A 55650-nucleotide genomic window follows, 5' to 3' on the forward strand; every position below is an offset into this window, starting at 1 on the left:
CGAGCGAGCCGAGCTCGAGTTGGTGCTCGCGCGCTGCCTGGTCCTAGATGGCGAGGTTGCTGCCGGGCTGGCGGTGGCAATGCGCGTACTGGTCGAACTGCCGGACCAGTGGCACACCCACTACTTGTACGAGGCCGCCGGGCGCGTGCTCTCCGCAGTACAAGGCAAGGACCTTGGTCGTGCTGCGGTGCGGGACTATCGCGAGCTACTGGTGCGCAGGCCGTACCACGACCGGAGTGTGGGCAGCGGGTCGAGCTCTGGCTGGCCGCAGGGGTAGCGTGCCGAGAGTGACAGTCGAAAATCGGGCAGCGACGGTGTCAGGCGCGTGGGACTTCGAGGTCGAGTTGCGGAGCGACCCGGCGACGACGGAGGCGCGTACCGCGGTACTGGACAAGCCGGGCTTCGGCCAGGCCTTCACCGACCACATGGTGCTCGCGTCGTGGACCAGCGACCTCGGCTGGCATGACCAGAAGGTGACCGCCTACGCGCCGCTGCGAGTCAGCCCGGCCGCCGCGGTGCTGCACTACGCGCAGGAGATCTTCGAGGGTCTGAAGGTGTTCCGGCACGAGGACGGCTCGGTCTGGGCGTTCCGACCCGAGGTGAACGCCGCACGGTTCAGCAGGAGCGCCCAGCGACTCGCTCTGCCCGAGGTGCCGCAGGAGGACTTCGTTGCGGCACTGCGTGCGCTGGTGACCGTCGACGAGGTCTGGGTGCCGCCGGCGGGCAGTGGCGAGACCAGCCTCTACCTCCGGCCCTACATGATCGCCACCGAGGCCGCACTGAGCGTTCGACCGGCCCGTGAGGTGCTGTTCGGCGTCATCGCGTCACCTGCCGGCCCGTACTTCAACACGGGACCGAAGCCGGTCTCCATCTGGCTGTCGACCACCTCGATCCGGGCGACGCCGGGTGGCACGGGCGCGGCCAAGTGCGGCGGCAACTACGCCGCGAGCCTCGCCGCGCTGGCCGAGGCGGTCGCCAACGGCTGCGACCAGGTCGTCTACCTCGACGCGGTCGAGCGCCGCTGGATCGAGGAGAGCGGCAGCATGAACGTCTTCTTCGTGTACTCCGACGGCCGGATCGTCACGCCCGAGCTGTCCGGCTCGATCCTGGAGGGCGTCACCCGCGCCTCCGTGCTCGAACTGGCGGAGGACCTCGGCCACAAGGTCGAGGAGCGCCGCATCTCCGCGGACGAGTGGCGCGACGGGGTGCGCAGCGGCGACATCACCGAGGCGTTCGCCTCCGGCACGGCCGCGGTGATCACCCCGATCGGCCGGCTCGCCTGGGCCGAGGGCGACCTGACCATCGGCGACCATTCCGTCGACCACGGCGTCGGCCCGGTCACCGCCTCGCTCCGCGCCTCCCTCCTCGACCTCCAGTACGGCCGCGTCCCCGACCCCCGAGGCTGGCTCACCCGCCTCGCCTGAAGCTTGACGCCTAGGGCCATGTCGCCTCGGTTGCTGCCGGATGTCGGCCGGGGCGGTTAGGTTGGCGGCATGGCAGAGTCCAAGGCGGCCAAGAAGAAGACGCCGGCGATCGAGATCCAGGTCGGGGAACGCACGGTCCGGATCTCCAATCCCGACCGGGTCTACTTCCCTGCTCGCGGCGAGACGAAGCTCGATCTCGTCAACTACTACCTGTCCGTCGGCGACGGGATCGTGCGTGCGCTGCGCGAGCGCCCGTGCATGATGCACCGGTTCCCCGAGGGTCTCGCCGGGGAGAAGGTGCACCAGAAACGTCTGCCGCACGGCGCCCCGCCGTGGATGGAGACGGTGCGCGTGCACTTCCCGCGGTACAACCGGACCGCCGACGAGTTGTGCGTCACCGAACTCGCCCATGTCGCCTGGGCCGTGCAGATGTCCACGGTCGAGTTCCACCCCTGGAACTCCCGCCGCGCCGACACCGAGAAGCCCGACGAGTGGCGGATCGACCTCGACCCGATGCCCGACTGCCCCTTCGACCGGGTCCGCCGGGTCGCCCACGTGGCCCGGGAGGTCCTCGACGACCTAGGCGCCATCGGGTACCCGAAGACCTCGGGTGGTTCCGGCATCCACATCTACGTGCGGATCAAGCCCGAGCACGGCTTCTCCGACGTACGCCGGGCGGCGCTGGCCTTCGCGCGCGAGGTGGAGCGCCGCGCGCCGGAGGACGTCACCACGACCTGGTGGCGCAAGGACCGCGACCCGAAGAAGTTGTTCGTGGACTACAACCAGAACGCGCGGGACCACACGATCGCCAGCGCGTACTCGGTCCGCGGCAACCCCGAGGGGACGGTGTCGACGCCGATCCACTGGGACGAGATCGACGACGTCGACCCGAAGGCGTTCACCATCGCCACGGTCCCGGCCCGGTTCGCCGAGCTGGGCGACCTGCACTCCACCATCGACGACACCGCCTACTCTCTCGACACCCTGCTCGAGTGGGCCGCCCGCGACGAACGCGAAGGCGCCGAAGAACCCCCACCCCCGGACGAGTGACCCGCCTGTCCGTTTGAACTCCTGCAGTCATCCACGGAGCTCGGTTTTCGCCAAGCCGGGTGGCCGTTTGTTCTAGCGGCCGGTGAAGCCGTGGTGAAGGAGGTTGGTGAGCAGGCTGATGGCTTCGTCGTCGGGGATGGTCTGGCCGGCGGCGGGGTTGACCACCAGCCAGGTGTAGGCGAAGCCCTCCATCAAGGAGTTCATGGCCGAGATCTGGAGCAGAGGATCTGGCTGCGGGCCAGGCAGCTGGGAGAGGTGCTCGACCATGTGGGCATCGTCGTCGGCCATGATCTGCTGGAGCCGGCGGCCGAGCTCGGGATTGACCATCGCCGCCTGCTTCAGCGCGACCATCTCCGGGATGTGCGCCTGGTAGAACCGCCAGAACGCGGCGACGTGCCAGCGGATCGACTCGATCTTGCTGAAGTCCGCGTCATGCGTGGCATCGACGTGGACGGCCTCGTCCGCCTCGGCGAGCATGTCCTTCAGCAGCGCTTCGAGGATCTCCTCCTTGCCGGCGAAGTGGTTGTAGAACGACCCCGTCGCCCGGCCCGCCGCCGCGGTGATGTCGGTGATCTTGGTGTTCACGTAGCCGCGCTCGGCGAACACCTCCCGGGCGGCCTGCTTCAGCGCCGCCTCGGTCCCGGCCGCCTGCTCCCTGCGAGTGGTCGTCACAACACCTCCTCCTTGACAGAGCACCCTAGCGAGGTTCATTCTGAATTCACATTCAGTGAATCATGATTCAGTCAAGAGGAGAACCAGATGAACGTGCTGATCGCGGGAGCCGGACCGACCGGCCTGACGCTCGCCATCGACCTGGCGCGACGCGGCGTCGGAGTACGGCTGATCGAGAAGGCAGCCGACTACTTCAACGGCTCACGGGGTGACGGGCTCCAGCCGCGCACGCTGGAGGTGTTCGACGACCTCGGCGTGATCGACCAGGTCCTCGAGCAGGGCATGCCGATGCCGGTGATGCGGATCTCGATCGGCGGGAGGTTCGTCGGCGAGCGCCGGATGAGCGAGCCCGCCGACCCCACGCCGGACGTGCCGTACCCGAACGCCTGGATGCTCGGCCAGTCGCACACCGAGGCGATCCTCCGTGCCCGGCTCGAGGAGTTCGGCGTCAAGGTCGAGCTCAACACCGAACTGACCAGCTTCACCCAGACCGACGACGGGTTGACCGCCGGACTGTCCACCGGGGAGACGGTCGAGGTCGACTACCTCATAGGCGCGGACGGCGGCCGCAGCTTTGTCCGCAAGACCCTCGGCATCGCCTTCGAGGGCACCACCGACGAGTCGATCCGGATGTTGCTGGGCGACGTCTCCGCCGACGGGCTCGACCACGATTACGGCCACTGGTTCGCCGGCCCGGACAACCCGATGGCCGGGATCGCGATGACTCCGCTGTCCGGCGGCGACCAGTTCCAGTTCGGTACGCCGCTCGACAACGACGAGGTGGATCCTTCGCTGGCAACGCTGCAGGAACTCGTCGACCGGTTCGCCGGCAAGGGAGTCGCCAAGCTGCGCAACCTCACCTGGTGCACGATCTGGCGACCCAACGTCCGCCTGGCCGAGCGGTTCCGGGTCGGGCGTGTCTTCATCGCGGGTGACGCCGCGCACGTCCATCCGCCGACGGGTGGCCAAGGCCTCAACACGGGAGTCCAGGACGCCTACAACCTCGGCTGGAAACTCGAGGACGGACGCGAGGAGATTCTGGAGACCTATGAGAGCGAGCGCCGCGCCAACGCGGCCAGAGTCCTCGGTATCAGCGAAGACCTGATGCAGAAGCACCGCGACGGTGACGAGCGAGCCATGGAACGCGGCGAACAAACCCGCCAGCTCGACGTCAGCTACCGCGCGGCCGGCGACACCGCCCCGCTTGCCTCCGGCGACCGGGCTCCGGACTCCCCGCTGATCGATGCCCAGGGCAATCACCTGCGCCTCTTCGACCTGTTCCGCGGCCCGTCGGAAACCCTGCTGCGGTTCTCCCCCAGTACCCCGACGACCCACCCGCACGCGGTGGCCGTAGTACGCAGTACTCAGCCGGACTCCTACACGTCGCCTGACGCGTTCAAGTTCTACTACGCGTCAGACGGCGACGAGATCCTGATCCGCCCGGACGGCTATCTCGCCTGATCAAGGCCGACCTTGCGCAGGCCTGACAAAATCTCCGGGGTGCAGCTGAATCGAGAGACCGCCCTGACTCGCGCCGTGGCGCTGGCCACCAGTGGCCACCGCGCGATCCTCGGTATCACCGGCGCCCCCGCGGCCGGCAAGTCGACGTACGCCGAACAGCTCACGGCCGACCTGGTTGCCTGGGGCCACCAGGTCGCGCTGGTTCCGATGGATGGGTACCACCTGGCGCAGGCGGCGCTGGAATCACTCGGGCTCGCCGCGGTCAAAGGCGCGCCACAGACCTTCGACGTGTACGGGTTCGTCGCCCTGCTCAAGCGGCTGAAGGAGGCTGCCGACGAGACGATCTGGGCGCCACGGTTCGATCGCGAGCTCGAGGATTCCATTGCCGCCGGCATCGCCATCCTGCCGGAGGTATCACTGGTGGTTACCGAAGGCAACTACCTGCTGTTCGACGAGGCGCCCTGGGCAACAGGTCGGGCGCTGCTCGATGAGTGTTGGTATATCGATCTCGACGCGGACGTCAGGCACGAACGCCTGCAGGCCCGGCACATGCGGTACGGCCGATCCGCCGAGGAGGCCCGGGCGAGAACCTACGGAAGCGATGAGGCGAACGCGTTGCTGATCGCGGCGTCGGCCTCCGCCGCGGACGCGATCCTGAAACTCTCCTAGCCGGTCATCCGCGCGATGAAGCCGGCCACCCCGTCCAGATAGAGCTGCAGCCCGAAGTCGAAGTCCGCGTCGGAGTCATCCGTGAACGACGATGCCGAATCGTCGAACACCCCGGCCGCGAGCGCCGCGGCAAGGGCCGGCAGCTGGCGCGGATCGACCACCCGCGCCAGCGTCGCGCCGTACCGGCTGAAGGCGTCGGGGTTGTCGGCGTACCCGGCGGCAAGGTCCGAGCTGAGGCGCATCTCACCCTGCACGTACGTCATCAGGCCCATCACCACGCCGACCTTGCCCTCCTCGGTCAGCCCGGTGTCCTTCAGCGCACCGAGTGCCGAGTCGAGCCAGGCGAGGTTGTTCGGCCCGGCCGGCGGTCCGGAGATCGGGAGTTGCGCGTACCAGCGGTGAGCCCGCACCGCAGTCATCACCCCGTGCGACCAGAAGACCAGCCCGGTCCGCCAGTCGATCCCGTCCGGCAGCGGCTGGGGACGCTCGAGCGCGGCATCGGACATCAGCACCAGCAGCTCGTCCTTGCTCTTCACGTGCCGGTAGAGCGCCATCGTCGAGTTGCCGAGCCGCTCCGCCACCCGCGCCATCGAGACCGCACTCAGACCCTCGGCGTCGGCGATCCCGATCGCGGCCCTGGTGATGTCCTCGACCGACAGCGACGGCTTGGGGCCGCGCCTGGTGACGGCCTGCAGCCCCCACATCAGGGCGACATCGGCCGGCAGGTCGGGCTGCTCCTTCATCTCCACCGCCTCAGTCTAGAAACCTGTACTGCGTACCTGTTACGCTAATTAGCGTACCTAATACGCAATGCGGAGGGACCATGATCGTCGAAGCAGTGGGGCTGCGGAAATCGTTCGGGCCGACCTCGGTCCTGGAGGGCGTCGACCTCGCCGTACCCGAGGGGTCGGTGCTCGCCCTGCTCGGGCCGAACGGCGCGGGCAAGACCACGATCGTCCGCATCCTGACGACGCTCGCCAGACCGGACGAAGGGCACGCGACGATCGCCGGGTACGACGTGGTCCGCGAGCCGGCCAAGGTCCGCGGGGTGATCAGCCTGACGGGTCAGCACGCGGCGGTCGACGACAACCAGACCGGCCTTGAGAACCTCGTCATGGTCGGCCGGCTGATGCACCTCAAACGCGGCAGGGCCCGGCAGCGCGCGCAGCAACTGCTCGAGCAGTTCGATCTCACGGGCGCGATGAACCGGCGCGCCAAGACCTATTCGGGCGGGATGGGCCGGCGCCTCGACCTGGCGATGAGCCTGGTCGCGCGACCGCGGGTGATCTTCCTCGACGAGCCGACCACCGGCCTCGATCCGGCCAGCCGGCTGACCATGTGGCACGCGATCGGCGACCTCGTGCGTGACGGCACCACGATCCTGCTCACCACCCAGTACCTCGAGGAGGCCGACCGCCTGGCCGACCGGATCGTCCTGCTCGACAAGGGCCGGATCACCGCGTCCGGAACAGCCGACGCGCTGAAGACCCAGATCGGCGGCGAACGGATCGAGTTGTACCTCGCCGACGAGGTGGCGGCCCGCAAGGCGGCCGGGCTCCTCGGTGGTCTGGCGGACGGGCCACTGCTCAACCTGCCGTCCGACGGGACCGCCGCGCATCTCCACCACGTGCTCGATCAACTTCGCGACGAGGGGCTGCTCCCGAGCCGCGTCTCGTCACACCGCCCGACACTCGACGACGTGTTCCTCACCCTCACCGCCCAGGAGTTGCGATGACCCACGACGGATTCGGTGCCGCGGTGAGCGACACGGCGACCATGATCGACCGCAGCATCCGGCTGACCCGGCGCAACGTCGACACCTTGTTCGTGTCGATCCTGCTGCCGCTGCTGATGATGGCGTTGTTCGTCTACGTCTTCGGCGGCGCGATCAGCACCGGGACGGAGTACATCAATTATGTTGTCCCCGGCATCTTGTTGCTGACCACCGGGTACGGCGCCTCGAACACCGCGATGGCGGTCGCCGACGACATGACGACCGGGATGATCGACCGGTTGCGGTCGCTGCCGATCCGCAGTTTCGCCGTCCTCACCGGACACGTGACGGCGAGCGTCGCGCGCAACGCGATCTCCACCGCGATCGTCCTGCTCGCGTCGCTGGCGATGGGCTTCCGCCCGGACGCCGGTCCGCTGGACTGGCTGGGCGCGATCGGCCTGCTGCTGCTGTACGTCGTCGCGCTCTCCTGGCTGGCGGCCGCGCTCGGGGTGATCGCCAAGTCGGTCGAGTCGGCGAGCACGCTGAGCTTCTTCATGCTGTTCGTGCCCTACCTGAGCAGCGCCTTCGTCCAGGTCGAGACGATGCCCGCGTTCCTGCGACCGATCAGCGAGCACCAACCGATCACGCCAGTCATCGAGACCGTGCGCGGCTTCCTGACCGGTACCGGTATGAACGGCACCGGGTGGATCGCCCTGGCCTGGTGCACCGGTCTATTCCTGTTCTCGTTCACGTTGGCGACAGTCCTCTTCCGTCGTCGCGCAAGGGGCTGAGCGACCATGGGGGCAGACTTCGAACCGCTCAGCGGACACATTGGTGAGAATCGCCGGTCTCGTTCCGTGCTGACCCTGGCGCCGAGATAAATTTGAGGTCCCCCCACGTGTGGTGGTCCCACTCCCCCCGGGACCCGCACGGGCGAGTGCCCCGGTCATCGACTGGGGCATTCGTTTGCCCGGACACCACCGGCCGAACGCGCGAGCTGCCAAAAAATCCCAGAAATCTTCGCGACCCGTGTCCAATTCGGTCGACCTGATCCGACGTACCAGTAAGAGCACAACCAAGGGAGAGGGTCAGGATGTTCGAGAACAGCACCAACCAGATGATCGTCACCATGCTGGCCGAGGGGAACCCCGTCTGGTTCGTCGCCGCGATGGTGAACATGCGCAGTCATGACGTCTACATGATCGGCAGAGCCGCCGGCTATCCCGACAAAGCCAAACTCCGCCGAGCCGTCTGGGCCAGCCGCAACCGCACCCGCGCAGCCGCTTGATCCATTGCTTCCGGCGACCTGAACTCATCGCCTCTCCCCTGGCCCCGGCCAACTGCGGACTTCCAATTCCGCGGCTAGCCGGGGTCGCGGACGTTGTGGCTAGGCCGAGGTGTCGATCAGGCCGGCGAAGTAGCGGGCGACCACAGGGGTGACGGAGCGGCCGGAGTGCGCCACGCCCTCGACGACATCGAAGGTGACGTCCAGACCGTGGGAGAGGTAGTTGCGCTCCAGCGTCCGCAACCGCTCGATCCGGGTGGTGCCGGTCTTCTCGGCGCCGTCCATCCAGTTCGACTCGCCACGGTTCATGATCTCCCAGGTCTCGGTGTCCTCACTGCCGACGACCATCTGGATCGGCACCTTGCGCAGCGCCGGGACATCGATCGACTGGCCGAACCTCTGCTCGAACCCCTTGGTACCGAGCCACCAGTCCAGGCTGTCGTCCAGTTCGGTGATCCGGCCCGGCGCGCCGATCGACAACCCCGCCAGCCGCTCGGGGTGCAGGTAGAAGAACCGGTGGACGAACTGCCCGCCGCCGGAGAACCCGTGCAGGTAGAACTGCGCGGACTCGACCGGGTACCGCTCGGCCACCTCGTCGATGATCGCGAGCAGCATGTGGTCGAACCGGATGCCCTCGTACTCGATGAACTTGAAGTTGTGCAGGTCGGTCGGGTCCACCAGCCCCGCCGGGAAGATCGGAGTCAGGATGACGACCCCGTGGTCCTCGGAGAACTGCTTCCACTCGTCGCGGTACTTCGTCGCCGACCGGGCGGTGCCGTGCTGGATCACGACCAGCGGCGCCTTGTCCTCCGGGGCCACGTTCGCCGGCACGTACAGGCAGTAGTGCAGTCGCGGATCGGCCTGCGACGCGAAGATCGGGGTCGAACCGCGCTGGTAGAACGTCGAGGTGTGGGTCATCAATGTCCTTCGGTGAGTGCGGGGGACATACCATCTAGTGCAGAAGCGCCTACTACAGAACCACGAGCCTTGAACTGTTCGTTACAGCTCGATGGGATCGGATGATACACAGATGATCGATGACGTAACAGGGGTTACCAAGAATGCGGCGATCGTCGAGCTGCGATCCCGGATCCGGGAACACTGGGATGCGTTCACCCCGGCCGCACGTTCGGTATGCCGGTCCCTTTCGGAGATCTCGCCCGAGCGGCTGCTCTACCTGTCCGCCCAGGAGCTCGGCGTGGAGAGCAAGACGAGCAACGCGACCGTGATCCGGACGCTGCAACTGCTGGGTTACGCCGGACTGGCCGAGCTGAAGGACATGGTCGCGGCGCCGTTCACCCAGGCTCACCGCGAGGAGCGCCTGCGCAACCGGATGGAGATGACCGGCGGCGATCCCAAGCACGTCTGGGACCGGGTGATCAGAGAGGCGATCGAGCGGATCGAGTTCCTGGACGAGCACCTGGCGATGGACTCGTACAAAGAGGCGGTCCGGCTGATGCTCGAGGCCCGTGAGATCACCACCTACGGCTTCGGCGCCAACTACGTCGCCGCCGAGCACCTGACGCTGAAGCTCCGCCGCCTCGGCCGGCGCAGCCGCTGCATCCAGACCGCGGGCTTCCGGCTGGCCGACGACCTGCTCGCGATCGAGCGCGGCGACGTCGTCATCGTGATCGCGCCGGGCCGCCTGATCATCGACGCCCAGACGGTGATCGACCGGGCCCGCGCCGTCGGCGCCGGCATCATCCTGCTCAGCGAGCAACTGGTCGCCGAGAAGCTGGCGGACGACGTCACCGTCGCGATCCACGTGCCGAACACGGTCACCGGCATCACCGCCGAGGTGCTCACCACCATCGTCGTGACCGACGCCCTCGCCCAGGCGGTCGCCGCCGCCGACACCGAACAGACCCTGGAGTCCGCCCACACCCTGGAGACCATCCGCCAGCAACTCGGCTTCTGAGCCCTGTAGCATTGAATACGGATCCCCGTAACGGTGTAGTATTCGCTACAACCACGCTCTGAGAGGGGACTCCCCGATGGTCTCTGACATCTCGACCACCCTGGCGTTGATCGGCGGAGGCAACATGGGCTCCGCGATGCTCGCGGGCCTCCTGGGCGGCGAGTCTCCGCCGTACACCTCGGACCGGATCCTGGTGGTCGAGGCCTCGCCCGAGCGAGCGGAGTACCTGACCAGCACCTTCGGCGTCGCGACGACCACGCTCGACGAGGCCGCACAGCGGGCAGGGACCATCCTCATCGTCGTCAAGCCGTACCACGTGGCCGGCGTACTCGCCGAGCTGTCCGGGAACCTCACGGACGAACACCTGATCATCTCGGCTGCGGGGGCGATCGGCATCGCGCAGATCGAGGGGTCGCTGGCCGGCAAGAACCCAGTGGTGCGCTGCATGCCGAATACGGCCGCCTCTGTCGGCGAGGGCATGACCGCCATCAGTGCCGGCACTCATGCTCAGCCAGCCGACCTGGACAAGGTCCAGAGCCTGATGGAATGCGTTGGCCGAGTCGTCCGTGTCCCTGAGAGCCAGCTGGACGCGGTCACCGCACTCTCGGGCAGCGGCCCGGCGTACTTCTTCTACCTGGCCGAAGCGCTGATCGACGCCGGTGTCCTGCTCGGGCTGTCGCGGCCGCTCGCCGTCGAGCTGGTGAACCAGACGGCTGTCGGCGCCGGCCTCATGTTGCGGGAAGCAGGTGACGAAGCGGTCCGACTGCGGGCGGAGGTCAGCAGTCCTGGCGGCATGACCATCGCGGCCATCCGCGCCCTCGAGGGCGGTGCTGTCCGGGCGGCCGTGATGTCAGCCGCGGAGGCAGCTCGCGACCGGTCCGTCGAACAGAGGAGTGCGTGATGCCGGAGCCAGTGACCGTCACCGACTACCACACCGCCGGAGAGCCCTTCCGGATCGTCACCGAGGGCTTCGGGGAGATCCCCGGCGCGACCGTTCCCGAGCGCCGTGAGTTCGCCCGGTCCTCCGCCGAGGTCGATGCGGTCCGGCAACTACTCGTGAACGAACCCCGCGGACATGCCGACATGTACGGCGGATTCGTTGTCCCCGGCAACGACGACGGCGCCGACTTCGGCGTGCTCTTCTGGCACAAGGACGGCTACTCGACCGCCTGCGGACACGGCACGATCGCGCTCGGCACCTGGGCGGTGGAGACGAGCCGGGTCGCCGCGTCGGCCGACGGCGACACCGAGGTCGTGGTCGACGTACCCTCCGGCCGGGTCGTTGCCCGGGTCACCTGTTCCGGTGGTGTGGTGCAACGCGTTGCCTTCCGCAACATCCCCTCGTACGTCGTGACGCGCGCGGCGAAGGTGATGACGCGATGGGGGCTCGTCCTGGCCGACATCAGCTTCGGCGGCGCGTTCTACGCATCGGTCCAGGCTTCGTCGGTCGGCCTCGCGGTGACACCCGAGAACTACGCCGACCTGATCGCGCTCGGCCGCGAGGTGAAGTGGGCGCTGAACGAAACCCCTTGGGCTCGCCATCCGAGCGACAGCCGCCTGGATGGCATCTACGGCACCCTCCTCTACGACGACCTGGGCTCCTCTGACGATGGTGGTCCACACCAGCGCAATGTCGCGATCTTCGCCGACGGGGAGGTGGACCGGTCGCCCTGCGGCTCGGGTACCTCCGCCCGGATCGCGCTCCTCGCCGACGAGGGGCGGCTCGGGCCGGGCCAGGTGCTCCGGCACGACTCCATCGTCGGGACCACCTTTCTCGGCCGCGTGGTCGAGGAGGTCGTCGCCGAGGGCCGTGCCGCGGTGATCACCGAGGTCGAAGGCAGCGCGTACCGCACCGGCACGGCCACCTTCACCCTCGACCCCAGGGATCCCCTTGGCACTGGTTTCACCCTGCGCTGATCAGTTCCGGCGTACTGCGGCCGCGTCCCGCGTACCGGAGTACAAGGCTGTCTCGAAATGACACATCCGGGGCCCGGCGGACCTCGATAGCATCGCCCTGTCGTGTCCTCGTTCCAGGGAGTCCAGTCATGATCTTCATCACCGCCAAGTTCCGGGTCCTGCCCGAGCACGCCGACAAGTGGCCGGAGATCACGGCCGACTTCACCGCCGCGACCCGGAGCGAGGCGGGCTGCCTGTGGTTCGACTGGTCCCGTAGCCTCGACGACCCGACCGAGTACGTCCTGGTCGAAGCCTTCCGGGACGACGAGGCCGCCGGCGCCCACGTCAAATCCCCCCACTTCAAAGCCGCCCAGCAGTCCCTCCCACCCCACCTCACCGAAACCCCCCGAATCGTCAACTTCAAACTCCCCCAGAACGACTGGTCCGAACTAGGCGAGCTGGCCGTCAACCGCTGACTTCAGTCCGGTGCTACGACGGTGTTCTGGGCGGCGGCTATCTGCCAGTGGGTGCCGTCCTTGGCCAGGAAGTAGACCGGGCTGCCGTGGTCGTCGGGGGTTTTGCCATCGCGGTGGATGTAGGTCTGGGTGACGTTGACCACCGCGATGTCGGGGCGCACGAAGAGCAGGTGATCCGGCTTGTAGGTCGCGTAGGAGTCCTTGGTCGCACCCGGAAGGACGCGGCGGGTGAACTCGTGGATGGTGTCGCGGCCGTAGAGCCGCTTGCCATGTCCCGTCACCCAGAGCGCGTCCTTCCTGAAGAGCGCGATGAACCCGTCGACGTCCTCCGTCTGCTGCGCCACCTCGACCGCCGCCACCAACGCCACAATCGCCTCGACGTCAGCCTGACTGGGAACCTGCCCCGAGATCTCGATATCCATGCCCGAGATCCTCCAGCTTGAACCTCACTTGAGGTCAAGCATCGTCGCGGTCAGGAAGGGGTGCTCAGCTTCTGAAGTACTTGACGATCTGGCCGACGTCCTCGTTGCTGGCGTCCGGGTAGGCGGTGAGGCGGTCGTGGATCGCGCTTGCTATCGGCAACTTGGCTGCTGCCGCGGCCAGTCCGACATCCTTGGCCGCAAGGCGAACCGGGAAGTAGGAGCCCTCGGCAAATGCTCGTCCGGCGATGCCTGCCAGCGGCGACGTCGCCATCGCGCGCTTCACCTGCTCCTCCGGCAGCCCGAACGAATCCGCGAGCGCCATCGCCTCGCCGATCAGCGCCACTCCGTTGACGATCCCGTTGATCAGAACGAGCTTCATCGCCGCCCCGGTCCCGGCCGCTCCGGTCCGATTCACCGTGCCGAAGATCTCCAGCAACGGCATCACCTCGTCAGCGTCACCACCGACCATCAGGGACAGTTCGCCGTTAGCGGCCCTGTCGACGCTACCCATCACCGGGGCATCGACGACGTTGACGCCGGCCGGAATCAGCGCGGTCACCTCGGCCAGCGCCGCCGGCCCGATCGTCGAGGCCTCGATCAGCGTCGCGCCCGGCTTGAGCTCAGCGGCCAGCGCGCTCACCACTTCACCAACGGCCGCCGGATCGGCCAGCATCGTCACCACGACATCGGCATCCCGAACTGCCTCCCCCGGCGACGCGGCCACCTTCTCGAACCCCTCCGCCCGTCCGGCCGAGCGGTTCCACACCGTCAACGGATAGCCGGCCTCAGCCACCCGCCGAGCCATCGGCGCACCCATCGATCCCAACCCCAGAAACGCAACCCTTGTGTTCTTGTCCATGCCTCCACGCTAGGCACGCCTTAGCAATGTGAGAAGCGAATGTCTAGCATGGGACCCATGCCCCCGCAGCATGACTTCTCGACCCCACTCCTGCGGGTCTTCGTCGAGGTCGCCCGGCTCGGCTCGTTCACCGCAGCCGCGCCCGCACTGGGCTACACGCAGTCCGCCGTCTCCCGCCAGATCTCAACCCTGGAAGACGAAGCCGGTACTGCGCTGTTCGACCGCCTGCCGCGGGGAGTCCGCCTGACCGAGCCCGGCCGTCGCCTCCTCATTCACGCGGAAGCGGTGCTCGACCGACTCGACGCAGCCCGGCGAGAACTCACCGACCTTCGCGAACTCGCCACCGGACGCCTCCGAGTAGCCGCCTTCGCCACAGCCGACGCCGCCCTCGTCCCTCAGGCCATCGCGACCTTTCAGCACCGCCACCCCGAGGTCACCGTGACGCTGCGCGAAGGGTTCACTCCCGGCCTGCTGGAGCTGCTCGGCTCGGGCGACGCGGACGTGGCGGTGGTGAGCTACCCGACGGTCCAGCACCTCGACGGATTCGACCTGCGCAAGATCTGCGACGACTTCATGTACGTCGCTCTGCCGCCCGACCACCGCCTCGCGGGCAAGCGCCAACTCCGCCTGACGGACCTCCAGGACGAGGAGTGGATCGCCGGCAGCTCGCGCCCCGAGGACACCTTGATCAGCGCGTGCCTGCGGACCGGGTTCCAGCCACGGATCGGATTCGTCGCCCGCGACTGGATCGCCAAGCAGGGCTTCGTTGCCGCCGGCATCGGAATCACCCTGATCCCCTCCCTCGCCGTCGACGCCGTACGCCGCGACGTCAAGCTCGCGCTGATCCACCCGGACGACATCCCACCCCGGCAGGTGTACTCGGCAACCACCCGCGGGATCTCCGCCTCCCCCGCCGCCCGCGCGTTCCTCGAAGTACTGCACGATCGGGCTTGAAATAGTCAGGGCCTCGTACCATATTGAGAACCGGGGGTGACCACCTGAACACAATGACGCCGCCACCGCCCTCATCCACCTCACCGCCCTGCCAACACATCTTCCTGGCCGTCGTCATGCTCACAGCCCGACCCAACTCTGGCTGAACAGCATCGTGGAATGCCCTCCCCAACCTGATCCTCCTGCTCGGATACGCCGTGACCTGACGGCCGGGGGATTCAGCCGCAGGCGGAGGAATCTTCAATTGAGGGGTGACCGACGTACTGTCGGGGGTGTGCCCAACTTTGGAGTCGTCACGCGTGACCATGTCATCAGCACTCTCGACGAGTACGACGAACGTGGGGCGGACGACTTTCTGAGCGGGTACGGATTCGGGGATGGGCGAGAGCAGGTGCTCCGGCACGAGGGGCGGAGCTACGACTCGAAGGCGATCCTCGGGGTGGCTCACAGGTACGCGACCGGAACCGTCGCCTCGGATTCGGCGTTCACGGACGGGACCGAGGACGCGGAGAAGATCCTGAGTGCGCTGGGGTTCGACGTGGCCTCCGTACAGCCCGCGGAGGTTGTCGACCGCCCTGCGACTGGTGAGTGGCGTGAGTCCGCTGAGGTCGGGGTAAGCGAGACACAGGCTGCCTGGGCGGCCGCGGCGCGCGAAGTACTGCTGGATGCCGCCAGCCGCTATCAGGGCGTCGTCACCTACAAAGACCTCTCGCAGGAGGTGCAGTACCGCGCGGGTATCCGTACCAAGCAGCCGATGCGCCATTGGATCGGCGGCGTGCTCGACTTGGTCACAGCGGACTCCGCCAAGCGCGAAGAGCCGCTCCTCTCGTCCCTCTGCGTCAACATCGAAGGCAGTGTCGGTGAGGGGTACGCCGCAGCCGTGGCCGCCGCCACTGGTGAGTCACCCAGCGACCCTGATGTCCACGCCGCCGGTGAACGCCTGGCTTGCTACCGCCACTTCGAGGCCACCGACCTCCCGCGGGGCGGCGGTGCCCCCACCCTGATGCCGAAGCTGGCCGCGGCGCGCGAACGAGCCCGCAAGGCCGCCATCGCCGAACGCCCCATCACCAAGTGCCCCAAGTGCAACCTCCAGGTCCCCACCAGCGGCGCCTGCGACTACTGCGACTGACCGCGAATCACCAACCCCGCTTGACGAAGGCCCGGACCATCATGGTCCGGGCCTTCGTCTTGCGAGCGGCTGGCACGACGTCCGTGCCGCGGTGGTTACCGGCGGCCTCGCCACTTGGTGGAGGCGCCGATACCGGCTAGGTGGAGGGCGATGCAGAGCAGGCCCGCCATCAGCAGGGTCTGGGGTGTGAACGCGTCGCTGACCGTGGCATCGGCCCAATCCAGGATGAGCGCCAACCCAAAGATCACTGCGGCGATGATCGCGAACATCAACATCTCCTATCGGAGTACGGGAGCGCTCATCTAACTCCCGCGACCCACACCGCACAAGATCTCACCACCCCTGACCTCCACCGAACTTGAAGGACCCACAAATGCAGCAGGATGGCCAGATGGCACAGCGACCGGTCGACCTCCGCGTGCTCGGCGAGGAGAACTCCCACGGCGGCCACCTCGCCATCACCCGCGAACTCATCGACGGCCGCGCCGACGACAACGACACCACCTTCGCCACCCCCGACGAGTGGAAGTCCTACGTCGCCAAGGTCCAAGCCGCCGCCAATCACTTCGCCTGACGGAGATCCGCAATGAGCCAGGAAGCCGGGGAGCGGCTGGTGGTTGCTTCCCTGAACACGCGGGGAACGTCGATCAAGAGCTCGCGATTGGTGGAGCGCTATCGGGCGATCGGGGCTGCGTTCGAGGCGTCGGAGGTGGATGTCGTCAACTTCCAGGAGGTGTTGACGTACTACCACTTGAGGCACCTGACGAGGGCCATGCCTTCGTTCGGGACGGCGAGCTACCGGCAGTCGGTGGTCGGCCCGGCTGGCGGCGTGGTGACGTTCTCGCGGCGGGCAGTCGCGAGTACGAAGTACAAGCGGTTCCCGATGCTGTCAGCCGAGCAGACGGCGGGAGTTTCGCAGTTGGCCCGGCTCAAGGCTCCGTTGAAGGGTGCGCTGGTCAGCCGACTGGTGGAACCTCAGGTCAGCATCGTCAACACGCACCTACTGGCCAACTTCGACGGCGATTGGTCGGTGACGAATCGCTTCTATCGAATGCATCGGAGCCAACTGGCCGGACTAGCCCGTGTCGTCGGCTCGGCCCAGGCGCCGATCATCGTCTCAGGCGACTTCAACATTTCGCGCGAGAGCACCTTGTACCGCGCGTTCCTGTCGGAGACCAAGCTCGTCGACGCCTTCGGTGGGGAGTGTGCGCCGACATTCCACGCCGAGTTCCTGGAGCAGGGTAGGACCCCACACTGCATCGACTTCGTCTTGCTCGCCGGCCCGATCGAGGTGGTGTCCGCAGAGCTGAACTTCACCGGCAAGCTCGCGATGCCCAGCGGATCGGGCTACGTCTCCGACCACCTCGGGCTGTGTGCCGAACTGGTGGTCGCCGAGTAGACGCGAAGCGGCCGGGGACAATGGAGTCCCCGGCCGCGGTGCGTGTGCTGACTAGCGGATCAGTTTCCAGGGGCCGTTCCGGTCGTAGCGGACGATGTCGCCACTGCGAGCTCCTGCCAAGCGCCATTCGGATCGCCCGGCTTCTGGTTCTTGCTCGCCCAGGCAGCCAGGTACGGCTTGCTGTTGTAGCTGACCTTGGCACCGGCCTTGTAGAGCGGCGCCGAGCTCCACGCCGGCGGCAGGTTCACCGTCACCGTGACAGTGCCCTGGCCTGCCTCGAGGAGATCGCTGCCGGAGTACGACGCGGTCAGCGTGTGGCTGCCGGCCGCAAGTCCTACCGGAAGCGAGAGCGTCGCGCTGCCGTCAGAGAGAGCGGCAGAACCACGGACCGTGGTGCCCTCGCGCAACTCGACTGTGCCCGACACCGGTACTGCGCCCGCCGCGACCTTCACAGCCACCTTCGCCGCAGTGCCCCAGTCCACCGGCGCCGAGGTCACGCTCACGGTCGGCTGCCCCTTGGGAGTGCGGAACACGGCCGGCTGCGCCACCGCAGTGCCGTCGTCAGCGCTCTTCGCCGAAACGATCCACGCGTACGACGCGGCCGATGCGAGGCCGGACCACGTCACCGTGGCCGGGCCGTTCGCCGTCACGCTCAACGCTCCGAGTCTCAGGTGCTGTAGCGCGCCAACGAACGCGACCAGCCCGGACTGTGCCGCTCCTCCGAGAACACCCAGGCTCACCCCAAGTGATCGCCAGGAAACGCGCATGTGAACGATTAACTGCACCGTCAACTATCTCCGTGACCTTGCTCCACCGTCGCCAACCCGTCGCCGGGCAGCACCCCGCGGCGTAACGTGACGAGAGGAGAGGCGGGCCCTTCGGGTCCCGCTGGGGGAGGTAGTCATGACCACAGCACAAGGGGACGTAGCGCTTCTGCAAGATCCGGTCGCACAAGAGCTCCTCGGATCCCGCCAACCGGCGCGACTCGCGTACACGTGGACCGACGGCACCCCACGGGTCGTGCCGATCTGGTTCACCTGGACCGGGGAGGAGATCGTGTTCGGCAGCCCACCGAGAGCACCGAAGCTGAAGGCGCTGGCCGCCAACGGCGCCTCCGCGGTCACCATCGACGACGCCTCGGCCTGGCCGTACAAGGCGCTGCTGGTGCGCGGCTACGCGACAGTCGAGTTCCTCGACGACATCTGCCCGGAATACGCCCAAGCCGCCACCCGCTACTTCGGCTCCGAGCAAGGCAACGCCTGGGTCTCACAACTACGCGGCCAACCAATGGCCCGAGTAGCCCTCCACCCGACCTGGGCAGCCGTCCTGGACTTCGAAACCCGCTACCCCAGCGCCCTATCCCTCTGATCACCACCGCACCTGCGCGCGAGCGGACGTGGATCTCATCCGCTGAGGTTGATGCCGTTCCGCGTAGGACGGCTGACGCTTGAGCTGCTGTAGGTCAGCCGGCCGGCGCCGAACCGCGCTCCGTCCGGTCAGGAAGCAAGCACAAGGAGTGAACGACAGTGACCGATCAGGCAGCATCAGAGTATCGAGCCGCCGGCGAGGCGCAGGAGACCAGCGGCTGGGCGGTCGGATTCATCTTGTTCGCCGGCGTAGTGATGGTCACGGCCGGCATCTTCCAGGCCTTCGACGGCCTGGTGGCGCTGTTCAATGACGAGTTCTTCGTCGCGACCCGCAACTACTTCTTCCGGTTCGACATCACCGCGTGGGGCTGGATCCACCTGCTGATGGGCGTGCTGGTCATACTGGCAGGCTTCGGGGTGATTGCCGGTCAGACCTGGGCACGGGTGGTCGGCATCACCATGGCGGTGCTGAGCGCCCTCGCCAACTTCGCCTTCATCCCCTACTACCCGTTCTGGGCACTGACGATCATCGCGCTGGACGTCTTCGTCATCTGGGCCCTGGCCGCTCATGGTCGTGACGTCAAGGTCTGAGGACTGAGGCCGGAGCGCAATGCAACGGGAGTCGGAGGGTTCGCGCGAGTGGGCCATGGCCCGCTCGCTGCTCCACATCAATCTCGTTGCCGCTGTGGCCTTCCTGCTTGGCGGCTCCTTCTTCGCTCTGGGCGCCGTCTTCGCCCAGCTCGCGGTCGGCAGCCGGGAAACGGCCAACATCACCTACCTGATCGGAGGCTTCTTCTTCAGTCTCGGCGGATATACGTCGATCCTGCTCGTCGTCAACCTGACCAACGTCGAGCGGGGGTCGACCAAGGTCACGCGGACGCGATGGTGGACTCACCAGCCCCATCAGCTCGGCTGGTCGAGTGCGGTCGTGTTGTTCGTCGGGACACTCCTGTTCGCGGTCAGCCTGGTGGCTGCCTTCGCCGCAGGACTGACGCCGCGCCAGTCGAATGGATGGATCTGGCTGCCAGACATCCTCGGGTGCGTCTGCTTCCTCGTCTCGGGACACCTCGCAATGCTCGATGTCTGCGGCGGCCACATCGGACTACGCGTCCACAGCCTCGGCTGGTGGGTGGTCGCGGTCAACCAGATCGGGTCCATCCTGTTCTTCCTCGCGGGACTCGCGGCGTTCACGCGTCCGGCGACCTCCCGTTCCCTCGACATCGCCCTGGTCAACTGGGGGACCTTCGCGGGTGCTGTCTGTTTCGCGATCGGTGGAGGCCTGCAGATGTTCGACAAGCCCGAGCCGGCAAGGAGAGAGGTTCAATGCAATCCATGACGAAGCTCAATGAGGCAGAAGCTGTAGCGCTCTTCGGCAATCGGTTCCTGACCGAGATGGCCCCTTCGACCGCGTTCCCCGAGAGCGGGATGCGGCCCCTCGATGCCCTGCGGTTGGTTGGCGCGGAGCTCACCATGGAGGGGGATCCGCAGCGCAATCTGGCCACCTTCGTTACGACCTGGATGGAGCCCGAGGCCCAGCGGATCATCGCCGAGAACCTCCACCGCAACTTCATCGACCATGCCGAGTACCCGATCTCGGCCGAGATCGAGCAGCGCTGCGTGCGGATGCTGGCCGACCTGTTCAACGCACCCGGCGAGACGACCGGCTGTCGCACCCAGGGCTCGTCCGAGGCGATCATGCTCGGCGCCCTCTCCTTGAAGTGGAAGTGGAAGGAGCGACGCCAGGCGGAGAAACTCTCGGCTGACAGACCCAACCTCGTGTTCGGCGGAGACGTCCATGTGGTGTGGGAGAAGTTCTGTCGCTACTTCGACGTCGAACCACGGATCGTCCCGCTCTCGGAGAACAAGTACACGATCGGGCCCGAGGACGTGGCGCCGCATCTCGACGAGAACACGATCGGCGTCGCGGCCGTCCTCGGCACCACGTTCACCGGACACATGGACGACATCGTCGGGATCAACGAGCTCCTTCTGGAGGTCAAGAAGCAACGCGGCCTGGACATCCCGCTCCACGTCGACGGCGCCAGTGGCGGGTTCGTGTGGCCGTTCCTCTATCCCGACTCCAAGTGGGACTTCCGGCTCGAGCAGGTGCGCTCGATCAACGTGTCGGGCCACAAGTACGGGCTCGTCTATCCGGGAATCGGCTGGCTGATCTTCCGCGAGACGGCCGACCTCGCCAAGGATCTCGTCTTCTATGAGAACTACCTCGGCAAGACCGACGCGACGTTCACGCTGAACTTCTCGACGGGCGCGGCGATGGTGCTGGCGCAGTACTACAACTTCGTCCGGCTCGGACGCGCAGGCTATACCTACGTGATGAGCCAGCTGCAGGAGAATGCCCGGGCGCTCGCGACCAACCTGCGCGAGAGCGGGCGGTTCGAGGTGATCGGTGACGAACTCGAGCAGCTTCCGCTGGTGGCCTTCCGACTCGCGGGCAAGAACAACGCGTACGACGAGTCCGACATCGCTTGGCAGCTGTCGGCGGAGCGGGGCTGGATGGTGCCGGCGTACACACTTCCCCCCAACGCCGACAAGGTGAAGATCATGCGCGCGCTGGTCAAGGAGACCATGAATCGCGAACAGGTCGAACGGCTGACGCAGGATATTGCCGACGCCTGCAAGACACTCGACCACAAGGGCGGGGCGACGCAGACCGAGCGCGAGAAGGCGAAGACGGGAACCGGATACTGACGACCACCCGGCGCAGGCGATGGGATGACAAACGAAGGCCCGGACCTGTTGGTCCGGGCCTTCTCTGGTAGCGGCGGCAGGATCTGAACCTGCGACCTCTCGGTTATGAGTAGCCGTGACTGCGGCTCAGACGCCCACGTCGAGTATCAACAGACCAGCGTCACTGTGCTGCTCGCCGGGCCGCGCCCGGCTGTCGTCTCGGGTCCTGTTCGTCGTACCCACCGTGCCAGGAGGTCCACAAACTGGCATAGGTGCCGCCCGCACTAACGAGTTGGTCGTGGGTGCCCAGCTCGACCAGTTCGCCCGCCTCCAGCACCGCCACTCGGTCGGCGTCGTGCGCGGTCTGCAGCCGGTGGGCAATTGCGATGACCGTGCGCCCGCGCAGGACCGCCGCCAGCGACTGCTCCGTCTCCCGCGCGGTCGTCGGGTCGAGCAGCGCCGTTGCCTCGTCCAGGATCAGCGTGTGCGGGTCGGCAAGCACGACCCGCGCCAGCGACAGCTGCTGGGCACGCGCGCCATCGAGGCTGATAACGGCGCCGACCTCCGTATTCAGGCCCTGCGGCAAGTCGTCGATCCAGCGCGCGCCGAGAGCCTCCAGCGCGCCGCGCAGTTCCTCGTCGGTGGCGTTCGGTTTCACCACCCGTAGGTTGTCGCGCACCGTGTCGTGAAAGACGTGGTGGTCCTGGGTGACCAGCACTACCTGTTCGCGCAGCCGGTCCGGCGGGAGGTCCGCCAGCGGCGTCCCTCCCACGGTCACCGACCCGGTGCGGGGTCGGTCGAGGCCCGCCAGCAGCCGGGCCAGCGTGGACTTCCCCGCCCCTGAGGTGCCGATGATGGCCAGCCGCTCGCCGGGCCGCACCACCAGGTCGACTCCGCGCAGCACGTCCCGGCCGCCGTCGTAGGCGTAGCGGACGCCGGACACCTCGATGCGATCGTCTGCCGGGGACGCAGCAGGCCTGGGCTCCTCGCGCGGTACCTCCGCAAGTCCCTCGATCCGCGCATAGGACGCGATCGCGCCCTGCAACTGCTCCACCCACACCGTCAGCGTGTCCAATGGACCCACCAACTGCCGCATGTACACCGTCGCGGCCACCACCACGCCGACGCTGACCTGACCGTTCGCGTGCAGCGCCCCACCCACCAGCAGAACACCGACGGCTGGCAGCGCGCACGAGACATCGAACGACGGGAACAGCACCGTCCGCAGCCACAGCGTCCGCAGCCGGGCGGCCCTTGCGTCGGCGACTGCTCCGTCCGCGGCCTCTGCGCGTCGGCCTTCCAGTGCGAGCGCCTCAATCGTGCGGGCGCCCTTCGCGGTGCTCGTGACGACGTCGGCGAGCCGCGCGCCGGTGGCCGCCTCGGTCAGGTAGGCCGGACGGGCACGCCGCAGGTACCAGCGCAGCCCGGCGCCCACGCCGAGGAGGCACACCAGCCCGCACAGCCCGAGCAGCGGGTTCAGCACAAGCACTGCGGCGATGAGGAACACAGCCTGGACGAGGGCCACGAGGACCTCGGGCACCGCCCGCCTCAGCGTCAACGCCACCACGGAGGCGTCCGTACTGCCGCGGGCGATCAGGTCGCCGGCGGGCACATGCTCCGCGACAGACGGCGGCAGCGCGAGCGTACGCGCCAGGAACCGCTCGCGAACCCGACCCGCCGTGCGCTCGCCGAACCGGTAGCCTACTGCGAGCGCCCACCGCCCTAGCAGCATCTGCGCGACGGTGAACACAAGCACGCCGAGCGCTAGGCGATCCACGGTGCCGAGCACGTCGCCGGAGCCCGCCCGGACTGCGTCGACGATCCGGCCGAGCAGCCACGGCCCGACCAGGCCTGCCGCGGAGGCCATGCCGTTGAGCAGCAGGAGGCCGGCTACCGCGCCCAGGTCCGCGCGTAGGTCGCCCCACGCCGCGGCCCGAACCAGGGTTGCCCGGGCCACAGGCAGCGTCGCGCTCACGAGCCCACCTGCCCGTCCTGCACGCGGGAGACCAGGTCCCGGTAGACGGCGTTGTCGCGCAGCAGCTCCTCATGCGTGCCGGACGCCGCGGCGCGGCCGTGCGCCAGGAAGATGACCTCGTCGGCCTGGTCGAGTACCAACGGCGACGTCGTAGTGACCACCGTCGTGAGGCCGCGCCTGGCCACGCGTAACCGCTCGACTACGGCGGCCTCGGTGAGAGCGTCGACTGCGGAGGTCGGCTCGACGGCCATCAACACGTCCGGTGCGGCATAGAGGGCGCGCGCCAGGCGGAGCCGCTGCCGCTGCCCACCTGACAATGTGCTGCCGCCCCACGTGACTGGCGCGTCCAGACCGCCGGGCAGCGCCTCCACGACGTCCTCTGCCACGGCGGTCTGCACTGCCGCATGGACCCGCATGTCGTCGGGCTCGAACCGACCCGCGACGGCGGCGCGTACCGTTCCTGCGAACAGCTCGGCGTTGTTGTCAGCGACGACCAACCGCTCCCGCAACTGGTCGGCCGCTACCGCGTCGACCCGCACCCCTGCCCACGTCGCGTCGGTGCGGGTGAACCGGCCCAACCTCTCCACCACTGCGATCGCTTCATCGGGACGCGCGCTCACCAGCGCTGTCAATAGACCGGGCCGCACCAGGACGCCGGACTCCGGGTCGGCCAGCGGCCCGCAGCCGGCTGGGAGGTCGATCACGTCATGGAGGCTGTCCCGCTCGGGCCGCAGATTGAGCAGGTCGACGATGCGCCGGGCGGCTACCCGCGCGCGGGCGATTTCGCCACCGCTCTCAATGAAGGACGACACCGGTACAACAAGTACAGCAACGTAGCCGTAGACCGCGACGAGGTCGCCGATGGTGATTTCGCCCTGCGCGGTCATTCGCGCCGCCAGCCACACCACTGCGGCCAGAAACAGTGCGGGCAGCCCGCTCGCCAGAGCGCTCACCCAGCTCGCCGGGCTGCCGACGCGGTAGCCACGCTCCACTAGTTCCCGCGACTGGCGCCGGTAGCGCTCGGCCGCAAACTCCTTGCCTCCGAGGCCGTTAAGCACCCGCAGGCCGCCCAGGATGTCCACCAGCCGCGTGGTCAGCAGGCCCACGTCCACCCGGTAGTCGCCGCCGGTGCGCTCGATGTGCCGCAGCAGCGGCCCGACGGTGGCAGCCAGCAGAGGTACCCCGGCGAGCACGACCAAGGCCAGGAGCGGCGACATGGTGAACAGCACCACAGCGACCACCGCGTACGCCACGACCGCGCCGAACCCCGGACCCGTCACGGTCAACGACTGCGCGACGATCTGTACGTCGGTGATACCGATCGTCACCACCTCACCCGTGCCGATCCGCCGGGACAGCGCGGAGCCCAATCGGGCGGTGTGCCGCACGACCGTGCGCACTGTCCGGAACGATGCGTCCATGCGGATCTTCGTCATGGTTCGGTGCCGGGAGATCGCCAGCACGGCGATGAGCACGCTCACCACGACCAGCACCACAGACCACGTGACCAGGGCTGCAGTGTCTCCGGCGACGAGACCATCATCGACCGCGTGGGACAGCACCCACGGCGGCACGGCCAGGCCGACCATCCAGGAACTCCCCAGCGCCGCGCCTGCCGCGACGCGCCGCCCCTGCGACCGGGCGAGCCAGAACAGGAAGCGGAAGGGGCCACTCGTGTCGCGGGGCGCGGGAGGGACCCAGTCTTCGGCCAACCGATCCGCCGACCCGTGGCTGTTCGACATCAGGCAACCCTAGCGGTGACACGTGCGCATCGGCCCACCCACGGCGAACGCGGCCGGGCGCGGACCCCAAGAAATGCACACGATCTGGACACCTCGGCAACTGGGGGCATTCCTGCGGGTTGCGTTCCAAGATCGCTACAGCGGCATGTGGGTGCTTGCGGCAACTACAGGAATGCGGCGATCCGAGCTGGCTGGCGTCGAGCGCAACGGGGTCGATCTGGAGAACGAAACGCTGACGATCGCAGACACGAGAGTCGTGGTCGCCCGACGATCACAGGCATCGGACGGCAAGTCGGAAGCAAGCGGCTGCACGACGTCCGCCACACCCCACGCGACGCTGGCCCAGGACGAGGGGTAGAACATCAAGACGCTTAGCGAGCGGATCGGCCACGCAGACGTGACTGTCACGGGGAAGATCTACACCCACAAGTCGCGAGGGACGGATCGGTCGATAGGAGACGCGATGGCAGCGCTGATCGAGCGACTGGCGGCTGGCGCGGAGGCTCTCGACGAGCCTTTGGGTACTGATCTGGATACAGATGGCAGAAATGATCAGCGGTTGCAGGGGTCGAGCTCCCCGGCGAAGAAAACCGTTGCGGCCTTGAGGATCGCGTTGTCCGACTCGAGCCGGCGAACCTTCGCCTTCAGCTCCCTGATCTCGGCCAACTCCTCCGTGGTCGCGCCCTGACGGTCACCGGCGTCGACCTGGGCGCGCAACGCCCACCTGCGGGCCGTCTCCTTGCTGACACCAACCTATTTGGCCACCGTCCGACGCGGCCGTCAACGACGAGTACTCGCCGGGGTGGTTGTTGACCAACCGGACAGCGCGGGCACGGACCTCAGGATCGATCTTCTTCGGCATGGTGCACATCCTTCCAACTCAGAACGATGCGGCATCAAACCTGGGGCGCTTCAATCTTCGCGCCTAATCAACCTGCGCCGTGCTGTGCTGTGCCAGCTTGGCCGCATGTGGCGACTGCGTCGATCTACCCGCGTTAGCGGCGGCGGTGTGACGCGTATGCCGCCGGGCATGCAGAGAACCGCTGCACTAGGCCTGCTCCGCTGATCCCAACCCGTGTGGCGCGCGTAGACCCGTGGACCGCCCGCGCCGGGTGCCCGCCCTACGCCTCGACGTAGACCGTCATGGGCATGATGACCCCGTGTGACTCCGCCTGGGCGGCCATCTCCGGGGGAACCGAGGACAGCAACGCCTTGAAGGCCTCCAGGTCATCGATGTCGAACATGACGGCGGCGTGCCTGCTCCCGTCCAGGGCGACCAGGTCGGTGACCTCCGTCGCACCCGGCAGGCCCGCGGGGCGCTCGGTCTTTCCCCAAAGCCAGCGGTCGACATCCTGGACGGCGTGGGTGATGACTATTCTCGGCACTGGATCTCCTCCTCTCGAATGGCGACAGCCGAGCTTCAGGGCAACCGGCTCTGAGCCGGCCGCTGCTACGCCGGGGCGCCTGTGGGGACGACGCCGAGCTGCTGCATGAGCGACAGCATGTCCACGACACCCCAGTGCTCGCAGACCAGACCGGCTCCGTCAAATCGCATGATGTCGATGAGCTCCACGTCAACGCCCGTACCGGTCGGCGGCACACCCATGAACTCACCCTGGTGGGTCCCCGAGACCCTGACCCGGGCCACGGTCTTGTCCCCGTCGGCGATCAGGTCCTCGACGTTCATCCGAAAGTCGGGAAACGAGGTCAGCAGCGCCCGGAAGAAGTCGAGCATCCCCTCCTTCGTGGTGGGAAAGCCCAACCCACCCTGGTGCTCGACGTAGTCGTCCGCGACCAGGTCGCCGAACCTGGCGATGTCTCCCGCGTTGATCAGCTCGTAGGTACTCCGCATCGTCGCAGCGTGGTCCACCGTGGCACCCCCTTGTACGTGGTCGCAGCGTGCTTGCTGCCTGCGTTTGATCCTGTGAGCTGCAAGCGGCGAAGACATCACTCGATCGCGTGATGTACGACGGCGGCGAGCGCGACCCGGTTCGACACGCCCAGCTTGGCGAACACGTGCCGGAGGTGAGTGTTGACGGTGTGCGGCGAGATGTAGAGCCGCCTGGCCACGGCACCGTTCGTGAGCCCCTCTGCCACCAGCCGCGACACCGCCTGCTCGGTCGTGGTGAGGCTCTCCCAGCCGCCCGCCGGCCGGTGCCTCGACCCACGCGAGCCAGGCCGGACACCGAGCGCGCGCAACCGCCCCCGGACGCGGCCTGCCCAGGCATCGGCGCCCGCCTGCTCGTAGCGCTCCAGTGCCTCCGTCAGCAGCGCCGCCGACTCGTCGCGCCGTCCGCCCTGGGCCAGCAGCCTCGCCGCGTCCTCGCACGCGCCGGCGTGCTCGACCAGGAGCGGCGCCTGGCGGGCGAGCGAGACGGCCTGGAGCATCGGCTCGACCTCGCCGTCGACCATGCCCTGGCAGCGCAGCGCCAGGGACTGCACCGTCGGCACCTCCGGTGCCAGGGCCACTCCCTTCGCGACGGCGCCGGCCACCTCGGCCGCGACGTCACGATGACCCAGTGCCAGGCCCAGGCGCACGAGGTCGGGCGCGAGACAGCGATGGTAGAAACGGCTCTCCCGCGCCGCGTCGAACCGCCAGCACCGCAGGAGCAGGTCATAGGCAGCCTGCTGGTCGCCCTCGGCCGCCCTCAGCCCCGCCACCGCGAAGGCGAGGACTCCAGCGTTGTAGCTCAGCTGGTCGCCGTCCAGCGAGGCGGCGATTCCGGCGGTCAGCTCGCTAGCGGCCCGGTGATCTCCCACGGCCGTCGCGATGATGGCCCGATAGGCGAGCGACTGAGACACCAGGAGTGGGTTGCCCTTCTCCTGCGCGGCCTGGCCGCCGGCGATCAGGCCGGGTACAGCGTCGTCCCACTCCCCGATGGCGAAGGACGCCTGGGCGTCGGCCATGAGCGTCTCGGAGAGCCACCACCCCGCGCCGAACTCGTCGTCGAGAGCATCCCGGTACGCCGCTCGCGCCTCGCCGACAAGGTCACAGTCGAACAGCGCCAGGCCGAGGAAGAACTTCGGCTGCAGCGGCAGCGATCTCGTGTCGGGCGAGTCAGCAGCCAGCAGAGCTGCCCGCCGGGCGTGGGTCAGCGCTTCACCGAAGCGGCCCTGCCGGCCCACCGCCACCATCAACGCCGTCAGTGCCCACACCGTCATCGCCGGATCGCTCGCCTGCTCGGCGATGGCGAGTCCCTGGCCGGCGGACGCTTCGCCCGCTCTCGGGTCGCCCGTGTAGGTCAGGGCCCAGCTCTGCTGGGCCAGCATCAGCACCTGGTCGGAGGGCTGAAGCCGGGCGGAGCCGGCGAGGCTGGCCTGGACGACGGCGACCAGTTCGGCGGCGCGATTCTGGAGGGCCAGTGCACCGACAAGCGCAACGCGCAACGGTGTGTCCACCTCTGTGGCGTGGTGCCGGGCGAGCACTGTTTGCGCGCGGGTCGACGCCTCGGCCACCTTCCCGGCGCGCAGCAGCGCCTGGACCAGCTCCGCCGACACCAGATCCGCCTCGCGATGGCCGCCGGGCAGCAGCGCCTCGGCGCGGCGCATGAGCTCGACGGTGACCGACGGCGCCTGAGCCGACGCCTCACGGGCGGCGTCCCGCAGCCAGGCAGCCGCCTGCTCGTCACCCCGCTCCGCGCCGAGGATCAGATGGTCCGCCACGTCCAGTCGATCAGCGCCCCCGGCCATGAGCACGACCGCCGCTTCACGATGCAGGAGGCGGCGGGCGGGGGGCGGCACGTGCTGGTAGATCGCGTCATGCACGAGCTGGTGCCGGAACACGACGCGTTCGTCAGCCTCGTCCAGGAGCTGAGCGTCGAACGCGTGGCTGAGCTGCCCGACCACCTGGGCCGGCGGTCGGCCGGTGACGGCCGCGACGTCGCGAAGCGAAACGGCATCGCCCAGAACAGCCGTGACCTGCAGCAGTTCCAGCGTTGCCGGAGGCAGGTCGCGAAGCCGCCGAACCACGAGGTCACCCAGCGAGGCCGGCAGCTCCGAGGTCGTCACGTCGACGATGTCCCCGATGCGGCGCAGCAGTCCTTCATCGGCCAGTGAGCGCACCATGGCCACGGCCCACAGCGGGTTCCCGCCGGCCTTGGCCAGCATGGCGGTCAGGGCGGGGCCAGGAGACGCCCCGAGCACCTCGCGGGCGAGCGCGGCCACCTCCTCGGACGACAACGGCTGGAGCCGCAGGGTGCGCGCGCCTCCGGCCGCCAGATCAGCGAGCAGCCGTTCCAGCTGAGCTGGCTGCGGCGAAGGCCGAGCTGTCACCACGACAAGCAACGCGGCCAGGGGAAGCTGCCGTGCCACCGACAGGATCGTCAAGAGGCTTGCGCTGTCGGCCCAATGGATGTCCTCGGCCACGAGCAGCACCGGGCTCTCGGAGCACGTGCTCTCGACCAGGTCCACGATCTCCTCGACGACCCGGTACTGGATGTCGCCGGCGGCGGACGCAGGCGCCCCCAGGCCCCGGCCGGCCAGCAGCTCGCCGATCGCAGCCCTTCGCGGGTCAGGCGACCGCCGGCTCAGACCCAAAGCCGCAGCGACCACACCGAACGGGCGGGAGCGCTCGAAGGGATGCGCCTGGCCGCCGTACACGGCAACTCGACGAGAACGCGCGTCATCGACGACGCACTCCACCAGGCGGGTCTTGCCGATGCCCGCCTCCCCCTCGATCACCAGCGCCGACGCCCTGCCCTCGCTGAGATCGTGCACGGCAGCCGCAGCCAGGGCAAGCTCGACCTCCCGGCCCACCATCCCTTCCGCCGAAGACATGTTCAAGGCTCTCCCACGCCAGCACCAGAGTCCAGCCGTCGAAGTCGGGCGAGCATTCCGCGGCCCGCGCGGTCATTCTGGGCGGATGAGACGTGGCCGACTCACTCCCTGTCGTGACGGGTGATGCGCGACAGATCCGTCCACCTGATACTTGGCAGCCCGGAGTAGCCGACGTGCGGCTGTCGTCCACCGAACGACGGTCCGGCCATCGCGCCGATGCGGCGTTTCGTCACTGGCGATCTACCCCTCTGAAAGTGCATCCGTGGCGAGCACACGCATCTTTCGAGCGTCGGCGGCAACACGGATCCCGGCTCTAGTCAGTCGGGCAGGAACTGTCGCACTGGGTGACCCTCGGTGAAGTCGACCAGGCGATCGCCTGTCCGGGCGTCGCCCCACCCCTTATCGGTGTCGAACTGCTCAGACGTACTCATTATCTCGATGTCGGGCGGCTCGCCGGCGAGCGCCATGTTGCGCCCGAACCGCGCGCTGAAGACCGCTGCCCGGATAGCGTCACGCAGCACCGGCACGTTCCAGCTGTTCGCTTCCGAGGAGTCCGTGAAGTTGACGTCCGCACCCTTGTCCATGAGGACTCGAGCAACCTCGAAGTTGCCGGACTTGATGGCGACCCCTGGAGTGCCGACTGACCATCGTCCTTCTTGGCGGAGCCCCGATCCAGGTCCTGATCTACCAGACGAACCAGTGTGAAGCAGCTCACGGTCAGCACAGCTAGGAGGTCTCCAGCAGAACAAACCCGCAGGTCAGACCTCATCTGACAAAACGAAGGCCCGGACCTGTTGGTCCGGGCCTTCTTTGGTAGCGGGGGCAGGATTTGAACCTGCGACCTCTGGGTTATGAGCCCAGCGAGCTACCGAGCTGCTCCACCCCGCGCCGTTGTGTCTTTAGTTTAGAGGATCCGGGCCGTGCAACCAAATCGGCTCCCGGTGTGGCTGTGGCCGGCGTAAATCCGTGTCAGAGGCGGCCTGTCCGGCGTACCGTCCGGGTATGTCTCGTGTCGTCATCCGGCCGTTCGAGACGGCCGATCTGCCCGCTGCCAGCCGGTTGCTCGCCGAGCGGCATGCGCGTCACCGGCTGAAGCATCCGCTGCTGCCGGCGGAGTACGAGGACCCGAAGCTCGCGCTGATCGAGGTCACTGCCGCCTGGGAGTCCGAGGGCGCGTCTGGTTCGGTGCTTGTCGATGGCGACGAGGTCACCGGCTATTTGCTGGGAGCCCCTAAGTCGTCACCGCTCTGGGGTCCGAACATCTGGGTGGAGCAGGCCGGCCAGGCGGTGCGGGTGCCGGAGTACATGAGGGACCTGTACGGCGCGGCCGCGACCAAGTGGGTGGCGGACGGCCGCACAGCGCAGTACGTGCTGGTGCCGGATGATGCTGAGCTGGTCGACGCTTGGTTCCGGCTGGGCTTCGGCTCGCAGCACGCCCACGCAATAAGGCCTGTACCGGCCGAGCCTCTTGCTGCCCGCCCAAACCTGACCGTACGACGTGCTGGGCGCGGCGACATCCCAGTACTGGCTGAGCTGGATCTGGTGCTGCCGCGGCACCAGGCGTTGTCTCCCGTGTTCTCGGCTGGGGAACTGCCGACACTGGAGGAGGCGTTGGCTGACTGGGAGGAGTCGATCGACGACCGGGAGTACGCGACTTTCGTTGCCGAGTACAACGGGCAGGTGATCGGCTCGTCCATCGGCTGCTCGATCGAGAAGTCCAGCGCGCACGGCGGGCTCGCACAGCCGGACAACGCGGGCTTCCTCGCCTACGCGGCGGTGCTGCCCGAGTCGCGCGGACTAGGTGCCGGCCGGGCCTTGGGCGAAGCCGTGCTGAACTGGGCCGTCGAGGTGGGCTACACCAGTGTGGTGACGGACTGGCGGGTTACGAACCTGCTGTCTTCGCGGGCGTGGCCGCGGCTTGGCTTCGTCCAGACCTTCCACCGGCTGCATCGGCTCATCGGGTATTGAACCCTGCGCATCCGCGCGATCACTCCTAGCACATCCGCTTCGTCCACAGGCAGAGAATTCGTCGCCGCGAAAACGAAGAACCGGTGCAACTTCTCTGGCAAGGAAACAGACGCCTGCAGCAGGGCAGGCGATGCGGATCCGCTCTAGGAGGCAGCCATGTCGTGTTCTTCTTCTTGGTCCACCGTCGCGCCGGCGACCCGACGTATCGTGATCGGCAGTGCGATCGGTGTCACCGCGCTGGCCGCCCTGGTGGCGGCACCGGCGTCAGCGGTGACGGCATCATCGGCGGCGGGACTCGCTGCGGAGCCGCGGTCCGGGAATCACCGGACTCCCCCGTCGACCCAGCACAGGGCGTGCATCTTGGACGGATTCGTCATCGAGAAACTGCCCGGCGGCATCGGCTCGCCGAGCGACTTCGAGTACGAGTGGGAGGACGTCGTCTTCCACAGCAGGGTCTGGGAGACCGGGCCCGATCCGGAGGGCGCCACCAAGGTGGACCTCACGGTCAAGACGGTCCGGGGCGAGAAGCTGATCGACCTGGAGTCACTGCGCACCTTCCTGACCGAGTACCACGAGAAGGATCCCGAGACGTGGGAGCTGACCGCTGTCGACGTCGGTGGGTACGGCGGTTATGCCGCCGAGGACCAGGTCTTCTTCTTCATCTCACCGGGGATCGCCGCGGAGGTGTCGATCGACCGCAGCCGCTTCACCGAGGAAGACCTGATGACCACAGCCGCAGGCTTCCACCCGGAGAACTCCGCCTGATCGGTGCCCGCGGCCCGATCCCACCTCACCTGTACTGCGCTCTGCTGGTCGCCGCGCGCAGCTAGTCGGTCCCGGGCGCGATAGGTGCTCTGGGCAAGCGAATCGCCGACTGCTCGGCGTGGAGCGGGCTTGGTGGGTGCCACCTGGTCGGCGGTTACTGGGGTATCGCCGGTGGGCGGTGCAGTGGCGGGCGCGGGCGAGTGGTGCCGGGGTGGAATGGGAGAACGGGCGGCGACGCCGAGGTTGGTCGGAGTCGCCGCCCGTTCTGTTCAGCCGGTCAGCCGGTTGGTGAGCTGGGAGGGCTCGAGGGTGGTGTGGCTGGTGTCGATGGTGCGCCGGACGGGGTCGGCGTTGGTGTCGGGGTTGCCGCGCCTGCCTTGACGGCTCGGTCGATCGCCGCCTTCATCTTGTTCACCGCGGCCTGGTAGCCGGCGAGGTCGCCACGTTGCAAGGCGGCTTGGGCGTCGCCGTAGGCCGTCTGTGCCTCGGCGAGCGCCTGCTTGATCGTCTGGTTCGCCGGTGGAGTCGTCGGCTTGCTGCCGGGTGGCTCCTCGCCGGTTTCGACGTCGGTGTTGAAGACCTTGTTCAGGGCTTCCTGGAGGGTCGCGCCGAAGGCCACACGATCACCGAAACCGACCAGCACGTACCGGAGGACCGGGTAGCTACCTGGACCACTGGTGCGGACCGAGTAGACCGGCTGGACGTAGAGCAGACCACCACCGAGCGGCAGCGTCAGCAGGTTGCCGTACTGCGCTCTGGCGCCGCTACTGGGCTGGTTGATCGGGAGCAGCGCCGCCCGGATCGCATCATCTGTCTGGAACTTGTTGGCGACTTGTCCCGGACCTGGGATCTGCACGTTGCCAGGCAATCGAAGGATCCGGAACTGGCCATAGTCCGGTGACGATGCCTCGGAATCGACGGCCATGAACGCGGTCAGGTTCTCCCGCTCCGCGTTCGGGACGTAGACGGAAGTGAGCGAGAACTTCGGGTCCTGCTGGTCAGGCATCCGCAGCGACAAGTAGAACGGAGGCTGGTTGATGACCGAGGAGTCCGCGTTCGCCGCGCCCTGCGTCGGGTCGGCCGGCACCCGCCAGAGGTCGCTGTTCTGGTACCAGGTGGTCGAGTCCGTCACGTGGTACTTCGCGAGCAGGTCGCGCTGCACCTTGAACATGTCCTCGGGGTACCGCAGGTGAGACATCAGCGCGGGCGAGATGTCCGAGCGCGGCTTCACCGTGTTCGGGAACGCCTTCATCCAGGTCTTCAGCAGCGGGTCGCTCTCGTCCCACGCGTACAGCTCGACCGAGCCGTCGTAGGCGTTGACGACCGCCTTGACGGAGTTGCGGATGTAGTTGATCTGCTCACTCGGCTGCTGGGCGATGGTGCCCCGGCCCGTGGTGGTGTCGCGGGTGCTGTCGTCGAGCGCGACCTTCTCGGAGTACGGGTAGTTCGCCGAGGTGGTGTAGCCGTCGACGATCCAGACGACCTGTCCGTCGACGACCGCCGGGTACGGGTCGCCGTCGGGGGTCAGCCATGGGGCGGCCTTCTCGACGCGCTCGCGCGGGTTGCGGTCGTAGAGGATCTTCGAGTCGCTGTTCACCCGGCTCGAGAGCAGGATGTTCGCGTCGCGGAACTTGGTGGCGTAGAGCAGCCGGTTGCCGAACGAGCCGACCGGGACGCCGCCCTTGCCGAGGTACGTGTTCAGCGTCGGGTCGCCGCCGTTCTTGCCCTCCGGGGTGTCCAGCTCGACCGCCGAGCCGCCCTTCGGTCCACCGACGATCGAGTAGTCCGGGGACTGCTCGCCGAAGTAGATCCGCGGCTCGTAGTCGCCGAGCTCACCGGTCGGCGGCAGGTCCTTCTCGGACCACACCGGCGAACCGTCCACGGCGCGCTGGTTGCCGTTCGCGGCCACGACCCCGTAGCCGTGGGTGTAGACGGTGTGGTCGTTGTTCCAGTTGCGCTGGCCGGCCGGCAACCGGTCGATCTCGACCTCGCGGACCGCGATCACGGTGTCCTTGACCTGGTCGCCGATCTTGTAGCGGTCGACGTCCAGATCGGTCGGGAAGGAGTAGAAGCCCCGGACCTGCTGCAACTGCTCGAAGGTCGGGCCGACCACGCTCGGGTCGATCAGCCGGATACCCGGCAGCACCTCGGCGTCCGCCGACAGCTGCCCCGGCGAGGCGGTCGTCTTCGCCTCGTAGTTGATGATCTTCGTCTTCTCCAGACCGTAGGCCTGGCGGGTCGCCTCGATGTTCTTGGAGATGTACGAGGCTTCCTTCACCGGCTCGCTCGGGCGGACCCGAAGCTGCTGGAGGGCCGCCGGCCAGAGCGCACCGAGGAGGATCGCCGAGAGGACGAGGACGACCGTGCCGACACCCGGCAACAGCCAGGTCTTGCGAACGACGTTGGCGAAGAAGAGCACGGCACAGAGCACTGCTATGACAGCCAGGATCTCCTTGCTGGGCAGGACTGCGTTGTCGCCCGTGTAGGAGATACCGGTGAACAGACGACTGTCAGAGGTGGTCAGCCCGAAGCGATCGAGCCAGTAGCTGAACGCCTTGAGCAGAACGAGCAGACCCAGCAGAACGGAGAACTGCACCTGGGCCGCCCCGGAGGCCTTCTGACCCTTCGCGGACGGGCGGAAGCCGCCGTACAGGTAGTGGGTGATGATCGCGGCGACCAGCGACAGCAGGACGATCGAGTAGCCGAAGCCGAGCAGGACGCGCAGCCACGGATAGTCGAAGACGAAGAACGAGATGTCCTTGTTGAAGTGCTTGTCGGTGACGCCGAACGGAGTGCGGTTCCGCCAGGCGAGGAAGACCTTCCACTCCCCCGACGCGGCCGAACCACCGAAGATCAGCATCAGGCCGGCCAGCACACCGATGGCGATCTTGCCGCGCTGCTTGAGGAGCTCGCCGTACCGCTCGAAGCCGGGGCTCGGCGACGGGGCGAGCGCGACCCGCGGCCTGGTGCGGAACGCGATGATCACGTTCGCGACCACCGCGCCCGCCATCAGCAGACCGACCACGAAGAAGAGCAGCACCCGGGTGCCGAGCACGGTGCTGAAGACCGAGCCGAGTTCGACCGAGCGGTACCAGAGTCGCTGGGTCCAGACGTCGGTGAAGACGCTGAACAGGATGAGCAGCACGATCAGGGTGGCGATCGTGGGGAGCAGGGCCCGCGGGCGCTGCCCGGGCGTTCGCCGGGGCCGCCGCGGCTCCTCCGGCATGTCGTAGACGCCGTCGCTCATGGTCGCTTCTCCTTGTTGTCACTCATACCGTCGCGCACTGGGCCGTCATCGAGTGGCCTGTCGTCGAGAGGCCCGTCGTCGAGACCCCGGCCGACGGTGACGCCGTCGGCTGAAGGCTCGAATGTCAATGACAGTACTTGGCAGAGGGTAGGGACCAAGTCGATGCCGGTGAGCACCGCGCTGTCCTCGTCGTGGGTCCGCAGCCGGACAGCGCCGAACCGGCCGCCCTCACGGAGGACGCCGGCGACCATCCGGACCTCGTGCCGACGCGGGTCGCTGCCCGCCATCCGGGCGAGTTCAGCGTCGGTGTCGGCGTCGGACAGACCCGCCTCGGCCGCGGCCGGCAGCACGATCCGCTCGACCGCGACCGCACAGCCGCTCACGCCGTCCGGCCACTCGATCTGGGCCAGCGCGTCGGCCAGGTTCTCGTCGTCCAGGCCGCCGGGCAGCTCGCCCTGCGCGACCGGAGTCAGCGGCTGCGACGCGTCCTCGGCGCCGAGCTCGGCGGCCAGCTGTGGTTCGGCGCGGAGCAGATCCTCGGTCGGGACCAGCGCGAACAACTGCGCGGGCTGGTCCCAGCCCGCGCTGCTGACGTGCCGCTCGATCTCGATCACCGCCTGGCTCAGCGCGTCGGCGGGCGGGGTGCTGTCAGGTCCTACTTGGTGCATGCCGGGACGTCTCCAGTTCCACTGGCCAGTGCGGTCAGTGCGCCGATCGCCTCGTGCAGGGTGGTGATCTTCACCAGGCGGATGTCCTTGACCCCTGCGTGCAGGGCCGCTTCACAGTTCGGTGCCGGAACCAGGAACACGGTGGCCCCGCTCTCCTTGGCTCCCGCGATCTTCTGCTGGATGCCGCCGATTGCGCCGACCTGGCCGAGCGCGTCGATGGTTCCGGTGCCGGCGACGTGCTTGCCGTCCAGCAGCGGACCAGGCGTCAGCTTGTCGTAGATGGCCAGCGCGAACGCGGTACCGGCGCTCGGGCCGCCGATGTCCTGGCCGAGGTTCACGCTCACCTTGACCGGCGAGTCGACCCCGACGCTGATGCCGACCATCGGGCGGGTCTCCTCGCCGGGCGTCGCCGCGGTCGTCAGTACGACGGTCTCCTCGGCGCCGCCGCGACGGATCACGAAGGTGACCTCGTCGCCGACCTTGTGCTTGCGGACCAGTTCGCCGACCTGCGTGACCTGGGTGGTGGCGACGCCGTCGACCTCGAGGATCACGTCACCGACCTTGAGCTTGCCGTCGGCCGGGCTGCCCTTGGCCACCGTCGAGACCTTCGGGCTGAACGGGACCTTCGCCTCCTGCAGGGCCGCGGCGACCGCGCTGTCCTGCGAGCCGGTCATCTCCGCGGTGTTCTGCTGCTCCACCTGGTCCGCGCTCTGCTCCGGCGGATAGATGATGTCGCGCGGGAACAGGTCGTGGTGCGGGTCGAGCCAGTTCCGCATCGCCTGGGGCAGCGTGAGGTCGCGGTCCGGCGAGGTGACCGAGACCGTCGTCAGGTCCAGTTCGCCGGTCGTCGGGTACGTCTGGTGGCCGGTGATCTCGATGACCGGCTTGGACTTCGACTCGCCGAGGGTGTTCTTCACCGGCCCCGGGCTGAAGGAGACGAACGGCACCGGGAAGACGGTGACCAGTCCGAGCGAGATGACGAGCACGACGATCGAGGTGACCAGCGTGGCGGTACGACGTGTCACGAACCCTGCCCTGCGATCTTGAGTTTCCGGACGAGACCGCGCAGACCCCCGCGCGGCTCAGGGGTGGACCGGGGACCGGGCGCGGCCATCGCCTCGTTGAAGCGACGGAAGTCCTCCACCGACGCGAAGGCGCCACCGGACCGGCGTGGACCGCGGTTCCGCCCGCGCCAAGCCGCCCAGCACATCGCCAGGGCGGTGGCGACCAGCGGGAACGCCAGCCACGCCAAGACCTTCATCCGGCCACCTTCATGCGCCCAGCGTACGTGTCAACAAGCGCCGACCCACTCGCTCGCACCGTCGGTGAAGTGCTGGTGTTTCCAAATCGGGACCTCCGCCTTGAGGTCGTCGATCAACTGGCGGCACGCGGCGAAGGCTACATCGCGGTGCGCGGCGGCCACGGCGACGATCACGGCGGCGTCGCCGATCTCCAGCGCGCCGGTGCGGTGGACCGCGGCGAGGGCGATCACGGCGGGGTTCTCGCACACCCGCTCGGCGACCTTGCGGAGGTGCTGGAGGGCGTCCGGGTGGGCCTCGTAGCTCAGTTCGTCGACCGGGCGGTCGTGGTCATGGTTGCGCACGGTGCCGATGAACAGCGCGGTACCACCGGCCGCCGGGTCGCTGATCGCGGCCAGCACCTCGTCGCTGGACAGCGCGGAATCGCGAATGTCCAGCAGCCTGATCGCCTCAGTCATGCCCATCCCTCGCTTTACCCCGGACTATCCCATTACCGAATACCCCACCACACCACACAAGGTGAAAGTCTCCCTAGTCTCCCCGCTCGCTCGTCACCCACCGCACCCACCCCGCTCCACCCGAACCTGACGCCCCGCACACGCCCGGGTCGTCAGTCACCAGAAACCTCCTCAACATTCAGTCGCCAGGCGCTGAGTCAGTTGGGCAGTCAGGGTCGAGTTAGGGGATTGCCGGGGATGTCACAGGGGGTTCAGGGGTTCGCTGGGGGCGGAATGGGGGCCTGGAACCAGTACGTTGGAGTTGTACGCCCCACCGCACAGGAAGGCCCCCTCCGATGAGCGACGAACCGGACAACCCGTTCAAGGGAACTCCGTTCGAGGCCATGTTCCAGCAGTTCTCCAGTGCGGCCGGCGCGGGCGGCGCCCCCGACCTGAACGCGATCTTCGCGCAGGTTCAGCAGCTGCTCAGCGGTTCGACCGACGGTAAGCCGGTGAACTGGGACCTCGCCAAGGACATCGCCCGCAAGACCGTCTCCGCCGCCGGGGACCGGTCCATCACGCCGACCGACACCGACCGGGTCGCCGACGCGGTCCGGCTCGCGGAGCACTGGCTGGACCCGGTCACGACGTTGCCCGAAGCCTCCACTACTTCAGCGGCCTGGAGCCGGGCGGAATGGGTGGAGAACACCCTGCCGGTCTGGCAGACGGTCGTGGACCCGGTCGCCGAGCACGTGGCCGGAGCAATGGGCAGTGCGCTGCCCGCCGAGGCCCAGCAGCTCGCCGGACCGATGGCCGGGATGCTCCGCCAGCTCGGTGGATCGATCTTCGGTGCCCAGGTCGGTCAGGCGCTCGGTGAGCTCGCCGGTGAGGTCGTGAGCTCGTCCGACATCGGCCTGCCGCTCGGCCCGGACGGCCACGCAGTACTGATCCCCGACAACGTGGCGAAGTTCGCGGAGGGCCTGGGCCTGACCGACGAGGACGTCCGGCTGTACCTCGCGCTGCGCGAGTGCGCTCACCAGCGGCTGTTCGCAGGGGTGCCGTGGCTGCGGCAGCACCTGTTCGCCGCGGTGGGTGACTACGCGTCCGGCATCGAGGTCGACACCGGCAAGATCGAGCGCGCCATGGCCGACGTGGACATGCAGAACCCCGAGGCGATGCAGGCGGCGCTGGCCGAGGGCCTGTTCGAGCCGGAGGATTCCGAGCAGCAGAAGGCCGCGCTCGTCCGCCTGGAGACCGCGCTCGCGCTGGTCGAGGGCTGGGTCGACGACGTCGTCCGCGAGGCCACGAAGGACCGGATGCCGGCCGCCGTCCAGCTGGCCGAGACCGTACGCCGTCGCCGCGCCGCGGGTGGTCCCGCCGAGCAGACGTTCGCCACCCTCGTCGGACTCCAGCTGCGCCCCCGGCGACTCCGGGACGCGGCGAATCTCTGGGCCGCGGTACGGGACGCGCGGGGTGTCGAGGGGCGCGACGAGCTGTGGTCGCACCCGGACTTGTTGCCGAGCGCCACCGATCTGGACGACCCGATCGGGTTCGCCCAGCACTCCGGCGAGCTGGCCGACATCGACATCACAGACTTCCTGACCGACGAGACCGGCTCCCAGGGCGAGTCCCAGGGTGAGCCGGGCGGACAAGATGACGAGGGCAACGAAAAGGGCACCGACGACAAGTGACGCTGCATGCCGACGCCACTGCCACGCTGACCAACTGGAACCCACCGGACGCCGAACAGGCGGAACTCCGCGATCACTACCTCGGCTACCTCGCCACACATGAGGACGCGATGTGGCGCGGCAGCCGGCCGGAACATCTCACGGCGAGTGCTCTGCTCCTGGACTCCTCCGGGAGCAGAGCACTGCTGACCCTGCACAAGCTCGTCAACACGTGGCTGCAGCTGGGCGGGCACTGTGAGACGGGCGACACCACCCTGGCCGGCGCGGCGCTGCGGGAGGCGACCGAGGAGTCCGGGCTCACCGAACTGACGATCGAGGCGAGCCCGCTCCAGCTGTCCCGGCACAAGATCCTCGCCGGCGGCTGCAAGGACGCGTACCACCTCGACGTTCAGTTCCTGGTCACGGCCACGGCGGGAACGAAGTACGTGGTGAGCGAGGAGTCGCACGATCTGGCCTGGTTCCGGCTGGACGCGCTGCCGGACGACCTCGACGGGACCGTCCGGGCTCTGGTGAAGAGGGTGTACCGACCGGTCACTTGATGGCGAATTGTCGGTGCGAAGCCGTACGCTCGTCGTCATTGTCGGATCGCGACCCATCCGGTCGCCTGAGTGTGCCGAAGGATCTCCGTGAGCTTCGACATCGATCACTACGCCCAGACTTCGACCCGAATCCGCTGGGACGACCTCGACATGTCCTCGTTCGAGACCAACCCGCTGTCCGAGGACGCACTCCGGTGCCTCAGCTACATGAGTGACGTCGAGACCCACACGGTCTGCTACCTGCGCGACCTGCTCGTCACCCCCTCCCACGCCGACCCCGAGGTCACCGTCTTCCTGACGATGTGGAACCTCGAGGAGTACTGGCACGGCGAGGTGCTCGACGAGGTGCTCGAGCGGCACGGCGTTCCCACCGGACCCGAACACACCCGCGCGGTGCGCACCCGGCTCGGCTGGAAGGACCGGCTCGCGCCGATCCGGCAGTCGCTGCTGGCCAACATCATCGGCGAGGACTTCATCGCCACCCACATGGCGTGGGGTGCGATCAACGAGTGGTGCGCGCACTCGGCGTACACGCGGCTGATCGAGGCCGAGGGCCATCCCGTCCTGACGGAGATCCTGAAGCGGATCGCCAAGCAGGAGACCCGGCATGTCGCGTTCTACAACAGCCAGGCGCGCGATCGGCTCGAGCGGAGCCGGAAGGCGCAGAAGATCGCGCGGTTCGCGCTGGGCAAGGCCTGGGGGATCGTCGGGTCGACGATCATGCCGCCGCCGGAGGTGAAGCACATGCTCACGTATTTGTACGGCGGGGAGCAGGGGCTGGCCGAGGTGCGGAAGATCGACGCGAAGATCGACGCTCTGCCGGGGCAGCGGGGGCTGCATCTGGTGGAGAAGGAACTGGTGAAGTACGGCGTTATTGCTGCTTGATGGGTTGGTACTGCGGGAGTTCCCAGCTGACGCAAGGGGTCCGGGGCGTCGTCGCATCCCCTTGGCTGGGTGTCGGTAGTCGCCCCTGAACGGTACCGGCAGGCCAGTTGCGACGACGACCCGAGTGGTCCCCGTAATGCCCCGCTGCCTGTGAAACGAGCCGGGATCAAGAAGGTGACGGCTCAAGCACCTCGGAGTATGGATCGGGTGGCGTCCCAGCCCTCGAGGCCTGGATCCAGTCGCGCTATGTCAGCGGCTGAACGCAATCTGTGCCAGCCGGGGCCGATCGCGACCGCGTGGCGGCGGGGTTTTGCCGCCTCCAAAGAAGCCAGCGGGGTGTCGAAGGTGGGTGACGCGTCGACGACCCAAGGAGCGACGGGCAGGCTGACACCGATGGCAGCTAGGGAGCCGTCTTCGGCGGGACAGACGGCGATGTCGGCCGAGCTCAACGCGCGGAACAGCTTGCCGATCAGTAGGCCGGGCAGGTCGGGCACGTCGTGGCTGACGGCGACTACTGCCGCCGCCGGGCCTACCGCAGCGACGGCATCCAGCGCGGAGGACACGGAGTACACCGGGGTCCCGGGCCAGGTAAGAGCGGCAACCTCGGCCAGGGCTGCCTCGTCGCCGTCGACGACCGCCACTGCGACGTCGACGCGATCCAGCGATGCCAGTACTTCGTAGGTGTCCTCTGCCAGCGCCAACCGCCAGGCCGACGGCTCGCGGCCGGGCGGTGCCCAGGTGCCGACGGCCGGAACCACCAGTACTACGACCCGCCGGTCCAGCTGATCATTCACCGGTCGGACACTCCCAGGGACTCGAGATTCGCGAACTCCAGCAGAGAGTAGCCCTCCCGCCCAGAGCTAGGAGAGCGGTTCCAGCTTCAAGGCAGTCATGATCGCCGAATGACCGACAAGGGCTCGGTCAGTCCCTGAGCGCCTGCAGCAGCCTGAGCGCGACCTGTACGTCGAGCGCGTGCTCGGGTTGCTGCCAGCCGTCGCCCAGCAACGCGGTGATCCGGTCCAGCCTCTGCTGCACCGTGTTCGGGTGAATGTGCATGGCCTTGGCCGCTCTCGTCGGACTCTGACCGGCCGCGAAGTACTCCTGGAGCGTGCCGATCAGGTCAGTGCCGCGCTGGGCGTCGTAGCTGACGACGGCACCGAGCACATGGTCCACATGAGCCCGGATATCAACCTCTGCAGCGCCGACGAGTCCCGCGACGCCCAGGTCGTCGGGAGCGGCCGACTGACCCGCGCGTCCCAGCCGCAGCATCGTGGTGACCAGCCGGGCAGCCTGCTGGTGGGCCTCGACCAGTGCCTTTCCCCAGCCGGCCGGGCCTGTCACTGCGATCGTCACCCGGGTCTGGCGGGCTACCTCGGCCAGTGCTCGGGCACCCGACGCAGCATCAGGCAGAGCCAGCAGCAGCACGAGGTCCCCGGCGTACGGCCCTGCCAACTGAAGCCGGTCCTTCACCGGAGCCGACAACCGAGCCAGTACTCCGCTGTGGTCGCCGCGGCAGACGGCGACCAGCAGTTGGCCGGGTAGTTCCTTCTGCCGCTTGAGCAGGCGGACTCGATCAGCCAGGGCTCTGGGGTCCGAGTTCCCGCTCAGCGCGTCGGCGAGGATGTCGGCCTGCGCTCGCTGGGACTGCTCGGCTGCCTGGCGGCGGAACAGCAGTACCAATGCCGTGACCACTGCGGCGCGTTCCACGATGCGCTGGTCTGCGCCGGACAGATCATCGGCGCCACCGATCACGAGTGCGCCGAGCCGCTCACCGTTGGCCGTGGCGGCGACCACCCAGCAGTCACCCTCACGAACAAGCCGCCCGGATGCCGAGGACGATCCGGCCGCCTGGGCGACCTGGCTGCGGTCGACCTTCCCGGCCGCGGCGAGCTCGTTGCCAAGGGCATCGACCAGGATGACCCAGACCTCGAGCAGCTCGGCGAGAGCCGCGGCGATGGCGTCCACATCTCCACCGGACAAGACGATCTCGGCGAACCGGTCGTGCGCCGCGGCCGCATGCTCCACTCCGGCATGAGCCGCCGACAGCTGATCTAGCGCCGCCGCTGTCTCCGCCGCCGCTCGCACCTGCACGATCGTGACCGCGGCCAGCGCCGCCAGCGACCCGAGCAGCGACACCTCCTCACGGCTGAACGGCCTGCGGGTCCGGTTGGAGGCGAACAACACCCCGACGAACGCGCCGTCCACGATCAACGGCGTACCGCAGATAGCGACCAGGCCCTCCTCCCCGACCGCGCTGTCGATCGGGGAGGTGTGCCGGAACCGTCGGTCGCCGGGATAGTCCGCGGTCCAGTAGGGCTTGTGCGTCTCGGCGACCAGTCCCCCGAGCCCCGCGCCGAGCGGCAGGCGCAACTGCTGGAAAGCGGCCGAGACGGACCCGTCGGTGGCCCGCATGAACGTGTCACCGCGCGCCGCGTCGTACATGGTCAGGTAGGCGACGTCGGTGCCGATCAGGGTGCGGGCGCGGTGCACGATCGTGTCGAGCACGCCGCCGGGATCGCGGGCGGAGGCGAGTTCACGAGCCACGTCGACAAGGGCGGACAACTCCGCCTCGCGCTTCTTGCTGGCGTCCATGCCGGCCCGGATCCGCAGCGCGAGATCCCGGGCGGCCTGGTCGGACCCGGCCGCCCGGGCCAGCTCGCTGCCCGGCGCATCCTCCGCGAGCAGCCGCAGTAACTCCTCCATCAACTCCACCTCCCTTGCTCGGTCAAAGCGTTGCGTCCGAAGAACCTTGGTCTATAGCCCAAGGTTCTTCGGACGCAAGTGGGGAGCGCAGAGGTCAGAGGGCGGCGAGGTCGCGCTGGCGGGTCTCGCCGTAGCTGGTGACGGCGATGATCGAGATCAGCGAGCAGACCGCGACGTAGATCGAGATGGCGTAGCCGGAGTCGTAGGCCTTCAGCAGCGCAACCGCGATGAACGGAGCCAGGCCGCCGGCGATGATCGATGCCAACTGGTAGCCGACCGAGACACCCGAGTACCGCACCCTGGTGCCGAACAACTCGGTGAAGAAGGATGCCTGCGGCCCATACATCGCGCCGTGCAGGATCAGTCCGACGGTGACGGCGAACGCGGCCAGCGCGAAGTTCTTCGTGTCCACCAGCGCGATGAAGACGAAGGCCCAGATGCCGACCCCGATCGCGCCCAGCAGGTAGACCGGCTTGCGGCCGACCCGGTCGGACAACGCGCCCCACAGGGGGATCGCGCAGAAGTGGATGGCCGCGCCGATCAGTACCGCGTTCAGCGCGAACGACTTGTCCAGCTTGAGGTGTTCCTTGGCGTAGGTGGCGATCACGATGGTGAAGATGTAGTAGCTGACGTTCTCCGCCATCCGCGCGCCCATCGCCGTCAGCACCTCACGCGGGTACTTCGTGATCACCTCGACAAAGGGCAGCTTGTCCGTCGGCTCCTGCTTGGCCCGGGCCTGGCGGAACAGCGGCGACTCCTCGATCCGCAGCCGCACCCAGAGCCCGACGAGCACCAGGACCGCCGACAGCAGGAACGGGATCCGCCAGCCCCAGCTGTTGAAGTCCTCGTCGCTCTGGAAGGCGGCCAGGCCGGCCAGTACGCCGTTTGCGATCAGCTGGCCCGCGGGAGCACCCGCCTGCGGCCAGGACGACCAGAACCCGCGCCGGGCGGGATCACCATGCTCCGACACGATCAGTACTGCGCCACCCCACTCGCCGCCGAGCGCGAAGCCCTGGATGAGCCGCAACACCGTCAGCAGGACCGGGGCGAGCGCACCGACCTGCGCGTAGGTCGGCAGCAACCCGATGGCGAAGGTGGCCAGGCCCATCATCAGCAGGGACAGCACCAGCAGGTTCTTGCGGCCCAGCCGGTCCCCGAAGTGGCCGAACACCACCCCGCCGATCGGCCGGGCGAAGAACCCGACCGCGAAGGTGGCGAAGCTGAGCAGGGTGCCGGTGAGCTCCTCCCCCTTCGGGAAGAAGAGCTCCCCGAACACGACGGACGCGGCGACGCCGTACAGGAAGAAGTCGTACCACTCGACGGTGGTGCCGATCAGGCTGGCCCCGACCACCCTCGCGATCGGGGTCCTGGTCGTGGTCGGCTCTGTTGATGTTGCCATGGGCGGGCTCCTTCTAGGGGACTTAGCGGGCGGTCCAGCCGCCGTCGAGGACGAGTGAGCTCCCCGTGAGCGAGGCCGAGGCGGGGCCGCAGAGTAGCGCGACCAGTTCGGCCACCTCGGCCGGCTCGATCAGCCGCTTCACCGCGACCAGTTCGAGCAGCACCTTGTCCAGCACTTCCGCCTCGGTCAGGCCATGGGTGGCCGCCTGGTCGGCGAGCTGGGCGGTGACGAGCGGGGTCCGGACGTACGCCGGGTTCACGCAGTTGCTGGTGACTCCGTGCGCCGCACCCTCGAGTGCGACCACCTTGCTGAGCCCTTCCAGCCCGTGCTTGGCCGCGACGTACGCCGCCTTGAACGGGCTGGCTCGCAGGCCGTGCACCGAGGAGATGTTGACCACCCGGCCCCAACCGCGGCCGTACATGTACGGCAGGGTCTGCCGGGTCAACCGGAACGGCGACTCCAGCATCAGCCGGAGGATGTAGCCGAACCGCTCCGGCGGGAACTGCTCGATCGGCGCCACCTGCTGCACGCCGGCGTTGTTCACCAGGATGTCGACATCGGACGGCAGGGCGGTGAGCCCGTCCAGGTCGCCGAGGTCGGCGACGACCGGTTCGACATTCTCCAGGCCGGCCAGCACCCGCAGGCCGTCGGCGTCGTAGTCGACCGCGACCCCATGGACGCCGTCGGCGGCGAGCCTCCGGGTGCAGGCCTCGCCGATTCCCGATGCGGCGCCGGTGACGAGGGCGCGACGTGGTGTGGTCATGGCGGAGACCTTAGAAAACGTCCAACCCCACAAACCATGGGCTGGCGGCATATACACATGCCGCCCGCTCTGTGGTCTCAGCTCAGGTCACCGCACCAGCGGCACTCGGCGTGAGTCACCGACGCCATCCACGATCTGCCGGCACCTTCACCGGACTGACACAGAGGCGACGCCTATCAAACCTGCCGGTGCTGATAGGAAGATTTACAGTTGAGCCATGGTCGACATCGAACAGCCGAAGAAGAAGGCCGCCGGCGTCCCCGCCGTGCTCTCGTCGTTCAAGTTCGGTTTCCGCGAGATGGGACCGGCCCGGACCGGCAAGGTCTTCCTCAAGATGAACCAGGACGGGGGCTTCGACTGCCCGTCCTGCGCCTGGCCCGATCCGGACAGCAAACGCAAGCACGCCGCGGAGTTCTGCGAGAGCGGCGCAAAGGCCGTCGCCTGGGAGGCGACCCGCAAGCGGGTCTCGCGGGAGTTCTTCGCCGGGCACTCGATCGACGAGCTGAACGAGATCTCCGAGTTCGAGCTCGGCAAGCTCGGCCGGATCACCGAGCCGATGCTGCTCCGGGCCGGCAGCGACCACTACGAGCCGGTCGGCTGGGAAGAGGCGTTCCAGGTCGTCGCGCGTCACCTGAAGGCCCTCGTCGATCCGAACGACGCGGTGTTCTACACCTCCGGCCGGACCAGCAACGAGGCCGCCTTCCTCTACCAGCTCTTCGTCCGCGCCTACGGCACGAACAACCTGCCCGACTGCTCGAACATGTGCCACGAGTCCTCCGGTACCGCGCTGTCGCGGGTGATCGGCAGCGGCAAGGGCGCGGTGACGCTGGAGATGCTCGAGGAGGCCGAGCTGATCGTCGTGGTCGGCCAGAACCCGGGCACCAACGCGCCCCGGATGCTCAGCCACCTGGAGATCGCGAAGAAGCACGGCGCGGACATCGTCTCGGTGAACCCGCTGCCCGAGCCCGGCCTGATGAACTTCAAGAACCCGCAGCGCCCGTCCGGCTGGGTCGGCAAGGGCACCGCGCTGGCCGACCAGCACCTGCAGATCCGGATCGGCGGCGACCAGGCGCTCTTCCTTGCCGTCGGCCACTTGTTGCTCGAGGCCGAGGCGGCCGCGCCCGGCACCGTGCTGGACAAGAGGTTCATCGAGCAGCACACCAGCGGGTACGAGCTCTACTCCAAGCACAACGCCGAGCTGGACTGGCCGGCCGTCGAGCAGGCGACCGGGCTGACCCGCGCCGAGATCGAGGAGTTCACCCAGCGGTTCATCAAGTCGAAGGCGACGGTGATCTGCTGGGCGATGGGGCTGACGCAACACCGCGAGGCTGTTGCGACCATCACCGAGATCGTGAACGTTCTGCTGCTGCAGGGAAACATCGGCAGGCCCGGCGCCGGACCGTGCCCGGTGCGCGGCCACTCGAACGTGCAGGGCGACCGCAGCATGGGCATCTGGGAGAAGATGCCGGACGCGTTCCTGGACAAGCTGGAGGCGGAGTTCTCCTTCACCTCGCCTCGCGAACACGGCATCGACGCGGCCGAGACGGTGCAACGACTGCAGCGCGGTGAGGTCCGGGTGTTCTTCGCGATGGGCGGCAACTTCGCGATGGCGACGCCGGACACCGCCGTTGTGCACAAGGGTTTGCGGGAGTGCGACCTGACCGTGCACGTCTCGACCAAGCTGAACCGCTCCCACACGGTGACCGGGCGGGAGGCGCTGATCCTGCCGACCCTGGGTCGCACGGACCACGACCAGACCGCCAACGGCCCGCAGTCGGTGACGGTCGAGGACTCCCAGGGCGCGGTGCACCTGTCGACCGGGAACTTGATGCCCCCGGCACCGGAGCTCAAGTCGGAGATCGGCATCGTCTGCGGCCTGGCGGCGCTGGTGGTGCCCGGGGTCGGCGAGATCCCCTGGACCGACTTCGCCGACGACTACAGCCTGATCCGGCATCGAATCGGGCGGGTCGCCGACGGGTACGAGGACATGGAGAACCGCCTGCGGGTCAAGGGCGGCTTCCTGCTCGCGCATGCCGCGCGGGACAAGCGCGAGTTCAAGACCTCCGACGCGAAGGCGCAGTTCAGCGCGAACGACCTGTCCTGGCTGCCGACTTCCGCCGGTCGACTGCTGCTGCAGACGATGCGGAGCCACGACCAGTTCAACACCACGATCTACGGTTTGGAGGACCGGTACCGCGGGGTGCACGGCACGCGCGAGGTCGTCTTCGTCAACCCGGACGACCTGGCCGAGCTCGGGCTGAAGGACGGGCAGTACGTCGACATCGTCAGCGAGTTCGCCGGGGTGGAGCGACGGGCCTCGAAGTACCGGCTCGTCTCCTATCCGACTGCGCGGGGCTGCGTCGCGGCGTACTACCCGGAGACCAATGTCCTGATGGCTGCCGACGACGTCGCCAAGGGCAGCAACACCCCGGTGGCCAAGGGGTTGACGGTCCGCCTGGAGCCCGTCAGCTGAGCTGGCGGCGGATGGTGGGCTGGAGAGCAGCCAGTACTACGGCCGCCAGCGCGGCGGTCGTCCACAGACCTGCCGCGCCGGTGGTGTCGAGGAGCTGGGTGACGGTCAACGGCGCCACCGTGGATGCGATGCCCCAGCTGATTCCGAAGACGGCCAGGTAGCGGCCGCGCGCGTGGTCCGGGGCGATCGCCGAGACGATCGTGTAGTAGCGACCGAGGAGGAGCAGGTCGCCGAGGCTCCAGATGACCGTGGCTGCGAGGAAAGCGGGCAGGTTGTCGGCGTGGCCATTGGCGAACAGGCCGATCGCCAGCAGGACGTAGCCGATCGTCATACAGGTGAAGTCGTCGAGGGTGCGAAGTCTGTTCGTGTGCAGGAGTCTTTGGCCGGCGATGAGGGTCAGGGCCGAGACTGTCAGCAGAATGCCGATGCTCGACGTCGGCAGGTTGCGCTCGATGAGGGTGAGCGGCAAGCCGAGGATGAGTTGCATGTACATGGCAGCGAAGACTGTCCCGCTGAGCAGCAGGATGAGTAGTCGCCGGTCGCGCCAGGCTGCCGTACGCGTTGTCGGGTCGTCGTTGCCCGCGGCCCTTGTGTCACCGGGGAGGGCGCAGCCGATGAGAATTGCGCAGGCCAGGCAGGTGATGGCGTCGATGGCGAAGAGCCAGCGCAGGTTCCAGTGGCTGAGTGCGGCGGCCAGGAGACCGGCGACTACCGCGGCGGCGGCCATTGCCGAGCCGAGCAAGCCGTAGGCGGCTGGACGGTCGGCGGGCTCGGTGACGTCGGCGATCGTCGCCTGGCTGGGTGGCTCGTAGATCTCGAAGACCAGACCTAACAGGGTGACCGCGAGGACTGCAGACCACAGGCTGCTCGACAGCGCGATCCAGGTCTGGGCGAGGGCGCAGCCGGTCAGGCCGAGGACGATCGTGCTTCTGCGTCCCAGCTGGTCGGCGAGGTGACCGCCGAAGATCCGGGATGGGATCGTGGCGAGGCCGAAGACCGTGAGGATCAGGCCGGTCTGGGCGAGGGTCGCGCCGAGTTCGACGGTCAGGACCACGCCGAGGAAGGGCAGGGTGAAGGCGCCGAGCCGGTTGACGGCACGCGCCGCCACCAGGATCCAGACCGTCGGTGGCAGACCTCGCCAGGGAGACGTCCGGGACTCCGGCGCGATCGTCATGCGTCTCCACTTCGCTCGCCGTGACTATCGAAAGCGGTATGGTCAGTCACGTTTGGAGTGACACTACGGAGAGATGGAGTGACTAGTCAAGTGACGTTTGATAGTCATGTCCTCAGCGTGCTGACGACGTCGGTGGCGCTGGTGAACCGGCTGACCGGGGGCTACTTCGGTGGTGCTCCGCTGGAGGCACCTCAAGGTGCCTTGCAGGTTGAGGCGACCGCTGAGGCGTTGAGTGCTGATGGTCGGCCGCGCCCGGAGGTGCAGCCGTCTGACGCCGAGCACCTGGCCGCGGTGGCGGCGCGGATGAGGGTGGTATTCGAGGCTGCGCACGCCGGTGAGGTCGACCGAGCCGCGACCGAGGTCAACGCTCTGCTCCTAGACACGCATGCGCGGCCGCAATTGGACGGCAGCGGCGACAAAGGTTGGAGTCTGCACTTCCATGCGGCCGACGACACCCTGGCTCACGGGTGGGCCGCTGGATGCGCCGCCGGTCTGGCTCTCGCGCTCGGCAGCGACCTAGCTGGCCGCCTCGGAGTCTGCGCCGCCCCCCAGTGCGACCGCGTCTTCGTAGACACCTCCCGCAACACCAAACGCCGCTTCTGCTCCCCCCAATGCCAGAGCCGGGTCAAAGCCGCCGCCCACCGAGCCCGCCAACACCCAACCACCTGACCAACCAGCAGCGCCCCGCCCAGGGATTCCCCGGGCGGGGCGCTGCGTGGTACGGGATCAGCCGACGGGGGTGAGCTCGCGCTCGTCCTCGGGGGCTGCGGTCGGAGCGGCGTGCTTCGGGGTCTTGCCGCGGAGCCACTTCGGGGCCCACCAGTTGGCGTCGCCGAGCAGGGTCATCGCGCTGGGCAGGACGACCGCCCGGATGATCGTGGCGTCGATCAGGATCGCCACCGCCAGGCCGACACCCAACTGCTTCATGTCCAGCGTGCTCAGGGTGGCGAACACCGCGAACACCCCGATCATCACGGCGGCCGCACTAGTCACCACACCGGCCGAACCAGTGATGCCCTCGGCCACGGCCTGCTTGGTCGGCACCCCCCGCAGTACGGCTTCGCGGATCCGGCTGACCACGAACACGTGGTAGTCCATCGACAGCCCGAACAGCACCACGAAGAGGAAGAGCGGCAACCAGGAGACGACCGCACCGTTCGACCGGAAGTCGAGCAGCCCTTCGGCCCAGGTGTTCTGGAACACCGCCGTCACCACTCCGTACGCCGCGCCGGCGCTGAGCAGGTTCAGCCCGATCGCGGTGACCGCGACGACCACGGACCGGAAGGTCACCATCATCACGATCATCGTCAGCAGCAGGACGAATCCGATCACCAGCGGCAACTTCGCCCGGGTGTGGGCGGCGTAGTCCACGTCGGCCGCGACGAACCCGCCGACGGCGTACTCCACGCCCGGCACCTTGCCGACTGTCTGCGGCATCAGTTCGTTGCGCAGTTTGGTCAGGGAGTCGCGGGCCTGCTGGCTGCCACCCTCGAACGGCGTGGCGACCTCGAGCACGGTTACCCTGCCGTCCTTGGAGACCTTCGGCTCCTCCAAACCATCCTGTGCGAACAGATTGTCGGACTGCGTCCGCTTGACCAGGTCCGCCAGCGCGGCCTGAACCGCGGCCTGCTGATCAGCCGGAGCCCGTACTGCGATCTCGTGACTGGTGCCGGTGCTCGGGAAGGCCGCCGTCAACCGGTCGTACGCCTTCATCACCGCGGTGTCGCGCGGCAGGTCCTCGGTCCCGGGGAACTTCAGCGTCATGCCCAGTGCGGGCGATGCCACCGCAAGCAATGCGGTCACGGAGACCAACAGCGTGGCGACCGGGTGCTTCAGCGCGGGCTTCAGCATGGCCGGCCAGAAGCGCGGCTTCGACTTGTTCGCGGTCAGCCGCCACAGCAGCGGGATCCGCGGGCGGTCCACCCAGCGGCCGAGCTTGGCCAGCAGCGCCGGCAGTACGGTCAGCGAGCCCACGACGGCCACTGCGACGACCAGGATCGAGCCGACCGCGAAGGACGAGAAGACCGCGTCCCGGGCCAGGAACAGCCCTGCCATCGAGATGATCACCGCGATACCGGAGACCACGACCGCGTGGCCTGAGGTGGCCGCGGCGATCTCGACCGCGTCGACATGACCGCGACCCTTCGCCCGTTCCTCACGTTCACGGCGGAGGTAGAAGAGCGAGTAGTCGACGCCGACCGCCATACCGATCAGCAGGATCACGCTGTTCACCGCGTCGACCGCGGGGATCAGTTGCGATGCGGCGGCCGAGAGCCCGATCGCGGCGGCGACGGCCGACAGCGCGAGCACCAACGGCACCGCCGCGGCGATCAGAGCGCCGAAGGCGATCAAGAGGATCGCCAGGGTCACCGGCAGGCTGAACATCTCGGCCCGCTGGAAGTCCTTGCCCAGGGTCTCGTTCAGCGCCTTCTCGATCGACTGCTCGCCGACCTCCTCGATCCGCAGGCCCGGGTAGTCCTGCTGGACCTTCGCGGTCGTGTCGAGCAGCGGCTGGACCCGCTCGCGGCCGCCGTCCTTCATCGTGACCCTGACGATCAGTGCGTCCTTCTTCGGCGACAGGATGGGCTTGGCGACCTCCGCGACCCCACCGAGGGCGCGCATCCGCTCAGTCACCACACCGGCGACCTTGTTGGCCTCCGCCTGGTCGAGAGCCCCCGAGTGCGGCGTGATCAGCACGCTCTCGATGTCGGGGTCCTCGAAGTTTCCGGACTTGACGATGTTGTCGGCCCGGGTCACCTCGCCGATGTCACCCTCGTTGGTGGACTCCTTCGTGCCCGTCACCGAGCCGAGCGCGAAGCATGCGACGACGACCGCCACCCACATCGCGATCGCCCGCCACGGGTGGGTGGCGCTCCAACGTGCCATCCGCACCGTGAGTTGTCCCCTGGCCATGACTCCTACCCCTCTGCGCCGCCTCTGGCGCACCCTCCCAGCCCGGCCCGACGCCGTTGGCTGGCTACGGGTAACAGCCTTCGGGAAAAGCCCCGTCCGCCACCATGCAGGAAGCCACCGAGTTCACCCTGGTGCCAGCCCCACCCCACCCTGGGGATTGCCACAGGTTCCCCCTGCGGTCTCCCACACCCCACGCCTTTCCCGTACTCCGTACGACGTACTGAGCGTGGTCGTCCGTGTTCGCTGAGGTGGGGTGAGCGCAGCAGCTCCCCTCGCGCCCGGCTCAGTGGCCGCCGAGTCGATCCTGAGATCCGGCTGAGGGCGACTCCGGGAAACTCTCAGGGTGAGCGACTCAGAAGTCTTCGAGGTCGAGGGAGGCGGCGGCGGAGACGCCCTCCAGATAGCCCTCGGCGCGCTCGGATCTGGGGTAGCGGTGGACCAGTTTCCAGAACGCTGCGTTGTGGGACGGTTCCACCAGGTGAGCGAGTTCGTGGACCAGGACGTAGTCCACCACCCAGGCCGGCATCGACTGCAGACGGGTGCTCAGGCGGATCGATCGGTCCGCCGGAGTGCAGGATCCCCACCGTCGATTCTGGTTCGAAACCCACCTGACCGACGCAGGTTCGGGCACTTCAGGCAGGTGACGACACGCGAGATCGTGTGCTCTGGCCAACAATTTTTCGTCCGACACGCGGGATTTGCTGCGCTGCTTCTCGAGCCGCTGGAGCATGGTTTCGACCCACCGCGCTTCCTCCGCGGCGGACAGCCGGTCCGGCATCAGCACGACGACGCGCTCGCCGTCGCGGTAGGCGCTGACGGTCCGCTTGCGCCGCTTGCTGCGGCGGATATCCACGTACGACGGGATCGGGCGCGGTGGAGAGTCGGCCATGGGTCAGACCGTACCCCCGAAATCCCCCAACTTTCTTCTGTCCACATCCTGTGAATAGGCGTTTTCCCAGGTCAGAGGCCAGTTCTTGCGGTCGTGCTCACGGGTTGTTCACATCCTGTTCCCCCGCTCGTCCACAGCATCGCCCGGCGCGCCCCACAGCTTGCGCACAGGTTTATCCACAGGGGTGGACAACCTGGTCTTGTCAGCGGGCCGGGCTGCTCCTAGCGTCGTCAGCAGCAGGCTCCCGGACCGCCTCCGGGGCCGTTCGGAGGGGAAGCCGAGCGGTTCCGAAGGCGGATCTCCGGGAGCCTGTTCCGTGTCGCCGGGAAGTCCGGAAAGGGGTTTCCAGGCGGCGCGCTGACCGGGAGCCGCGCTTGAGCGGCTCCCAGCCTGCCGTAGGGTGAATCCCGACTGGGCCGAACGGCCTACGGCAGGACGGTCTGCCGTTAGCATCCACGACGGCCGGGGTTATACGCCTCGGCTGGTATTCAAAGCAAGGAGAGGGCCCTCATGGCAGAGACCTGGAGCGGCGAGTTCTACTGCGTCAAGTGCAAGGCCAAGCGCACCGCCGACGGCGAGGTCAAGGTCAACGACAAGGGCACGCGCATGGCCAAGGCCAAGTGCCCCGAGTGCGGTACGAACCTGAACCGGATCCTCGGCAAGGCCTGACGCACCAAGTCGTAGGGGCGGCGGTGCGACCCACCCGGGTCCACCGCCGCCCCTCCGTCGTTTCGTAACCCGACGCGCGGGTGCCCCTGCGAGGCTCCGGCTTGGGTGACCCGACAGAATGGGAAACGTGTCCGACCTCCCCCGCAAGGCGCTCAGCCGCACCGCGAAACTTGCGAGCCTGCCACTAGGTGCCGCCGGGCGTGCGACCGTCGGACTGGGCAAGCGGATCGGCGGTGCTCCGGCCGAGACCGTGATGGCCGAGTTCCAGCGCCGGACCGCCGACCAGCTCTTCTCCGTCCTGGGTGAGCTCAAGGGCGGCGCGATGAAGTTCGGCCAGATGCTGAGCCTGATGGAATCGGCGATGCCCGAGGAGATCGCAGCGCCGTACCGGGCGACGCTGACCAAGCTGCAGGACTCCGCGCCGCCGATGCCGGCCTCGACCGTGGACACGATCCTGTCGCGGGAGCTCGGCAAGCGCTGGCGGGACCGGTTCGAGGAGTTCGACGACCTGCCCGCCGCGGCCGCGTCGATCGGCCAGGTGCATCGCGGCATCCTGAAGGACGGCCGCGAGGTCGCGGTGAAACTGCAGTACCCGGGCGCCGCTGAGGCGTTGCGGTCCGACCTCAAACAGCTCGGGCGCTTCGCCCGGACCTTCGGGGCGCTCGTTCCCGGCGTGGACATGAAGCCGCTGGTCGCGGAGCTGCAGGAGCGCATCGGCGAGGAGCTCGACTACGACCGCGAGGCACAGGCGCAGCAGCAGTACGCCGACGCCTTCAAGGGCCACCCCGAGTTCGTCGTCCCCCGGGTGATCAAGCACTCCCCGTCGGTCATCGTGTCCGAGTGGATCGAGGGCAAGCCGCTGTCCGGTGTGATCACCAGCGGCACCAAGACCGAGCGGGACGAGATCGGGCTGAAGTACGTCCGGTTCATGTTCAGCGGGCCCAGGCTCGCCGGGCTGCTGCACTCCGACCCGCATCCCGGCAACTTCCGGGTGATGCCGGACGGCCGCCTCGGCGTGGTCGACTTCGGCCTGTGCGCCCGGCTGCCCGACGGCCTGCCGCCCGCGATCGGCCGGCTGCTGCGGATCTCGCTCGACGGTGACGGGGTGGCGGTGCGCGACGGTCTCCGGGCCGAGGGCTTCATCAAGCCGCGGATGGACATCGACCCGGACCAGTTGATCGACTACTTGGCGCCATTCGCGGAACCCGCGCGGGTGGAGACGTTCCAGTTCAGCCGGGCCTGGATGCGCGAGCAGGCGAACCGGACCGGCGACTTCCGGTCCCCGAACGCGTCGCTGGCGCTCAAGATCAATCTGCCGCCGTCGTACCTGCT

Annotated in this window: 56 protein-coding genes and 1 tRNA gene (2 of these 57 only partly in view); 30 read left to right on the plus strand and 27 right to left on the minus strand. The window is 68.0% G+C overall.

Features of this window, described 5'->3' with window-relative positions; all coding sequences use genetic code 11:
- The 3 genes from EV644_RS32630 to ligD all read left to right on the plus strand — a co-directional run.
- On the plus strand, positions 1-277 hold the 3' portion of the coding sequence (locus EV644_RS32630) for a helix-turn-helix domain-containing protein (protein ID WP_132193237.1). Its footprint begins 992 nt before the window's first position; 277 of the gene's 1269 nt are visible here — the last part of the coding sequence; its start codon lies beyond the left edge, outside the window; it ends in the stop codon at positions 275-277.
- A 1-nt stretch (position 278) separates the two neighbouring features.
- Complete coding sequence (locus tag EV644_RS32635) at positions 279-1424, plus strand: branched-chain amino acid aminotransferase (protein ID WP_132193239.1); 1146 nt, start codon at positions 279-281, stop codon at positions 1422-1424.
- A 69-nt stretch (positions 1425-1493) separates the two neighbouring features.
- Positions 1494-2474, plus strand: a complete 981-nt coding sequence (gene ligD / locus EV644_RS32640) for a non-homologous end-joining DNA ligase (protein WP_132193241.1) — start codon at positions 1494-1496, stop codon at positions 2472-2474.
- Between the two features lie 72 nt (positions 2475-2546).
- Here the strand turns inward: ligD and EV644_RS32645 are convergent, their stop codons facing one another.
- Positions 2547-3146 (minus strand): TetR/AcrR family transcriptional regulator, encoded by a 600-nt coding sequence (locus tag EV644_RS32645; RefSeq protein ID WP_199240120.1) that lies wholly within the window; start codon positions 3144-3146, stop codon positions 2547-2549.
- Positions 3147-3233: 87 nt separating this feature from the next.
- Between EV644_RS32645 and EV644_RS32650 the strand changes: the two genes are divergently transcribed.
- Both EV644_RS32650 and EV644_RS32655 read left to right on the plus strand, forming a co-directional pair.
- Positions 3234-4607, plus strand: coding sequence for an FAD-dependent monooxygenase (locus tag EV644_RS32650; protein ID WP_132193245.1), 1374 nt, complete (start codon positions 3234-3236; stop codon positions 4605-4607).
- A 39-nt stretch (positions 4608-4646) separates the two neighbouring features.
- Positions 4647-5276: a nucleoside/nucleotide kinase family protein gene (locus EV644_RS32655; RefSeq protein WP_132193247.1), complete on the plus strand. Its 630-nt coding sequence runs from the start codon at positions 4647-4649 to the stop codon at positions 5274-5276.
- Here the strand turns inward: EV644_RS32655 and EV644_RS32660 are convergent.
- Entirely contained in the window at positions 5273-6019 is a 747-nt protein-coding gene (locus EV644_RS32660) for a TetR/AcrR family transcriptional regulator (protein ID WP_132193353.1), read from the minus strand. The two genes, EV644_RS32655 and EV644_RS32660, sit on opposite strands and share 4 nt — an antisense overlap.
- 80 nt (positions 6020-6099) lie before the next feature.
- Here EV644_RS32660 and EV644_RS32665 point away from each other — a divergent pair, with 80 nt between their 5' ends.
- The 3 genes from EV644_RS32665 to EV644_RS32675 all read left to right on the plus strand — a co-directional run bounded on the left by EV644_RS32665 (position 6100) and on the right by EV644_RS32675 (position 8278).
- Complete coding sequence (locus tag EV644_RS32665; RefSeq protein WP_132193249.1) at positions 6100-7011, plus strand: ATP-binding cassette domain-containing protein; 912 nt, start codon at positions 6100-6102, stop codon at positions 7009-7011.
- Positions 7008-7781 carry an ABC transporter permease gene (locus EV644_RS32670; protein ID WP_132193251.1) on the plus strand — a complete coding sequence of 258 codons (774 nt, stop codon included), beginning with the start codon at positions 7008-7010 and terminating at the stop codon, positions 7779-7781. The genes EV644_RS32665 and EV644_RS32670 overlap by 4 nt, the downstream gene beginning before the upstream one ends.
- 302 nt (positions 7782-8083) lie before the next feature.
- A complete protein-coding gene (locus tag EV644_RS32675) occupies positions 8084-8278 on the plus strand; it encodes a hypothetical protein (RefSeq protein WP_132193253.1) in 195 nt (64 codons plus the stop codon).
- Positions 8279-8377: 99 nt separating this feature from the next.
- On the opposite strand, the gene EV644_RS32680 is transcribed toward EV644_RS32675, so the two are convergent.
- Complete coding sequence (locus EV644_RS32680; RefSeq protein ID WP_132193255.1) at positions 8378-9193, minus strand: alpha/beta hydrolase family protein; 816 nt, start codon at positions 9191-9193, stop codon at positions 8378-8380.
- A 112-nt stretch (positions 9194-9305) separates the two neighbouring features.
- Between EV644_RS32680 and EV644_RS32685 the strand changes: the two genes are divergently transcribed.
- From EV644_RS32685 to EV644_RS32700, 4 genes are all read left to right on the plus strand, one after another.
- Positions 9306-10193: a MurR/RpiR family transcriptional regulator gene (locus tag EV644_RS32685; RefSeq protein ID WP_132193257.1), complete on the plus strand. Its 888-nt coding sequence runs from the start codon at positions 9306-9308 to the stop codon at positions 10191-10193.
- 76 nt (positions 10194-10269) lie between these two features.
- Entirely contained in the window at positions 10270-11094 is an 825-nt protein-coding gene (gene proC / locus EV644_RS32690) for a pyrroline-5-carboxylate reductase (protein WP_132193259.1), read from the plus strand.
- Positions 11094-12110 (plus strand): proline racemase family protein, encoded by a 1017-nt coding sequence (locus EV644_RS32695; RefSeq protein ID WP_132193261.1) that lies wholly within the window; start codon positions 11094-11096, stop codon positions 12108-12110. The genes proC and EV644_RS32695 overlap by 1 nt, the downstream gene beginning before the upstream one ends.
- Positions 12111-12238: 128 nt before the next feature.
- The gene (locus tag EV644_RS32700) at positions 12239-12565 is read left to right on the plus strand and encodes a putative quinol monooxygenase (RefSeq protein ID WP_132193263.1); all 327 of its coding nucleotides are present in this window, start codon (positions 12239-12241) and stop codon (positions 12563-12565) included.
- 2 nt (positions 12566-12567) lie between these two features.
- Here the strand turns inward: EV644_RS32700 and EV644_RS32705 are convergent, their stop codons facing one another.
- Positions 12568-12987, minus strand: coding sequence for an SgcJ/EcaC family oxidoreductase (locus EV644_RS32705; RefSeq protein WP_241999094.1), 420 nt, complete (start codon positions 12985-12987; stop codon positions 12568-12570).
- Positions 12988-13051: 64 nt separating this feature from the next.
- Positions 13052-13846 (minus strand): NAD(P)-dependent oxidoreductase, encoded by a 795-nt coding sequence (locus EV644_RS32710; RefSeq protein WP_132193265.1) that lies wholly within the window; start codon positions 13844-13846, stop codon positions 13052-13054.
- A gap of 57 nt (positions 13847-13903) precedes the next feature.
- Here EV644_RS32710 and EV644_RS32715 point away from each other — a divergent pair, with 57 nt between their 5' ends.
- Positions 13904-14800 (plus strand): LysR family transcriptional regulator, encoded by an 897-nt coding sequence (locus EV644_RS32715; RefSeq protein ID WP_199240121.1) that lies wholly within the window; start codon positions 13904-13906, stop codon positions 14798-14800.
- A gap of 274 nt (positions 14801-15074) precedes the next feature.
- The gene (locus tag EV644_RS32720; protein WP_132193269.1) at positions 15075-15929 is read left to right on the plus strand and encodes a ScoMcrA-related endonuclease; all 855 of its coding nucleotides are present in this window, start codon (positions 15075-15077) and stop codon (positions 15927-15929) included.
- Positions 15930-16024: 95 nt separating this feature from the next.
- Here EV644_RS32720 and EV644_RS45620 read toward each other — a convergent pair whose 3' ends face one another.
- Positions 16025-16198, minus strand: coding sequence for a hypothetical protein (locus EV644_RS45620; RefSeq protein ID WP_199234582.1), 174 nt, complete (start codon positions 16196-16198; stop codon positions 16025-16027).
- A 122-nt stretch (positions 16199-16320) separates the two neighbouring features.
- Between EV644_RS45620 and EV644_RS32725 the strand changes: the two genes are divergently transcribed.
- A complete protein-coding gene (locus tag EV644_RS32725; RefSeq protein WP_132193271.1) occupies positions 16321-16503 on the plus strand; it encodes a hypothetical protein in 183 nt (60 codons plus the stop codon).
- Positions 16504-16515: 12 nt separating this feature from the next.
- Entirely contained in the window at positions 16516-17328 is an 813-nt protein-coding gene (locus EV644_RS32730; protein WP_132193273.1) for an endonuclease/exonuclease/phosphatase family protein, read from the plus strand.
- Positions 17329-17387: 59 nt separating this feature from the next.
- On the opposite strand, the gene EV644_RS32735 is transcribed toward EV644_RS32730, so the two are convergent.
- Positions 17388-17978, minus strand: a complete 591-nt coding sequence (locus EV644_RS32735; RefSeq protein ID WP_241999107.1) for an Ig-like domain repeat protein — start codon at positions 17976-17978, stop codon at positions 17388-17390.
- A 253-nt stretch (positions 17979-18231) separates the two neighbouring features.
- On the opposite strand from EV644_RS32735, the gene EV644_RS32740 reads away from it, so the two are divergent.
- The 4 genes from EV644_RS32740 to gad all read left to right on the plus strand — a co-directional run bounded on the left by EV644_RS32740 (position 18232) and on the right by gad (position 21404).
- A complete protein-coding gene (locus EV644_RS32740) occupies positions 18232-18696 on the plus strand; it encodes a pyridoxamine 5'-phosphate oxidase family protein (RefSeq protein ID WP_132193277.1) in 465 nt (154 codons plus the stop codon).
- A 158-nt stretch (positions 18697-18854) separates the two neighbouring features.
- On the plus strand, positions 18855-19286 hold the full coding sequence (locus EV644_RS32745) for a DUF7144 family membrane protein (protein WP_132193279.1): 432 nt from the start codon (positions 18855-18857) through the stop codon (positions 19284-19286).
- 19 nt (positions 19287-19305) lie between these two features.
- Positions 19306-20031: a hypothetical protein gene (locus tag EV644_RS32750; RefSeq protein ID WP_132193281.1), complete on the plus strand. Its 726-nt coding sequence runs from the start codon at positions 19306-19308 to the stop codon at positions 20029-20031.
- A complete protein-coding gene (gene gad / locus EV644_RS32755) occupies positions 20028-21404 on the plus strand; it encodes a glutamate decarboxylase (protein ID WP_132193283.1) in 1377 nt (458 codons plus the stop codon). Before EV644_RS32750 ends, gad begins: the two co-directional genes overlap by 4 nt.
- Positions 21405-21564: 160 nt before the next feature.
- Here the strand turns inward: gad and EV644_RS32760 are convergent, their stop codons facing one another.
- Positions 21565-23358 carry an ABC transporter ATP-binding protein gene (locus tag EV644_RS32760; protein ID WP_132193285.1) on the minus strand — a complete coding sequence of 598 codons (1794 nt, stop codon included), beginning with the start codon at positions 23356-23358 and terminating at the stop codon, positions 21565-21567.
- Positions 23355-25100, minus strand: coding sequence for an ABC transporter transmembrane domain-containing protein (locus EV644_RS32765; protein WP_132193287.1), 1746 nt, complete (start codon positions 25098-25100; stop codon positions 23355-23357). Before EV644_RS32765 ends, EV644_RS32760 begins: the two co-directional genes overlap by 4 nt.
- A 73-nt stretch (positions 25101-25173) precedes the next feature.
- Between EV644_RS32765 and EV644_RS32770 the strand changes: the two genes are divergently transcribed.
- A complete protein-coding gene (locus tag EV644_RS32770; protein WP_132193289.1) occupies positions 25174-25458 on the plus strand; it encodes a site-specific integrase in 285 nt (94 codons plus the stop codon).
- 194 nt (positions 25459-25652) lie between these two features.
- Here the strand turns inward: EV644_RS32770 and EV644_RS44800 are convergent, their stop codons facing one another.
- The 6 genes from EV644_RS44800 to EV644_RS32795 all read right to left on the minus strand — a co-directional run bounded on the left by EV644_RS44800 (position 25653) and on the right by EV644_RS32795 (position 30764).
- On the minus strand, positions 25653-25817 hold the full coding sequence (locus tag EV644_RS44800; RefSeq protein WP_158292985.1) for a hypothetical protein: 165 nt from the start codon (positions 25815-25817) through the stop codon (positions 25653-25655).
- 404 nt (positions 25818-26221) lie between these two features.
- Positions 26222-26485 carry a hypothetical protein gene (locus EV644_RS32775; RefSeq protein WP_132193291.1) on the minus strand — a complete coding sequence of 88 codons (264 nt, stop codon included), beginning with the start codon at positions 26483-26485 and terminating at the stop codon, positions 26222-26224.
- Between the two features lie 65 nt (positions 26486-26550).
- A complete protein-coding gene (locus EV644_RS32780) occupies positions 26551-26952 on the minus strand; it encodes an ester cyclase (RefSeq protein ID WP_158292986.1) in 402 nt (133 codons plus the stop codon).
- 95 nt (positions 26953-27047) lie between these two features.
- Entirely contained in the window at positions 27048-29876 is a 2829-nt protein-coding gene (locus EV644_RS32785; protein ID WP_132193295.1) for a helix-turn-helix transcriptional regulator, read from the minus strand.
- Between the two features lie 317 nt (positions 29877-30193).
- A complete protein-coding gene (locus EV644_RS32790) occupies positions 30194-30460 on the minus strand; it encodes a hypothetical protein (protein WP_132193297.1) in 267 nt (88 codons plus the stop codon).
- A gap of 227 nt (positions 30461-30687) precedes the next feature.
- A tRNA-Met gene (locus EV644_RS32795) sits at positions 30688-30764 on the minus strand.
- A gap of 114 nt (positions 30765-30878) precedes the next feature.
- On the opposite strand from EV644_RS32795, the gene EV644_RS32800 reads away from it, so the two are divergent.
- Both EV644_RS32800 and EV644_RS32805 read left to right on the plus strand, forming a co-directional pair.
- Entirely contained in the window at positions 30879-31844 is a 966-nt protein-coding gene (locus EV644_RS32800; RefSeq protein WP_241999096.1) for a GNAT family N-acetyltransferase, read from the plus strand.
- Positions 31845-32204: 360 nt separating this feature from the next.
- Positions 32205-32609, plus strand: a complete 405-nt coding sequence (locus EV644_RS32805) for a hypothetical protein (RefSeq protein WP_241999098.1) — start codon at positions 32205-32207, stop codon at positions 32607-32609.
- A 277-nt stretch (positions 32610-32886) separates the two neighbouring features.
- On the opposite strand, the gene EV644_RS32810 is transcribed toward EV644_RS32805, so the two are convergent.
- From EV644_RS32810 to EV644_RS32830, 5 genes are read right to left on the minus strand one after another with little or no spacing between them, the layout of a single operon-like run.
- Positions 32887-35856 carry a UPF0182 family membrane protein gene (locus EV644_RS32810; protein WP_132193301.1) on the minus strand — a complete coding sequence of 990 codons (2970 nt, stop codon included), beginning with the start codon at positions 35854-35856 and terminating at the stop codon, positions 32887-32889.
- Positions 35853-36524 (minus strand): PPA1309 family protein, encoded by a 672-nt coding sequence (locus tag EV644_RS32815; protein WP_199240122.1) that lies wholly within the window; start codon positions 36522-36524, stop codon positions 35853-35855. Before EV644_RS32815 ends, EV644_RS32810 begins: the two co-directional genes overlap by 4 nt.
- Entirely contained in the window at positions 36512-37549 is a 1038-nt protein-coding gene (locus tag EV644_RS32820) for a YlbL family protein (protein ID WP_132193303.1), read from the minus strand. The genes EV644_RS32815 and EV644_RS32820 overlap by 13 nt, the downstream gene beginning before the upstream one ends.
- A complete protein-coding gene (locus EV644_RS32825) occupies positions 37546-37785 on the minus strand; it encodes a hypothetical protein (protein WP_132193305.1) in 240 nt (79 codons plus the stop codon). Before EV644_RS32825 ends, EV644_RS32820 begins: the two co-directional genes overlap by 4 nt.
- A 30-nt stretch (positions 37786-37815) precedes the next feature.
- Entirely contained in the window at positions 37816-38241 is a 426-nt protein-coding gene (locus EV644_RS32830; RefSeq protein WP_132193307.1) for a molybdenum cofactor biosynthesis protein MoaE, read from the minus strand.
- 335 nt (positions 38242-38576) lie between these two features.
- Here EV644_RS32830 and EV644_RS32835 point away from each other — a divergent pair, with 335 nt between their 5' ends.
- The 3 genes from EV644_RS32835 (at position 38577) to EV644_RS32845 (ending at position 41335) form a co-directional block, all read left to right on the plus strand.
- Positions 38577-39911: a zinc-dependent metalloprotease gene (locus EV644_RS32835; protein WP_241999099.1), complete on the plus strand. Its 1335-nt coding sequence runs from the start codon at positions 38577-38579 to the stop codon at positions 39909-39911.
- The gene (locus EV644_RS32840) at positions 39908-40450 is read left to right on the plus strand and encodes an NUDIX hydrolase (RefSeq protein ID WP_132193309.1); all 543 of its coding nucleotides are present in this window, start codon (positions 39908-39910) and stop codon (positions 40448-40450) included. Before EV644_RS32835 ends, EV644_RS32840 begins: the two co-directional genes overlap by 4 nt.
- An 87-nt stretch (positions 40451-40537) precedes the next feature.
- Positions 40538-41335: a ferritin-like domain-containing protein gene (locus tag EV644_RS32845; RefSeq protein WP_132193311.1), complete on the plus strand. Its 798-nt coding sequence runs from the start codon at positions 40538-40540 to the stop codon at positions 41333-41335.
- A gap of 182 nt (positions 41336-41517) precedes the next feature.
- Here EV644_RS32845 and EV644_RS32850 read toward each other — a convergent pair whose 3' ends face one another.
- The 4 genes from EV644_RS32850 to EV644_RS32865 all read right to left on the minus strand — a co-directional run bounded on the left by EV644_RS32850 (position 41518) and on the right by EV644_RS32865 (position 46200).
- Positions 41518-42129 carry a DUF2064 domain-containing protein gene (locus tag EV644_RS32850; protein WP_199240123.1) on the minus strand — a complete coding sequence of 204 codons (612 nt, stop codon included), beginning with the start codon at positions 42127-42129 and terminating at the stop codon, positions 41518-41520.
- A 127-nt stretch (positions 42130-42256) separates the two neighbouring features.
- Positions 42257-44038, minus strand: coding sequence for a helix-turn-helix domain-containing protein (locus EV644_RS32855; protein ID WP_132193313.1), 1782 nt, complete (start codon positions 44036-44038; stop codon positions 42257-42259).
- A 94-nt stretch (positions 44039-44132) separates the two neighbouring features.
- On the minus strand, positions 44133-45437 hold the full coding sequence (locus EV644_RS32860) for an MFS transporter (protein WP_132193315.1): 1305 nt from the start codon (positions 45435-45437) through the stop codon (positions 44133-44135).
- A gap of 22 nt (positions 45438-45459) precedes the next feature.
- Complete coding sequence (locus EV644_RS32865) at positions 45460-46200, minus strand: SDR family NAD(P)-dependent oxidoreductase (RefSeq protein ID WP_132193317.1); 741 nt, start codon at positions 46198-46200, stop codon at positions 45460-45462.
- A gap of 217 nt (positions 46201-46417) precedes the next feature.
- On the opposite strand from EV644_RS32865, the gene EV644_RS32870 reads away from it, so the two are divergent.
- The gene (locus EV644_RS32870) at positions 46418-48673 is read left to right on the plus strand and encodes an FdhF/YdeP family oxidoreductase (RefSeq protein WP_132193319.1); all 2256 of its coding nucleotides are present in this window, start codon (positions 46418-46420) and stop codon (positions 48671-48673) included.
- On the opposite strand, the gene EV644_RS32875 is transcribed toward EV644_RS32870, so the two are convergent.
- Positions 48666-49847, minus strand: coding sequence for an MFS transporter (locus EV644_RS32875; protein WP_132193321.1), 1182 nt, complete (start codon positions 49845-49847; stop codon positions 48666-48668). The two genes, EV644_RS32870 and EV644_RS32875, sit on opposite strands and share 8 nt — an antisense overlap.
- Positions 49848-49937: 90 nt before the next feature.
- Here EV644_RS32875 and EV644_RS32880 point away from each other — a divergent pair, with 90 nt between their 5' ends.
- Positions 49938-50516 carry a CGNR zinc finger domain-containing protein gene (locus EV644_RS32880; protein ID WP_241999102.1) on the plus strand — a complete coding sequence of 193 codons (579 nt, stop codon included), beginning with the start codon at positions 49938-49940 and terminating at the stop codon, positions 50514-50516.
- A 57-nt stretch (positions 50517-50573) separates the two neighbouring features.
- Here EV644_RS32880 and EV644_RS32885 read toward each other — a convergent pair whose 3' ends face one another.
- Positions 50574-52760 carry an MMPL family transporter gene (locus tag EV644_RS32885; protein ID WP_132193325.1) on the minus strand — a complete coding sequence of 729 codons (2187 nt, stop codon included), beginning with the start codon at positions 52758-52760 and terminating at the stop codon, positions 50574-50576.
- Positions 52761-53112: 352 nt separating this feature from the next.
- Positions 53113-53649 carry a M48 family metallopeptidase gene (locus EV644_RS32890; RefSeq protein ID WP_132193327.1) on the minus strand — a complete coding sequence of 179 codons (537 nt, stop codon included), beginning with the start codon at positions 53647-53649 and terminating at the stop codon, positions 53113-53115.
- 510 nt (positions 53650-54159) lie between these two features.
- Here EV644_RS32890 and EV644_RS45625 point away from each other — a divergent pair.
- Entirely contained in the window at positions 54160-54318 is a 159-nt protein-coding gene (locus EV644_RS45625) for a DUF5679 domain-containing protein (protein ID WP_012922897.1), read from the plus strand.
- A gap of 118 nt (positions 54319-54436) precedes the next feature.
- Positions 54437-55650 carry the 5' portion of an ABC1 kinase family protein gene (locus EV644_RS32895; protein WP_199240124.1) on the plus strand. It continues 112 nt past the right edge of the window, so 1214 of the gene's 1326 nt are visible here — the first part of the coding sequence; it begins with the start codon at positions 54437-54439; its stop codon lies beyond the right edge, outside the window.

Source organism: Kribbella orskensis, from assembly GCF_004342085.1.
Lineage (GTDB): Bacteria > Actinomycetota > Actinomycetes > Propionibacteriales > Kribbellaceae > Kribbella > Kribbella orskensis.

Excerpts from the sequence above, each read along its gene's own strand:
- EV644_RS32675 (WP_132193253.1), top strand. The coding sequence starts at position 8,084 with ATGTTCGAGAACAGCACCAACCAGATGATCGTCACCATGCTGGCCGAG.
- EV644_RS32770 (WP_132193289.1), top strand. The coding sequence starts at position 25,174 with ATGCACACGATCTGGACACCTCGGCAACTGGGGGCATTCCTGCGGGTT.
- EV644_RS32705 (WP_241999094.1), bottom strand. The coding sequence starts at position 12,987 with ATGGATATCGAGATCTCGGGGCAGGTTCCCAGTCAGGCTGACGTCGAG.
- proC (WP_132193259.1), top strand. The coding sequence starts at position 10,270 with ATGGTCTCTGACATCTCGACCACCCTGGCGTTGATCGGCGGAGGCAAC.
- EV644_RS32870 (WP_132193319.1), top strand. The coding sequence starts at position 46,418 with ATGGTCGACATCGAACAGCCGAAGAAGAAGGCCGCCGGCGTCCCCGCC.
- EV644_RS32860 (WP_132193315.1), bottom strand. The coding sequence starts at position 45,437 with ATGGCAACATCAACAGAGCCGACCACGACCAGGACCCCGATCGCGAGG.
- EV644_RS32835 (WP_241999099.1), top strand. The coding sequence starts at position 38,577 with ATGAGCGACGAACCGGACAACCCGTTCAAGGGAACTCCGTTCGAGGCC.
- EV644_RS32800 (WP_241999096.1), top strand. The coding sequence starts at position 30,879 with ATGTCTCGTGTCGTCATCCGGCCGTTCGAGACGGCCGATCTGCCCGCT.
- EV644_RS32790 (WP_132193297.1), bottom strand. The coding sequence starts at position 30,460 with ATGGACAAGGGTGCGGACGTCAACTTCACGGACTCCTCGGAAGCGAAC.
- EV644_RS32715 (WP_199240121.1), top strand. The coding sequence starts at position 13,904 with ATGCCCCCGCAGCATGACTTCTCGACCCCACTCCTGCGGGTCTTCGTC.
- gad (WP_132193283.1), top strand. The coding sequence starts at position 20,028 with ATGACGAAGCTCAATGAGGCAGAAGCTGTAGCGCTCTTCGGCAATCGG.
- EV644_RS32725 (WP_132193271.1), top strand. The coding sequence starts at position 16,321 with ATGGCACAGCGACCGGTCGACCTCCGCGTGCTCGGCGAGGAGAACTCC.
- EV644_RS45620 (WP_199234582.1), bottom strand. The coding sequence starts at position 16,198 with ATGTTCGCGATCATCGCCGCAGTGATCTTTGGGTTGGCGCTCATCCTG.
- EV644_RS32740 (WP_132193277.1), top strand. The coding sequence starts at position 18,232 with ATGACCACAGCACAAGGGGACGTAGCGCTTCTGCAAGATCCGGTCGCA.
- ligD (WP_132193241.1), top strand. The coding sequence starts at position 1,494 with ATGGCAGAGTCCAAGGCGGCCAAGAAGAAGACGCCGGCGATCGAGATC.
- EV644_RS32765 (WP_132193287.1), bottom strand. The coding sequence starts at position 25,100 with ATGTCGAACAGCCACGGGTCGGCGGATCGGTTGGCCGAAGACTGGGTC.
- EV644_RS32730 (WP_132193273.1), top strand. The coding sequence starts at position 16,516 with ATGAGCCAGGAAGCCGGGGAGCGGCTGGTGGTTGCTTCCCTGAACACG.
- EV644_RS32855 (WP_132193313.1), bottom strand. The coding sequence starts at position 44,038 with ATGGAGGAGTTACTGCGGCTGCTCGCGGAGGATGCGCCGGGCAGCGAG.
- EV644_RS32710 (WP_132193265.1), bottom strand. The coding sequence starts at position 13,846 with ATGGACAAGAACACAAGGGTTGCGTTTCTGGGGTTGGGATCGATGGGT.
- EV644_RS32700 (WP_132193263.1), top strand. The coding sequence starts at position 12,239 with ATGATCTTCATCACCGCCAAGTTCCGGGTCCTGCCCGAGCACGCCGAC.
- EV644_RS32830 (WP_132193307.1), bottom strand. The coding sequence starts at position 38,241 with ATGACTGAGGCGATCAGGCTGCTGGACATTCGCGATTCCGCGCTGTCC.
- EV644_RS45625 (WP_012922897.1), top strand. The coding sequence starts at position 54,160 with ATGGCAGAGACCTGGAGCGGCGAGTTCTACTGCGTCAAGTGCAAGGCC.
- EV644_RS32680 (WP_132193255.1), bottom strand. The coding sequence starts at position 9,193 with ATGACCCACACCTCGACGTTCTACCAGCGCGGTTCGACCCCGATCTTC.
- EV644_RS32665 (WP_132193249.1), top strand. The coding sequence starts at position 6,100 with ATGATCGTCGAAGCAGTGGGGCTGCGGAAATCGTTCGGGCCGACCTCG.
- EV644_RS32810 (WP_132193301.1), bottom strand. The coding sequence starts at position 35,856 with ATGAGCGACGGCGTCTACGACATGCCGGAGGAGCCGCGGCGGCCCCGG.
- EV644_RS32815 (WP_199240122.1), bottom strand. The coding sequence starts at position 36,524 with ATGCACCAAGTAGGACCTGACAGCACCCCGCCCGCCGACGCGCTGAGC.
- EV644_RS32785 (WP_132193295.1), bottom strand. The coding sequence starts at position 29,876 with ATGTCTTCGGCGGAAGGGATGGTGGGCCGGGAGGTCGAGCTTGCCCTG.
- EV644_RS32695 (WP_132193261.1), top strand. The coding sequence starts at position 11,094 with ATGCCGGAGCCAGTGACCGTCACCGACTACCACACCGCCGGAGAGCCC.
- EV644_RS32650 (WP_132193245.1), top strand. The coding sequence starts at position 3,234 with ATGAACGTGCTGATCGCGGGAGCCGGACCGACCGGCCTGACGCTCGCC.
- EV644_RS32670 (WP_132193251.1), top strand. The coding sequence starts at position 7,008 with ATGACCCACGACGGATTCGGTGCCGCGGTGAGCGACACGGCGACCATG.
- EV644_RS32685 (WP_132193257.1), top strand. The coding sequence starts at position 9,306 with ATGATCGATGACGTAACAGGGGTTACCAAGAATGCGGCGATCGTCGAG.
- EV644_RS32750 (WP_132193281.1), top strand. The coding sequence starts at position 19,306 with ATGCAACGGGAGTCGGAGGGTTCGCGCGAGTGGGCCATGGCCCGCTCG.
- EV644_RS32780 (WP_158292986.1), bottom strand. The coding sequence starts at position 26,952 with ATGCGGAGTACCTACGAGCTGATCAACGCGGGAGACATCGCCAGGTTC.
- EV644_RS32885 (WP_132193325.1), bottom strand. The coding sequence starts at position 52,760 with ATGGCCAGGGGACAACTCACGGTGCGGATGGCACGTTGGAGCGCCACC.
- EV644_RS32825 (WP_132193305.1), bottom strand. The coding sequence starts at position 37,785 with ATGAAGGTCTTGGCGTGGCTGGCGTTCCCGCTGGTCGCCACCGCCCTG.
- EV644_RS32875 (WP_132193321.1), bottom strand. The coding sequence starts at position 49,847 with ATGACGATCGCGCCGGAGTCCCGGACGTCTCCCTGGCGAGGTCTGCCA.
- EV644_RS32660 (WP_132193353.1), bottom strand. The coding sequence starts at position 6,019 with ATGAAGGAGCAGCCCGACCTGCCGGCCGATGTCGCCCTGATGTGGGGG.
- EV644_RS32890 (WP_132193327.1), bottom strand. The coding sequence starts at position 53,649 with ATGGCCGACTCTCCACCGCGCCCGATCCCGTCGTACGTGGATATCCGC.
- EV644_RS32865 (WP_132193317.1), bottom strand. The coding sequence starts at position 46,200 with ATGACCACACCACGTCGCGCCCTCGTCACCGGCGCCGCATCGGGAATC.